The following is a 57,671-nucleotide window of genomic DNA, read 5'->3' as shown; positions in this document are numbered from 1 at the left end:
ACCGGCGACCTGGGCCACGTACGCGAGACCGGGCATCTGGTGCTCACCGGGCGGGCCAAGGACATCATCATCCGCAAGGGCGAGAACATCTCCGCCAAGGAGATCGAGGACCTGCTGCACACGCACCCATCGGTGGGCGAGGCGGCGGTCGTCGGGCTGCCCGACCCGGAGCGCGGCGAGCGCGTGTGCGCGGTCGTGCAACAGCGCTCCGGCGCCGCCGACCTGACCCTTCAGGAGCTGACGACGTATCTGCGCGGGGAAGGACTGTCCACGTACAAGCTGCCGGAACAGCTGGAGATCGTGGACGCCCTCCCCCGCAACGACACGCTGCGCAAGGTGCTCAAGTACAAGCTGCGGGAGCGCTTCTCGGTGTGAGCCGCGCGCCTACTGGGCGACGGTGAAGTACGAGGCGAAAGCTGCCACGATCTCGGGCTCCGCGATACGGCCGTCGCCGTCCGCGTCCAGCGCGGCGGCCGACGGGCCCGCGATCTCCGCGGGCACCCCGAGCGCCTTCAGGACGCGCTCGGTCTCCGCCGGGGAGACCGAGCCGTCCCCGTCGGCGTCCGCCACCGCGATCACGGCGTCCAGGAAGGGGCGGGCGATCTCGGCGAACCGGCCCGGGTTGTCGGCGAGACGCTTGACCGCGCCGCCCACGAACTCGTCCCGCGTGATGCGCTGGTCCCCGTCCCGGTCGGCGATCCCGGCCATTCCCTGCCAGAACGCCTCGGCCCCGTTGTAGAGGGCCTGACCCCGCTCGCACCGCGCCTTCAGACCGAACTCGGTGAGCAGCGCGGCGGCCGCCGTGCTGAAGTCCTCACGGGAGATGTAGCCGTTGCCGTCCTGGTCGAAGGTGGCGAAACGGGCTGCGATCCTGCGCTCGTACTCGGCACTGTCCATGGTCTTCGGGCCGCCTCAATTCTGCCGTTCGGATACGCGGCGCCCGCGGGCAGACAAGTGTTCTGCCAGCGGTTACCTGCTGTTCTGGCAGCGAGAGTACGACGCGGAAAGGCGGCTGGGGCCCGGTCAGGAGGACTTGTGTCCGGAACGGGAGATTTCCGCGACAACTTCCGCGTACGTGCCTCTGCGCGCCGGGTATGCGCGGGCGCGCGGGGACGGGGCGGGAGCCGGGCTCGGGCGGAGAGGTGCGTTCAGGTGGGGAGGCGTGACGTCACGCGGAGAGGGGGGACGCCTCGTCGCTCACGGCGGTCAGCACGTCCGGGTACACCTCGAAGAGGCGGCGGACGCCGAGCGCCCCGAGGACACGGTTCACGTGCGAGCCGTCCTCGGCTCCTTTGGCGGGCAGGATCAGCCGGAGCTCACCCCGGCACGACCGCATCAGCTTGCGGGCCGCGATCAGCACGCCGACCCCGCTCGAATCGCAGAACAGCACCTGCGAGAGATCGAGGACGACGTTGCGCCGGCCGTCCGCGACCGCGTCGTGCACATGCTGGCGCAGCGCGGGGGACGTGACGATGTCCATCTCGCCCGACGCCCGCACGACGACCCAGCCGTCCTGCTGTCCCTCGGTCACTCTGAGCGTCACGCGGCACGCCTCTCGCCGATCCGGAACCCCTGCTTACGCTTGCCTTCTTTCGCGGCTTCCCAGCCGCGAGGCGCTGAAACACCACTGCAGACGTATCACATTTATGCGGGTTAAGGCCCAAGTGTTCGGATTTTGGGGCCTGATCGACGCCGAAGGTCCGCACAACGTGACCATGCCCTTACCATCCGCATCTGTCGAGGTCCACCTTTGTGTCAAAGGCACGTGCGTTGTCGGTGGCTACGACTACATTCGAGGGGAAGGAACACGGTGAGGGGGCCGTATGGCCAAGGAAACTCCGACCCGGTGGGACCGGAGGATGCAGCAGCGGCTCGCGCACGGGGAAGCGGCCGCGCTCGGCGAGCTGTACGACCGCTTCGCGTCCCTCGTCCACGGGCTGGCGCACCGCGTCCTCGGCGACGAGGACGCGGCCGACCGCATCACCCGCGACGTCTTCACCCATGTCTGGGAGAACCCCGAGGCGTACGACCCCAAGCAGGGTCCGCTGCGTTCCTGGATCGCCACGCTGACCCACGGTCGCGCCGTGCAGCGCCTGCGCCAGACCGAGTCCGCCGCGCTCGTGCGCAGCGGGCACGGCACCACGGAGGACCTGGAGCGCAAGGTGCGGCACGCGTCCGCCGCCGCCCGCGCCGACTACATCGTGACGTCGATGCCGGCCCCGCTGCGTGCCGCGCTCGAACTGGCGTATTTCCAGCGCCGTGACTACCGCCAGACGGCGGTCGACCTCGGCGTCACCGAGGACGAGGCGCGCCGCCGCCTGCGCCTCGGCCTCCAACTGCTCTCCACGGCACACGACACGGGCACGTCCGGCACCCCGCCGGGACCTCCCGGGTACGGGAGGGCATTGTGAGCGGCCCCTCCCCCTTCAGCAACCGGGACGACTCGGACGAGCCGGAGGAGTTCGGAAAGCCCGCCCCCTCCGGCGGATCCGGGACCCCTGGCGGCCTCAGCGGCTTCGGAGCCCCTGACCACTCCGGCATCTTCGGGACCCCCGGCCGCTCCGGCGCCGCCCCCGACAGCGGCGCCAACGCCCGTATACCCACGCCCCGTTCCTCCGTGGAGGACACCGGGCGCCCGCTGCCGGACCACGTACGCGAGCCGCTCGTGCTTGAACACCGTGTCCTCAAGTCGCTCCTCGGCGCGTGGGCGCTCGCCGCGTGCTCGCCCGAGGAGAGCTTCGCCGTGGAGGACCACCTCGGCGAGTGCGGCCCGTGCGCGGAGGAGGCGCTGCGGCTGCGGGACGCGGTGGGGCTGCTGCACCCCGAGGAGAGCCTCGATCTCGACCCGATGCTGCGCTCCCGGGTCCTGGAGGGCTGCCTCACCCGCCGCCCGCCCCGCATCCCGGTCCCCGACTGGGCCACGCCGTACGACGCGGAGACCGCGCGCCTCGACGCCCTGCTCCAGGACATCGGCGAGTCCGAGTGGCACGCACCGGTACGGCTCCGCTGGTACGAGGGCGACGACCGGGTCAGCCGCAAGACGACGGTCGCGGGCGTGCTCACGCACCTGATGAGCGTGGACGGCCTGATCGCGGTGGCGCTCGGCCTCGACGACCCGCTGTCCGGCATGTCCCCGGAGGACCTCCGTACGCCGGAGAGCCGCACGGAGGCGTTCTGGCGGGCCTCGCACTTCCCGCCGGGGCGCGCCGCGCGCGGCCCGTGGCGCGACCAGTCGCACGCGGTGATCCGCACGGTGTCGTTCGCCGCCGACGCGAGCGGCTCCTCGAAGCGGCGCCCTTCGGGTCAACTCCCCGTGTCCTACGGCGACTTCATGCTCCCCATCCGCGACGCGATGCTGGAGCGGGCCTTCGAGTGCTGGGTGCACGCGGAGGACATCGCGGACGCGGTGGACTACCCGTACGAGCCTCCGTCACCGCGCCACCTGAACCGCATGATCGACCTGGCCGCGCGCCTGCTCCCCGACTCCCTGGCGGGCCGCCGCCGCGCGGGCCTCGCGTCACCGGCGCGAGGGTTGGTGGCCGCGGGGATGCCGGGCCGCACCCTGCGCCTTGAGGTCGAGGGCGCGGGCGGCGGCGAATGGCTGATCGCCCTGGACTCCCCGGCGGCCATTGGCTCCGCCGAGCACGAGGTGGCCCACGTTGCCCTGGACGGCGCGGAATTCTGCCGCCTGGCCGCGGGCCATGTGACTCCGGAGGAGGCGGCGGCGGGCCAGGACGGTGACCGGGAAGCGATCCACGACGTGCTGTACGCGACGGCTGGGTTGAGCCGGATGTAGCGTGCGGCTCGGTGGGGGCTGGTCGCGCAGTTCCCCGCGCCCCTAGAAGGCTTGCGGCTTCGCCGCGCCTTCCCCATCGGGGAAATGCGGCGCGCAGCGCCTGCATTTCAGGGGCGCGGGGAACTGCGCGACCAGCCACACTCAACCCGCACGCTCCCCCTACCCCTTGCTGACCGCCGCCAAAATCTCCGGCAGGCGGGACGCCGTCCGCGGCGCAGCCAAACGCAGGCCCGCCAATGTGACCAGCCCCCCGTACCCCGCTCCCAGCGGAAGCAGCACCCACGTCGCCGAAGTCGTGGCCGATACATGGAGCCAGATAGTGAAGGCGATGACCGGGGCGCACAGGAGCGCCGCCGCGACCATGCCGCCGAAGATCGAGATCCAGGCCAGGCCCGCCTGGCCGGGGACCACGTTCTTGTAGCCCTCCTGCGGGATCGAGTACGGGAAGCGCGCCGACGACCACGCGCCCGTCGCGAGCATCGCGCCCAGGAGGGCGAAGGACAGGCCCAGGACCTCGGGCAGGGCCCGCCAGTCGCCGAGTATGGCCGTCGTCACGACGGTGACAAGGGTCGCGTACGGCAGGGTGATCATCAGGAGGGCGAGCGCGCGGGCGCGGAGTTCGGCGTAGGCGTCGCGCGGTGAGGAGATCGTCATGGCGACCATCCAGAACGCCGACGTGTCCTGCCCGAACTGGTTGTACATCTGGATGCCGAGCATCCCGGCGGCGAAGCACGCGAAGTAGATGGAGCCGGTGCCCTGGAGGGCGTTGAAGACCGGCACGATGAGGCCGATGGCGAGCGAGGTCACCCACGCCGCCTTGGTCTTCGGGTCGCGCCACACGTACCGCAGCGCCCGCTCCATGACCGTCCCGGTGCGGCCGTCCGGCAGGAGGCGCGAGCCGCCGGTCGTGCGCCGGCCGCGCGCCGGTTCGGCGGCCTGGAGCGTGGATCCGTCCGGCGACGTCATGAGCCGGGTCAGGGCGCGCTGCCAGGCGTACAGAAGCCCGGCGAGCGCAAGCACGCACAGGGCGAGACGGGCCGCCCCGGCCACGTACTCGCCGCGGCTGACGGAGTCGACGGCGCCGATCGCCGACGACGGGGGGATCCAGGCCAGTACGTCACCCGCCGGGTCGAGCGCGTCGAGGCCGCCGGCCGAACCGAGCTTGCGCGCGCCGAAGTTGACGACCTGCGCGCCGACCGCGATGACGAGCCCGCTCAGGACGGCGAGGTCGCGCCCCTTGCGGGAGGTGAGCAGCCGGATGTTCACGGCGGCCACGGCACGGGCCAGCGCGACGCAGGTCAGCAGCGTGAGCGCGACGGCGGGCACGGCGACCACGTAAGCGGCGGTCCCGTGCGCCAGCGAGATCACCGCGCCGACCGCGAGACAGAGGGTGAACAGCGGGCCGATCCCGACGAGGGACGCGACGAGCAGCCCCCGTACGAGCGGGCGCGGCCGCAGTGGCAGCATCGCGAGGCGCGTCGGGTCGAGGGTCTCGTCACCGCTCGGGAGGAACAGCGGCATCACCGCCCAGCCGAGGCCGAGCACGGCGACGAGGATCGCGCAGACCGCCGCCGCGTGGGCGTTGCCGCGCAGGGCGATCAGGCCGAGCAGCTGGAGCGCGGCGAAGAGCAGGACGAAGACGAGCGAGGTGACGTAGGCGGCGCGGCGGCCCGAGGAGGCGCGCAGGCCGTTGCGCAGGAGCGCGAGCTTGAGCCGGACGAGGGTCGCGGTCGGCGCGCCCGGCGCGCGCACGGCGTCGCCGGTCACCGGGCGCCGCCCAGCCAGTCCAGGTCGGACGTCGTGTCACGGCCGCCTGCACCGACGAGTTCGAGGAACGCCCGCTGCAGCGAGGGCGCGTCCCCGCGTACGTCCGCGAGCGGGCCCTGCGCGCGGATCTGTCCCGCCGCCATGACGGCGACCCAGTCGCAGAGCGACTCGACGAGTTCCATGACGTGGGAGGAGAAGACGACGGTCGCGCCGGAGGACGTGTAGCGCTCCAGGACCCCGCGGATGATCTGTGCGGAGACCGGGTCGACGCCCTCGAACGGCTCGTCCAGGAAGAGCACTTCGGGGTTGTGGAGCAGCGCGGCGGCCAGGCCGATCTTCTTGCGCATACCGGTCGAGTAGTCGACGACGAGCTTGTGCTGCGCGCCCGCGAGGTCGAGTACGTCGAGCAGTTGGGCGGCGCGCTTGTCGACCTCGGCGCCGGGCAGGCCGCGCAGCCTGCCCATGTAGGCGAGGAGTTCGCGCCCCGAGAGCCGCTCGAAGAGGCGCAGGCCCTCGGGGAGCACTCCGATCCGGGCCTTGACCTCGACGGGGTCGCGCCACACGTCGTGGCCGACGATCTCGACGGTGCCCCGGTCGGGCCGCAGCAGGCCGGTGACCATGGAGAGCGTGGTGGTCTTGCCCGCGCCGTTCGGCCCGACCAGGCCGATGAACTTGCCCGCGGGCAGTATCAGATCGATCCCCGCGACGGCGACGCTCCCGCCGAAGGCCTTCCAGAGGTCCCGCACGCGTACGGCCGGTGTCCCGGCCCCCGTCTCCGGTCCCGTCTCCGTCTCGATCACTGTGCCCGCCGTCCCCTCGCCACCGTGGTCCTCCGTTCCCGCACGATACGTGGCGCGCGGGGACGGATGGGGGTGGCTTGGCGGGTGGGCTACCTGCGGCCTTCCCGCCCGCAGGCGTAGGCGAGCGGCGAGATGAGTTCCTCGGCGTCGGGGAGCCAGCGGTTGGCGGCGGTGGGGCGGCAGGCCCACTGGACGGCGCCCTGGCCGCCGAAGCGGGTGGGCGGCGCGGCGACGTAGGCACCCTCGCCGAGCGCGTTCAGGTCGAGGGAGGCGGGCGGCCAGCCCAGCTTGCGTACCAGGTCGGGGACCTTCGCGGCGGCGCCCGGCAGGACGAAGAACTGCATCCGGCGGTCGGGGGTGCAGGTGACCGGGCCGAGGGTCAGCTCCATGCGTTCCATGCGGGCCAGGGCCAGGAATCCGGCGGTCTCGGGGACGTCGATCGCGTCGAACGTGCGCCCCGTCGGCAGCAGGATCGAGGCGGTGGGCTGCTTGGACCACAGCCGGCGGGCGGCGGTCGCGCTCCCGGTCGCCTGGTTCGCCCAGTCCTCGCGCGCGGGGTGTGCGCCGGGGGCCGCGCACTTGGCGTCCCCGCAGGAGCAGCGCTGCCTGCCGTCGTCGACCTCCAGCCAGGTGCCAGGGAACACGTCCCAGTGGCGCTCTTCGGCATAGCGCACAGCCGCGTCGAGGAGGGCCTCTGAGCGCTGATTGGGGATCTGGGCGGGCGACGTGACGGGCGAGCTGACTGCCGAGGTGACTGCGATGGTCTCTTCCACGACGTTCTCAACTACCGCCGCCACCGGGGGTTACGGGCGTTCGCACGCGGGGCTCAGCAGCAAGGATCCTGCACGTGGGGCGCATCGGCGCACGGTCGGGGGCGCGCGGGAAGAACTGCCTCGGGAGGGGGGTGAACGGGTCCGGGTGACGGGACGCGCGCGGCGGTCCCCGGCGGGCGTCGCCGGGGCCTCTCCCGCGCCATGCCCCCTTTGTGACGCATCTTCCGTTTGGCGGCTGGGCATTGATCAATCCGAGGGCCCGTCCGATGGTCCACGGTGCACACAGGGGGTACGCCATGGCCGCCAGGCCTCTCGTCGCGCGACAGCCCAACGAACGGCTGCAGGCACTCATCCAGGAGGCGGGCTGCTCGAACGCCGGGCTGGCCCGCCGGGTCAACGTCTGCGGTTCGGAGCACGGTCTCGACCTGCGTTACGACAAGACGTCCGTGGCGCGCTGGCTGCGCGGTCAGCAGCCGCGCGGCCGGGCGCCGGGCATCATCGCCGAGGCCATAGGCCGCAAGCTCGGCCGTACGGTCACGATCGACGAGATCGGCATGGCCGACGGCAAGAACCTCGCGTCGGGCGTGGGCCTCCAGTTCTCACCGACCGTCCTCGGCGCGATCGAGCAGGTCTGCGAGCTGTGGCGCAGCGACGTGGGGCGGCGGGACTTCCTGGCCGGGTCGTCGGTCGCGTCCTCCGCGCTCGTCGAGCCGAGCCGCGACTGGCTGATCTCCCTGCCGGACTCGCAGGTGGCACGGTCGGCGGGGCCGCGGGTCGGGTCGTCGGACGTGGCGGCCGTGCGGGCGATGACCAGGTCCCTGACGGACCTCGACCATCAGTACGGCAGCGGACATGTGCGGCCGGTGGTCGTGCACTACCTGAACAGCGTGGTGTCGGGCCTGCTCGCGGGCTCGTACCGGGAGGCCGTCGGGCGTGAACTGTTCGCCGCGGTCGCCCGGTTGACGGAGCTGGCCGGTTACATGGCCGTCGACACGGGCCAGCCGGGGCTCGCCCAGCGGTACTACATCCAGTCGCTGCGCCTCGCGCAGGCCGCCGGGGACCGCGGTTACGGCGGGTACGTACTGGCCGCGTCCATGAGCCACTTGGCGGCGCAGCTCGGCAACCCGCGCGAGATCGCCCAGCTCGCCCGCGCCGCCCAGGAAGGGACGCGCGGCCGGGTCACCCCGCGCGCGGAGTCGATGTTCTACGCGGCCGAGGCGCGCGGCCACGCGTTGCTCGGGGACGCGCGGGCGACGCAGGCGGTGGCGGGCAGCGCACTGGAGGCGCTGGAGCGGGCCGAGCCGGAGTCGGGCGACGACCCGGCCTGGATCGCGCACTTCGACGCCGCTTATCTCGCCGACGAACTGGCGCACTGCTACCGCGATCTGGGGCAGGCGGAGGCGGCGCGGCGGCAGGCGGAGGCGTCGCTCGCGGGGCATCCGGAGTCACGGGCGCGGCGCCGGGCCATCGGTCTCGTGCTGCTCGCTACGGCGCAGGTGCAGCAGCGCGAGGTCGAGCAGGCCTGCCAGACGGGGACGCGCGCGGTCGAACTCCTCGGCACGCTGCGGTCCAACAGGGGCGCGGAGTATCTGGACGACTTCCGTCAGCGCCTTGAGCCGTACCGGGACGAGCCGGTGGTGCGGGAGTTCGGGGCGCGACTTGAACTACAGGCGGCGTGACGCGCCACGTTCACGCGGGCGGCGGCCGATGTAAACGGCGGCCAGGGGCGCGGATCTTCGGGCAGCGCCCGGCGGACGTACTCGTGAAGCTTCTGTGACGGATGCCTCAACCCGCCTGTGCAGGGCCCAGAACAGCGTTTCAGAGGGTTGTTCCGTTACTCGAAGGCCCCCGGAAGCTGTAGGGGACACGAGCTGCGTGGCACTGGTGTGCGGGGACCCGGTAGCGTGACCCGACGATTCCGAAGGTCCCCCATTGGCAGGAGTCCCGGTGACGCAGCAGAGCGGACAGGGCGAGGATCCGCACCTTCCCTCGGTGCGGCACGCGCACGAAGGCGTCGTGCTGCCCGCAGACGGCGGCGAGCCCTTGCTGCCGGGAACCTTCGGCGACCAGGCACACGCCGCCCCCGCCGGCGGCTCCCCCTGGGGCCAGCCCTGGGGGCCCGAGACCCCGCAGCACGCCGGGCAGATGCCGTCGTACGAGTGGGGCACGCCCTCCGCGTCGCCCGCGATGCCGCCGCAGGAGGCGCCGCACACCGCGGCCCCGCTGCCCCCGGCCCACGCGCCCCAGCAGCAGCCGTACGCCGCGCCGCAGCAGTCCTACGGCGGAGCGCCCATGCCGCCCGCCGGTGCCCCGGCCGCCCCCATGCCGCCGGCCGCGGAGCCCTACGGGTCAGCCCCGATGCCGCCCGCCGCCGCGTCGGAGGCGACGCAGTACATACCGCCGCAGCACATACCGGCGCAGGACATACCCGCGCAGGCCGCCGACGCGGACGCCACGCAGCTCATATCGCCCCTCGGGCCCGGCGCCCTGCCGCCCGAGGTGCCCGCCGACGCCACCCAGTTCCTGGGCCGCGCGAACGCACCCGCCGCGCCCCAGCAGCCGCCCGCGCAGCCCCTCGGCGGAGCGCCGATGCCGCCGGCCGGCGCCGACAGCGAGGCCACGCAGTACATCGCCCCCGTGCCGTCCGCGCCGCCGAGCGCGCCCTACGGCATCCGGCCCGGCGCCCCCGGCGACCGGCAGCCCCCGGCCGAGTTCGACAGCCTCTTCCGCACCGAGCCCGAGCCGGACTCCCCCGGCGCCACGCAGCAGATGCCGCGCTTCGACCCGCGCGCCGGCGCCCCGGGCGCACCGCCCCCCGGCGCGCCGCCGCAGGGCGCGTACGAGCCGCCGGCCGGCCGGGCCGCCGCCCGCCAGAGCCAGGGCAAGGACCGTTCCCGGATGCCGCTCGTCGCGGCGATCGGCGTGGGCATCCTCGTCGTCGGCATCGGCGCGGGCGCCCTCATCGGCAGCGGCGGTGACGGCAGCAAGGCGAACGACGCCAAGCCTGCTGCCGCGACCGCGCCGAGCGAGTCCGCGTCCCCGGCCGCCGACCCCGCCAAGGCGCAGGCCGTCGCCCTGGACAAGCTCCTCGCCGACTCGAACAACAGCCGTTCCACGGTCATCCGCGCCGTCGCCGACATCGGCGCCTGCCGGAACCTCGGCTCGGCCGCGACCGACCTGCGCGACGCCGCCACCCAGCGGAACTCGCTGGTCACCCGGCTCTCCGGCCTCTCCGTGGACAAGCTCCCGGACAACGCCGCGCTGACCCAGTCCCTCACCAAGGCGTGGCACGCCTCCGCCTCCGCGGACAGCCACTACGCGGCGTGGGCGGACCAGGTCGGCGGCAAGAACGGCTGCAAGAAGCACCACGCCCGGGTCACCCAGGAGCGCCACGCGGGCGACCAGGCCAGCGGCACCGCGTCCACGCAGAAGACCGAGGCGTCGAAGCTGTGGAACGCGATCGCGGCGAAGTACAGCCTCCAGCAGCGCAGGCCGTTCGAGCTGTAGCCGCTGCGACGCCCGGCGGGGTCACCACCCCTCGGGCGTCGCCTCCAGCGTGCGCGACACGTCGACGAGGCCGCGGCGCGCGGCCACGAGGCGGCCGTCGCGCACGATCTGGAAGGTGACGTCGGCGTTGACGAGCCGGGGGAAGTCGCGGACGGCGATCATGTCCTCGAACCGCCAGCTCAGCGTCGGCGTGAGCCCGCCCGTACGCACCTTCAGGCCGCCGTCGAGCGCCGTGCGCACCGTGTGTGCCGTCACCTCGCCGTCGCCGAGCGACTCGACGACCTGCTTGAGGACGGTGTAGGCGATCCACGTCGTCTGCACACCGGCGTCGGCAGGGTCGATGCGGTTGTCGCCGAACGCCTGCTCGTTGATGACCTGGCGCATCGTCGCCCACCGCCGGTCGGTCGCCACCGGGTACCAGCCGGTGACGTAAGCCCCCTCGTAGACGCCCGACCGGCCGCCCGAGCGGTCGATGACGGTCTGGTCGACGCTGCCGAGCACGGACGCGATCCGCACCTTCGGATACTCGTCGCCCGCACGCCGGAACGAGTCGAAGAACGTGTCCGTACGGTCCCCGAGCACCGCCGTCACACACCCCTTCGCCGTCGGGTCCGCGCCCGCGGCGGCCAGCGCCTGCCGGGCCTGGTCCGTGTAGTCGGTGGCGTCCTCGGCGGCGCGTACGTCGGCCGCCCGGCCGTGGCCCGCGGCCAGACCCGTGTCGAGGAGCAGCGGCAGCTGGTCGCCGGCGACGGTGTCGGGCCGCACCAGCGAGGTGCGACGGCAGCCCGCGGCGGCGAGCTGCCGGCCGTTCCCGGCCATGAGCGCGGGCTGGCCGCCGTTGACCGGGTACGACAACGGGCTGGCGAACTCCTGGTCGGTGACGCCGTAGCCGCCGAGGTAGGGGATGCCCGCGGATTCGAGGGGGCCGAGGAACGAGGGGGCGTGCTGGCTGTAGGAGCCGACGACGGCGACGACCTTGCGTTCCACGGCGTCGCGGGCGCAGCGGGCGGCGCCGACGGTGTCGTTGTCGTCGTTGCAGGTGAGGACCTTGAGTTGGCGGCCGTCGATGCCGCCGTGGGCGTTGACCCAGCGGGCGTAGGCCCGGGCCATGGCGGGCATTCCGGGCATGTTCGTCGCGGCGGTCCCCTCGGGTGCCCAGGTCATGACGGTGACCGGTTCCCTGGAGCCCGCCGTGGTCCCGGGGATGACCCCGCACCCGGCGGCGAGCGACGCACAGGCCGCCCACACCCCTGCCATGAGAAGGGGACGGGCTGTACGCAGGGTGGTGGAGCGGCGCCGGGCAGTCATGGATCTGCACGATTCCGCCGCACCTCTAACCCGCGTATGACCTGCGGTCAACGTGCGGTGACGCGGAGGTGAATTACGGGGGGCCGGGCGTTCCGGCGAGCACGGCACGTACGATCGATGACCGTGCAAAGCTCGGAGAAGTCTTCCCGCCGCGGCCGTCGCTCCTCCACCATGGGCGACATGCCACTCAACGACATGCCGTGGTGGCGCTGGCGCAGCAATGTGCGCTCCGCGCTGCACATGCTCTCCGACCCCGCGTTCCAGCGGGACGTCTGGCTCGCGGGCGTGGACGGCTTCGGGGACGTCACCGACGCCGTGTACCGCCTCGTCGAGGACACCTGGCTCGACAACTGGTCGGCCGAGAAGTACGTCGGCACGATCTTCCGCGACTCCCAGGAGGCGGCGCTCGTCGACGCCGCCGTCCTGCGCGTCCTGCGGATCATGCATCAGGTCGGCCCGGACGCCCCCGTGTCCGCCTATCTCGACCACCCCGGGTGGCCGGAGGCGGTGCACGCGGCGCGGGACGCGCACGTGCTGCTCGCCACGAGCGACGGCGACGACCCCGACGCGGCGCCCCGCACCCTGGAGATCCTGCGGATCATGACGCGCGCGGCCTGAGACCGCGCCCGGGCGTTCCGACCTGCGGGACGGCCCTCCGGTACGGCGTGCGCGTATGGGACCCTTACGGGATGAACGAGCAGTCCCCCGCGTCCGGCGTCGCCGGTGCCGAGCAGTACGTCCTGACGCTCTCCTGCCCCGACAAGCAGGGCATCGTGCACGCCGTGTCGAGCTATCTCTTCATGACCGGCTGCAACATCGAGGACAGCCAGCAGTTCGGCGACCACGACACGGGCCTCTTCTTCATGCGGGTCCACTTCTCGGCGGACGCCCCCGTCACCGCGGAGAAGCTGCGCGCCAGCTTCGCGGCGATCGGCGACTCCTTCCACATGGACTGGCAGATCCACCGCTCGGCCGAGCGGATGCGCGTCGTCCTGATGGTGTCGAAGTTCGGCCACTGCCTGAACGACCTGCTGTTCCGTGCCCGGATCGGCGCCCTGCCCGTGGAGATCGCGGCGGTCGTCTCGAACCACACGGACTTCGCCGAGCTCGTCGCCTCGTACGGCATCCCCTTCCACCACATCCCGGTGACGAAGGAGAACAAGGCGGAGGCCGAGGCGGAGATCCTCGACCTGGTGCGCTCGGAGAACGTCGAGCTGGTCGTCCTCGCCCGCTACATGCAGGTCCTGTCGGACGACCTGTGCAAGGCGCTGAGCGGCCGGATCATCAACATCCACCACTCGTTCCTGCCGAGCTTCAAGGGCGCCAAGCCGTACCACCAGGCGCACACCCGCGGTGTGAAGCTGATCGGCGCGACCGCGCACTACGTGACGGCCGACCTCGACGAGGGCCCGATCATCGAGCAGGAGGTCGAGCGCGTCGGTCACGACGTGACGCCGGACCAGCTCGTGGCGATCGGCCGCGACGTGGAGTGCCAGGCCCTGGCCCGCGCCGTGAAGTGGCACGCGGAGCGCCGCATCCTGCTCAACGGGCACCGCACCGTCATCTTCAACTGAGCCCTAAGGCACGGGCCCCTGATCCCTTACGGGGCTCCGCCGAGCCCTTACGGGCGCCCCTAGGGGGCCCCGCACAAACGCAGACGACCCGCGAGCCTGGTTTCCACCCGTACGGGACGGGCGGAAGCCGGCCGGACGAAACCGGCGGCTCGCGGGTCGGGCAACTGCTTGGGATTGGGCCGGCTGCACGCTCTCACGTGCCGGTCCGGCGCCGAAACCGAGATGCGACGCCGGGCTGCTAGCCCGCAGTCACCTCACGCGTCCGGAACTTGTACATCGGCCGAACCACCTCCCTTCTTGTGTGCTCACCACGATAGGAACGGGCCGTCGAGCGTTCAACCGAATTAATCCCGCCCCTCTGTCCGGCCCGCCCTCAGGTCGTAGGCTGTGATCAAGGAAAGATTTTTATTTCCCCGAACTCCGTGTGTGCTGCGTCACGTTCGAGTTGAATGATCTGACGTGCGAATCACGCGGACACAGCCTGCAGGGGGTGCCAGGTGAGTGCTTCCCGGCGTAGTGGGGCCACCGACGAGCTGGGGCCGGGAGAGCCCGAGCGGGACGGGGCCGATCTTCTTGCCGCGCTGCTCGACGGCATGGACGCCGCGCTCTGCGCGTTCGACGCCGACGGGATCGTGACCCATTGGAACCGCGAGGCCGCGCGGATCCTCGGCTGGTCGGCGGCGGAGGCCGTGGGGCGGCGGGGGTTCTCGGGGTGGGCGGTGCGCCCGGCCGACGCCGACGAGGTCGAGGCACGCCTGATGGCCGCGATGCGGGCGCCGGGCCGGCAGGTGCACGAGTTCGCGCTGCTCACCAAGGACGGCGGCCGGGTCCTCGTCCGTACGCAGTCCGCCGCCGTGCGCGGGCCCGACGGCAAGCCGGCGGGACTGTACTGCGCGTTCAGCGAGGTGCACACGCAGATCGACCTGGAGCGGTCGATCGCCCTCAGCGAGGCCCTGTTCGAGGACGCGTCGTGGGGTGTCGTCCTCGTCGACGCCGACCTGCGGCCCGCCGTCGTGAACGCGCACGCCGCGCGGGCGCTCGGCTCCGGCCGCACCGGGCTCCTGGGCCGCCCCCTCGGCGAGCTGATCTCGCAGGGCGTCGAGGAGCTGGAGAGCGCGCTCGCCCATGTCCTCGCGGAGGGCGCGCCGCCGGCCCCCGCCGAGCTGTGGGTGACGGTACGGCGCCCGGACGGCGACGCGCGCCGGTGCTGGCGCAGCGGCTTCGTGCGGCTGGCCTCGCCGCTGGCCGAGGAGCCCGTACCGCTGGGCGTCGGCTGGCTGTTCCAGGACATCACCGAGTCGAAGCGGACGGAGCAGGAGGCGGCGCAGCTGCGGTTCCGGGCGAACCAGCTGCACCGGGCGGCGCGGGCCGCCGCCGAGTGCGAGGACCCGGCGGAGGCGGCGACGACCCACCTGGACTTCGCGCTCGCCGGGTTCGCCGACCACGCCCTGATCGACCTGGTCATCGGCGACGAGCAGACGGAACGGGACGGCGACCGGACGGGTCCGGTCCGTCTCACCCGGGCGGCGTCGACCCCTACGGGTCCCTCGGGGCCGAGCCTTCAGGTGTCGCGGACGTCGCTTCCGGTGCGCTACCCGGAGGGCCATCCGGCGCTGCAGTGCGTGGACCGGGTCGGCTCGGTGCGGGCCAGCGCGAGCGGGCGCGACACTGCGAAGAACCGCGAGTGGGCGGAGGCGAGGCAGTGGCCGGACGGCACGGTGCACGCCCTGTGCGCGGTGCTGCGCAGCCGGGGCCGCACGCTCGGCGTCGTGACGTTCCTGCGGGGCCCGAGCCGGTCCCAGTTCGAGCGGGCGGACGCGACGTACGCGGAGAGCGTCGCGGCGCGCATCGCGGGGACGCTGGACCTGGCGCGGGTGCTGGACCGGTAAGCCTCTGAGGGACCTGGTCAAAGCCGGTGAGCCGGGCCCCCGGTATCAGTGCCGGTAGAAGATCCGGTCCCCGTACTCCGCGAAGACGCGGCCGTTCCACTCGTGGCCGCCGTCGACGTTGCCGGAGCGCAGGAGGGGCGGCTGGATGCCGCGGTCGGCGAGTTCGGCCGCGGCGGTCGCCATCGTGGCCTGCATGAGGGCGCTGGCGATCATCGTGGACGCGGGTCCGAAGGGGGCGTCGACGGCCTCGTGGGTGAGTTCCGCGTCCCCGACCTCGATCTTGGAGTCGAGGACGATGTCGCAGTGGTCCCGCAGGAAGGTCCCCGACGAATGGCGGGACTTCGTCTCCTCGGCGTACGCCACCGAGGTCACGCCGATGACGCGCAGGCCGAGGGCGCGTGCGTTCATGGCCATCTCGACGGGCAGGGAGTTGCGGCCCGACAGGGAGATGATCACGAGGGCGTCACCGGCGCGGGCCGGGCTGGAGTCGAGGACGGCGCCGGCGAGCCCGTCGACGCGTTCGAGGGCGGAGCCGAGCGTCGCGGGCATCACGTCGACACCGACGACACCGGGTACGGAGAGCAGGTTCATCAGGGCGAGGCCGCCCGCGCGGTAGACGACGTCCTGCGCGGCGAGCGAGGAGTGCCCCGCGCCGAACGCGAAGAGCCGGCCGCCGTCGGCGACCGTGTCGGCGATCAGCGTGCCGGCGGCCGCGATGTTGCGGCCCTCTTCGTCGCGCACCCGCTGGAGGAGGCCGATCGCGGCGTCGAGGTACTGACCGGCCAGCTTGCTGTCGCTCATCGGCGGAGCCCCTTCTTCGTGCTTCGTGCTGATTCTTCGTACCTTGTTCTTCGGGCCGGGTTCATGCCCGGCCACTGTCCCGCCACCGCCCCGTGTGGCACGGTCGGCAGGTGGCACTGTCCGTATGACGGGGCTCACGGTGCGGTCCAGACCAGTGCTCTGTCAATACGTTCCCCCGCCCCGCATGGCCCGGGTTCCCACGGCACGGCACGGTTGTCGGTGCCATGCGTCAGAATTGGTGCAGGGCCAGCGCACGCGCTAGCGGTGAGCTAGCAGAAGCAATCGAGGGGCACGAATGTCCGGACTGATCGACACCACGGAGATGTATCTCCGCACCATCCTCGAGCTCGAAGAGGAAGGTGTGGTGCCCATGCGCGCCCGGATCGCGGAGCGGCTGGACCAGAGCGGACCCACGGTGAGCCAGACGGTGGCGCGCATGGAGCGCGACGGACTGGTGGCCGTGGCGACGGACCGGCACCTGGAGCTGACGGACGAGGGCCGCCGCCTCGCCACGCGCGTGATGCGCAAGCACCGCCTCGCCGAGTGCCTGCTCGTCGACGTGATCGGCCTGGAGTGGGAGCAGGTGCACGCGGAGGCCTGCCGCTGGGAGCACGTGATGAGCGAGGCCGTCGAGCGCCGCGTCCTGGAGCTGCTGCGGCACCCCACCGAGTCGCCGTACGGGAACCCGATCCCGGGCCTGGAGGAGCTGGGCGAGAAGGACGGCGCGGACCCGTTCCTCGACGAGGGCATGGTGTCCCTGTCCGACCTCGACCCGGGCCCGGACGGCAAGACGGTCGTGGTCCGGCGCATCGGCGAGCCGATCCAGACGGACGCACAGCTGATGTACACGCTGCGGCGGGCCGGCATCCAGCCGGGTTCCGTGGTGAGCGTGACGTCGTCGCCGGGCGGGGTCCTGGTGGGCAGCAGCGGCGAGGCCGCGGAGCTGGAGGCGGACATCGCCTCCCACGTGTTCGTCGCCAAGCGCTGACCCGCCGCCCCTCTCCCACGACACCCACGTCACACGCTTCACCCGCCCGACGCCCCCGCGCCGGGCTCGCCGACGCGCCAACTCCCTTATCCACAGGGCAGGTTGGGGCGTCGTCGTGTTTCCGGACCGCGTTCCCCGGTCGCGTTCCGGTCGTGTTTCTGAGAACTGCCGAAGAATTGAAGATTCCCGGTGCAAGGTCGCAGCGCGACGGCGATACGCGTGCGACTCTGTCGCTGGGGGCACGGATTTTTTGGGGGGCGGGGAGATGCGCCGACGCACTCACACGGACAGGCGTACCCGAATAAGCGGGCGTAGCCGGACAGTCGGGCGTACTCGAACAGTGGGGCCCGCGGGGCCCACTCATACAGAGGGCCCCGGCGCCTTACGGCGCCGGGGCCTGTCCTCCCCTGTGCTGACCCGGAGCCCCGAGCTCCCAGGGTCATCCCCTCCGGACCGATTTCCCCGAGCGGTCCGCCTCCCGCAGAAGCCTCCCCAGGGCGCCGCAGGGCAATCCCCGGGCGGCGTCACACGAACGAGGGGTGTTGCCGCGAAGAACCGCTCTTTCGAAAAAGGGTTCGATAGCGTGCGCGGGTACGTGACCGGAGCGCGACCACAAGGGGGTGCCGGCCCATGGTGCGGCGTATCGACGTGACCGGGTCGGGCGGCGTGCGGCTCGCCGCCTGGGAGTTCGCCGACCCGCCCAAGCCCGCCGAGGCCGGCCGCCCACCCGGCGTACTCCTGCTGCACGGCCTGATGGGCCGGGCCTCTCACTGGGCGGCCACCGCCCGCTGGCTCGCCGAGCGGCACCGGGCCGTCGCGCTCGACCAGCGCGGCCACGGCCAGAGCCAGAAACCCCCCGACGGCCCCTTCGACCGCGAGGCCTACGTCCAGGACGCCGCCGCAGCCCTCGTGCAGCTCGGCCTCGCGCCCGCCGTCGTCATCGGCCACTCCATGGGCGCGCTCACCGCCTGGCAGCTCGCCGCCCGCCACCCCGACCTCGTACGGGCCGTCGTCATCTGTGACATGCGGGCCTCCGCGCTCGGGGCGGCGTCGCAGCGGGAGTGGGAGGACTGGTTCGAGGCCTGGCCGCTGCCGTTCGCGACGCTGGCCGACGTACGGAAGTGGTTCGGCGAGGACGACCCCTGGGTGGAGCGGCCGCATCCGCCGCGCGGCGAGTTCTACGCCGAGATCATGGCGGAGAGCACCGACGGCTGGCGGCCCGTGTTCGACCACCGCCAGATGCTGACGTCCCGCGCGACCTGGGTGTACGACGCGCACTGGGAGGAGCTGGCGCAGGTCGGCTGCCCCACCCTCGTCGTGCGCGGCCTCGACGGCGAGCTGGGCCGCGCCGAGGCCCAGGAGATGGTCCGCGTCCTGCCCCTCGGCGAGTACGCGGAGATCGCGGACGCCGGACACCTGGTCCACTACGACCGCCCGGACGCGTGGCGCACGGCGATCGAACCGTTCCTTACGGGAGTCCTGACCCCGTAGCCGTCCCCGTGTCAGGGCGCGAGGCGTTCCACGTGCCAGGTGCCGGGGTCCTCGACCTCGTGGACGTAGCGCAGGCGGTCGTGGAGGCGGTTCTCGCGGCCCTGCCAGAACTCGACCGTGCGCGGGGTGACGCGGAAGCCGCCCCAGTGCTCGGGGACGGGGACGCTCTCGCCCTCCGGGTAGCGCGCCGCGAGCTCGGCGTACGCGGCGTCGAGCTCGTCGCGCGCGCCGAGGACCTTCGACTGGGGGCTCGCCCACGCGCCGAGCTGCGAGCCGCGCGGGCGGGAGCGGAAGTAGGCGGCCGTCTCGGCGCGGCTCGTCTGCGTGGCGGTGCCCGTCACGATGACCTGGCGGGCCATCGGGTGCCAGGGGAAGAGCAGCGCGATCTGGTGGTTGGCGGCCAGGTCGCGGGCCTTGCGGGAGCCGTAGTTCGTGTAGAAGACGAAGCCCCGCTCGTCGTAGCCCTTGAGCAGGACCGTGCGCGAGCTGGGGCGGCCCGCCTCGTCCACCGTCGAGACGACCATCGCGTTCGGCTCGTAGAGGATGCCGCTCGCCCGGGTGGCCTCGTTGAACCACCGCTCGAACAGCTCCATGGGCTGCGCGGGGACGTCCTCCTCGCGGAGCCCGTCACCCGGAGGGAGGTAGTGCTCGCGCATCGCTGCGAGGTCAGTCGGCGCGTGGTGGTCGTGGCTGCTCACGCGGCCATCCTGCCGTATGGGCCGGGGCGGCCCGCCGGGGGAGGCACCCTCTCGTATGGCACTCGGTGCCGCGAATGCGCGCCGGGGATGGCACCGAGGGCATGAGTGCGCGCCGGACGGGGAATCACCGTGGAGACCGATCCGGTCCGCTCCAGTCCGCGAACATCATGAACCCCCACGAGGAGCCGCCTGATGTCCGACTTCGCCCGCGGTACCGACCCCGGCTTCGTCCCCGGCCTGGAGGGAGTCGTCGCGTTCGAGACGGAGATCGCCGAACCGGACAAGGAGGGCGGCGCACTGCGGTACCGGGGCGTCGACATCGAGGATCTGGTCGGCCACGTCTCGTTCGGCAACGTCTGGGGCCTGCTCGTCGACGGCGCCTTCGACCCCGGCCTGCCGCCCGCCGAGCCGTTCCCCATCCCCGTCCACTCCGGCGACATCCGCGTCGACGTACAGTCCGCGCTGTCCATGCTCGCGCCCGTGTGGGGCCTGAAACCGCTGCTCGACATCGACGCGTCGCAGGCCCGCGACGACCTCGCGCGCGCCGCCGTCATGGCCCTCTCGTACGTCGCCCAGTCCGCCCGTGGACAGGGCCGGCCGATGGTCCCCCAGAGCGAGATCGACAAGGCGGACACCGTCGTCGAACGCTTCATGCGGCGCTGGCGCGGGGAGCCCGACCCCAAGCATGTCGCTGCCGTCGACGCGTACTGGACCTCTGCCGCCGAGCATGGCATGAACGCGTCTACGTTCACCGCCCGCGTCATCGCCTCGACCGGCGCCGATGTGGCCGCCGCGCTGTCCGGTGCCGTCGGCGCCATGTCCGGCCCGCTGCACGGGGGTGCGCCCTCGCGTGTCCTCGGGATGATCGAGGAGATCGAGCGCACGGGGGACGCGGAGGCGTATGTGCGGCGGGCGCTGGACAAGGGGGAACGGCTCATGGGGTTCGGGCACCGGGTGTACCGGGCGGAGGATCCGCGGGCCCGTGTTTTGCGGCGCACCGCCCGCGAGCTGGGCGCTCCGCGCTTCGAGGTGGCGGAGGCGCTGGAGAAGGCGGCTCTCGCCGAGCTGCACGCTCGTCGGCCCGATCGGGTGCTGGCGACCAACGTCGAGTTCTGGGCGGCGATCGTGCTGGACTTCGCGGAGGTACCGGCGCCTATGTTCACGTCGATGTTCAGCTGTGCTCGGACGGCGGGGTGGTCGGCGCACATTCTTGAGCAGAAGCGGACGGGGAGGCTGGTTCGGCCTTCGGCGCGGTATGTGGGGCCGGGTTCGCGTGACCCGCGTGAGATTGAGGGGTACGGGGGGATGTCGGGCTGAGGTTTGCCTCCGGCGGTTTTCTTCCCCAAGCCCGCCCCTTCCCGAACTGGGGCTCCGCCCCAGACCCCGCTCCTCAAACGCCGGAGGGGCTGATAAATCAGCCCCGAATCCAGCCTGTTGGGGGTCCCCCCGGACGGAGTCTGGGGGAGTCTGAGGACGAGCCCGGAGGGCGATTCGGGGGCCAGGGGCCGGAGCAGCTTGGATTTTCAGCCCGTCCGGCGTTTGAGGACGAGCCCGGAGGGCGATTTCGGGGGTCCAGGGGGCGGAGCCCCTTGGTTTCGGGAAGGGGCGGGGTTGGGGAAAGTTCAGGCTTGCAGCGCCGCCTCCACCAGCACCGTCCACTGCGCCACCACCCGCTCCCGCCGCCCCCCGTCATCCGTCAGCAGATTCGCAAGCCCAAGCCCCCGCGCCATGTCCAGCAACCCCTGAATCGTCTCCCGCACCCCGGGACGGGACTCGTCCGCGTTCAGGAGTTCCACCGCGATGCGATGCGTCTCGCGACCGACCCGCGCCTCCAGTTCCGTCACGCGCACGCCAAGCGCCGGCTCGTTAGACGCCGCCACCCACAGGTGCAGCGCCGCCCGGAACAGCGGGCCGGTGTAGAGATCGACCAGGGCCGCAACGACCGACGCCCGGTCCTGCGCGGGCAGCCCCCGCAGCGCAGTCGACCGTTCCTCCGCCACATACTCGACGGCCGCCGTGAACAGGTCCTCCCGGGTCGGGAAGTGGTGCTGGGCCGCGCCCCGCGACACCCCGGCCCGTTCCGCCACGACGGACACCGTCGAGCCGGCCCACCCGTATTCGGCCAGGCAGGCGACCGCCGCTTCGAGGAGGCGGCGCCGAGTGGCGCGGCTGCGGTCCTGCTTGGGGGCGCGCTCCACCCCCGTACCGGATGAGGTCACAGCACCCATGCGGGATCCCGTCGTTCGAGGAAGGCCGTCATCCCTTCGCTTGCCTGCGCGGAGGAGAAGAGCCGGGCCGAGAGCGCGCTCAGGTCGGCCGCGTCCCGGTCGAAGGCCTCCAGCACCTTAGCCGTGAGCAGCCGTTTCGTCTCGGCCAGGCCCTGCGGGGACGACCGGCGCAGCCCGTCGAGCACCGGGGCGAGCGCCGCGTCGACGTCCGCCCCGGTCACCGTGAGCAGGCCTATGCGCGCCGCCTCGTTCGAGTCGAAGCGCTCGCCCGTGAGGTAGTAGCGGGCGACGGCCCTCGGGTCGGTGCGCGGCAGCACGGTCAGCGAGATGACGGCGGGCGCGACCCCGATGCGCACCTCGCTGAACGCGAACGACGCGTCGCGCGAAGCGCCCGCGATGTCGCACGCGCCGAGCAGCCCGAGCCCGCCGGCGCGGACGTGCCCGGTGATGCGGGCGACGACCGGCCGGTCGAGCGTGACGATCCGCCGCAGCAGCGCGACGAGCGCCTCCGGCGGCGGCGGATCGCGCAGGTCGGCGCCCGCGCTGAACGTGTTGCCGGTGTGGGTGAGGACGACGGCCCGTACGGAGTCGTCCTCGCCGCACCGCGTGAGCGCGTCCGTCAGCTCGCCGACGAGCCCGGCCGACAGCGCGTTGCGGTTGGCCGGGGAGTCGAGCGTCAGGGTGGTGATCCCCCGCTCGTGCGAGGAACGGACGAGGGGCAGGGGCTCCGCGGCGCTCACCAGATACCTCCAAATGGCATGACGTCAGTACGACTTGGGGAGTCCCAGGGTCTGGTGGGACACGTAGTTGAGGATCATCTCCCGGCTGACGGGCGCGATACGGGCTACCCGGGACGCCGTGATGAGGGACGCGAGGCCGAACTCGCGGGTGAGGCCGTTGCCGCCGAGCGTGTGCACCGCCTGGTCGACGGCCTTCACGCAGGCCTCGGCGGCGGCGTACTTGGCCATGTTCGCGGCCTCCCCCGCCCCGATGTCGTCGCCCGCGTCGTACAGGTGGGCCGCCTTCTGCATCATGAGCCTGGCCGTCTCCAGCTCGATGTGGGCCTGCGCGAGCGGGTGCGCGATGGCCTGGTGCGCGCCGATCGGCGCCTTCCACACGGTGCGCTCCTTCGCGTACTCGACGGCCTTGCCGAGGGCGAAGCGGCCCATGCCGATCGCGAAGGCTGCCGTCATGACGCGCTCGGGGTTGAGCCCGGCGAACAGCTGGAGCAGCCCGGCGTCCTCGTCCCCGACGAGCGCGTCGGCGGGCAGCCGTACGTCGTCGAGCGTGAGCTCGAACTGTTTCTCCGGCGCCTGGAGTTCCATGTCGATCTGCCGCCGTCCGAAGCCCTCGGCGTCACGCGGCACGATGAACAGACACGGCTTGAGGCTGCCGGTCTTCGCGTCCTCGGTACGGCCCACGATGAGAGTGGCGTCGGCGATGTCGACGCCCGAGACGAACACCTTGCGCCCGTTCAGGATCCACTCGCCGGTGTCGGCGTCACGGCGGGCCGTCGTGGTGATGCGGTGCGAGTTGGAACCGGCGTCGGGCTCGGTGATGCCGAACGCCATCGTGCGGCTGCCGTCGGCGAGACCGGGCAGCCAGGCCGCCTTCTGCTCGTCCGTGCCGAAGCGCGCGATGACGGTCCCGCAGATCGCGGGGGACACGACGAGCATGAGCAGCGGCGCACCACTGGCCCCCAACTCCTCAAGAACCAGCGACAGTTCATAGATTCCGCCGCCCCCGCCGCCGTACTCCTCGGGCAGGTTCACCCCCAGGTAGCCGAGCTTGGCGGCCTCCGCCCACAGTTCCTCGGGATGGCCTCCCTCGCTGACGACGCGCGTCAGGTAGTCGCGTCCGTAGCGGCGCCCGAGAGCGGCGACGGCGGAACGCAGGGCCTGGTGCTCCTCGGATTCGAGGACGGGAGCATTCACGACTGATCCTCCTGTACGACGGCGAGCAGGGCGCCGACCTCGACCTGGCGGCCGGGCGCGGCGTGCAGGGCGGTGAGCGTGCCGGAGGCGGGAGCGGTGACGCGGTGCTCCATCTTCATGGCCTCCAGCCAGATCAGGGGCTGTCCGGCGGTGACCGTGACGCCTTCGGCGAGCCCTTCGGCGAGCCGGACGACGGTGCCGGGCATAGGGGCGAGCAGGGAGCCGGGCTCCTGCTGCGCGACGGGTTCGGGGAGCCGGGGCAGCGCGGTCAGCGTCACGCCGTTCACGTAGACGCGCTCGCCGTGCACTGCGACGTCGAACTTCCGCACCACGCCGTCCACTTCGAGCACGACGAGTGACGGGGTCGCCCGGACGACGCGCACGCCGTCCGCTGTGAGGCCGCCGCGCGTGTGGCGGTAACGCACCTCGTGCTCGGTCCCGTCGGGTTCGGTGCGGTAGCGCTTGACCTGCGGCTGCGAGGCGACGTTGCGCCAGCCGCCGAACCGGGAGCGCCCGTGCGCGTCGGCGAGGGCGGCGGCGAGCACGACTAGGGGCGGTCGCGCAGCGACTCCGTTGAGGGCGGTGGTGGGAGACGGGTGGGAGTACGGGTCCGGACTGGGTGCCGTGAGGGCGGTCAGGTGCCGGTCGTAGAACCCGGTGTCGGCGCCGCCCGCGACGAACTCGGGGTGCCGCAGGGACCGTACGAGCAGGTCACGATTGGTGACCGGGCCGTGCACGACGGCCCGCTCCAGGGCGCCCGCGAGCTTGCGTACGGCCTCGGCTCGGGTGGGTGCGTGGGCGACGGCCTTGGCGAGCATCGCGTCGTAGTGCACGCCGATCTCGTCTCCGTCGGTGAATCCGGTGTCCAGGCGGACGGATCCCGGGACGGAGAGCCGGTGCAGGGTGCCGGTCTGCGGGGCCCAGCCGGCGACCGGGTCCTCCGCGTACAGGCGCGCCTCGACGGCGTGGCCGCGCGCGGGCGGCGGCTCCTCGTCCAGGGGTTCGCCCTCGGCGACGCGCAGTTGCAGCGCGACGAGGTCGACGCCGAACACGGCCTCAGTGACGGGGTGTTCGACCTGGAGGCGGGTGTTCATCTCCAGGAAGTGCGCGGTGTCGCCGGAGACCAGGAACTCGACGGTTCCGGCACCCCGGTAACCGGTGGCGCGGGCGGCTTTGACGGCCATGTCCCGTACGGACACTTCGAGTTCGGGCGTCAGGCCAGGCGCCGGGGCCTCCTCCACGACCTTCTGGTGGCGCCGCTGGAGCGAGCAGTCGCGCGTGCCGAGCGCCCACACGGTGCCGTGCGCGTCGGCCATGATCTGCACCTCGACGTGCCGCCCGCCCTCGATGTACGGCTCGACGAACACCTCACCGTCCCCGAAAGCGCTCAGCGCCTCGGCACGGGCCGCCTCCAACTCACCATCCAGATCGGCGAGTTCGCGTACGACCCTCATGCCGCGCCCGCCACCACCGGCGGCGGCCTTCACCAGGACCGGCAGATCGCCCGCCGTGATGTCCCCGGCCTCCAGAGGCTTGATCCCCATGAGTTCCTTGGCGCGCGTCTTGGACGCCATGGCCTCGATCGCCTCGGGCGGCGGGCCGATCCAGGTGAGGCCCGCGTCGGTCACGGCCCGAGCGAAGTCCGCGTTCTCGGACAGGAACCCGTACCCCGGGTGCACGGCATCGGCGCCGGCGTCGAGCGCGGCCTTCACGACGAGGTCGCCGCGCAGATAGGTCTCGGCGGGGGTGGCCCCGGGAAGCCGTACGGCGAGATCGGCCTCGCGCACGTGCAGCGCGTCGGCGTCCGGGTCGGAGTGCACGGCGACGGTACGAATGCCCAGGTCACGGCAGGTACGGAAGACGCGGCAGGCGATCTCGCCACGGTTGGCGACAAGCAGGGAAGTAATCACGTTCCGCCTCACATCCGGAAGACGCCGAAGCCACCGCGCGCACCTTCGAAGGGCGCCGTGTGGATCGCGGACAGGCACAGGCCGAGGACGGTCCGGGTGTCGCGCGGGTCGATGACCCCGTCGTCGTACAGCCGCCCGGAGAGGAACATCGGCAGGGACTCGGACTCGATCTGCTGCTCCACCATCGCCCGCAGCGCCGCGTCGGCGTCGTCGTCGTACGGCTGCCCCTTGGCGGCGGCGGACTGCCGGGCCACGATCGACAGGACGCCCGCGAGCTGCTGCGGCCCCATCACGGCGGACTTGGCGCTGGGCCAGGCGAACAGGAAGCGCGGGTCGTACGCGCGCCCGCACATCCCGTAGTGGCCGGCCCCGTACGAGGCGCCCATGAGGACGGACAGATGCGGGACACGGGAGTTGGAGACCGCGTTGATCATCATCGAGCCGTGCTTGATGATGCCGCCCTGCTCGTACTCCTTGCCGACCATGTAGCCGGTGGTGTTGTGCAGGAACAGGAGGGGGATGTCGCGCTGGTTGGCGAGCTGGATGAACTGGGCGGCCTTCTGCGACTCCTCGCTGAACAGGACGCCCTGCGCGTTGGCGAGGATGCCGACCGGATAGCCGTGCAGCGAGGCCCACCCGGTGACCAGCGACGCCCCGTACAGCGGTTTGAACTCGTCGAAGTCCGAGCCGTCGACGATCCGGGCGATGACCTCGCGCGGGTCGAACGGCACCTTGAGGTCGCCCGGCACGATCCCGAGCAGTTCCTCCGGGTCGTACTTGGGCGGCTCCGCGAGCTGTGGATCGGCGTACGCCTTGCGGTGGTTGAGCCGGGCGACGACGCGGCGGGCCTGCCGGATCGCGTCCTGCTCGTCGACGGCGAAGTGGTCGGCGAGCCCGGAGGTACGGGCGTGCATCTCGGCGCCGCCGAGCGATTCGTCGTCGCTCTCCTCGCCGGTCGCCATCTTCACGAGCGGCGGCCCGCCGAGGAACACCTTCGCCCGCTCCTTGACCATGATCACGTGGTCGGACATGCCGGGGACGTAGGCGCCGCCGGCGGTGGAGTTGCCGAAGACGACGGCGATGGTGGGGATTCCGGCGGCGGACAGGCGCGTGATGTCGCGGAAGATGGCGCCGCCGGGGATGAAGATCTCCTTCTGCGAGGGCAGGTCGGCGCCGCCGGACTCGACGAGCGAGATGCACGGCAGCCGGTTCACGTACGCGATCTCGTTGGCCCGGAGCGCCTTCTTCAACGACCACGGATTACTGGCGCCGCCCCGCACGGTCGGATCATTGGCGGTGATCAGACACTCGACCCCCTCCACGACCCCGATCCCGGTGACGAGCGAGGCGCCGACCGTGTAGTCGCTGCCCCACGCGGCGAGCGGGGACAGTTCGAGGAAGGGCGTGTCGGGGTCGAGCAGCAGCTCGATCCGCTCCCGGGCGAGCAACTTGCCGCGCTTGCGGTGGCGTTGGACGTATTTCTCGCCCCCGCCCGCGAGCGCCTTGGCGTGCTCGGCCTCAAGGGCGTCGAGCTTGCCGAGCATGGCCTCGCGGTGAGCGGCGAAGTCGGCACCGCCGACATCCAGGGCCGAGGCGAGAACGGTCACAAGAGGACCTCCGGTATCTCCAGGTGACGGGAGCGCAGCCACTCGGCGAGCCCCTTGGCCTGCGGATCGAAACGGTGCCGGGAGGCGACGCCCTGGCCCAGGAGGCCGGTGACGGTGAAGTTGAGGGCGCGCAGGTTGGGGAGTACGTGGCGTACGACGGCCAGCGGGCGCGTCTCGGGCAGCAGCTCCTGGAACCGCTCGACGGTCAGCTCGTGCGCGAGCCACGCCCAGGCGTCGTCACCGTCCACCCACACGCCTACGTTGGCGTCGCCGCCCTTGTCGCCGCTGCGGGCCCCGGCGATGAGCCCTAGGGGAACGCGCCGGGTGGGGCCGGGCGGCAGGGGGTCAGGGAGGGGTGGCTCGTCCACGTCCGTCAGGGCCCGCGTCACACCCCCGTACGGGATCAACTCCCGTTCCCCGTCCGGGAGTACGGCCACATGCTCGACCTCCGCCCGGTCCACGTACGCCGCCTCGAACACCCCGTAAGGGTCGGCCTTGCCGGGCGGGGCGGTCACATGGAAGCCGGGGTAGCTGCCGAGGGCCAGCTCGATGGCGGCGCTGCTGAGGGTGCGGCCCACTGCGTCGGCGTCGGAGTCCCGCACGACGAGCCGCAGCAGGGCGCTGGCGGTCTCTTCAGTGGCGGCGTCCGCGCGATCCGTACGCGCCAGCTCCCAATCAACCTGCTCGGGGCGGGACTTGGCCCGCGCGAAAGCGTCGTCCATCTGGTCGCGTACAAGCGCTGCCTTGGCCTCGATGTCGAGGCCGGTCAGCACGAAGACAACCTCGTTGCGGAACCCGCCGAGCCGGTTGAGGCCGGTCTTGAGGGTGGGCGGCGGGGCCTCGCCGCGTACGCCGGTGACGCGGACGCGGTCCGGTCCGTCCTGCGTGAGCCGTACGGTGTCGAGCCGCGCGGTCACGTCGGGCCCCGCGTACCGGGCGCCCCCGGTCTCGTACAGGAGCTGTTCCGTCACCGTCCCCACGTCGACGAAGCCGCCCGTGCCGGGGTGCTTGGTGATGACGCAGGAGCCGTCGGCGTGGAGTTCGGCGAGGGGGAAGCCTGGGCGTCGCAGGTCCCGCCCTTTGAAGCGTGAGTGGTTGCCGCCGGTGGCCTGCGTCCCGCACTCCAGGATGTGCCCGGCGACGACGGCCCCCGCGAGCCGGTCGTACGCGTCCTCCGCCCACCCGAAGTGCCAGGCCGCGGGCCCCGTGACGAGGGCGGCGTCGGTGACGCGTCCGGTGACCACGATGTCGGCGCCGGCCGCGAGACAGGCGGTGATGCCGGCGCCTCCGAGGTAGGCGTTGGCGGTGAGCGCGCCGGGGAAACGTCCGCCCGGCGCGAGGTCGTCGCCCTCGACGTGCGCCACGCGCGCGTGGAGTCCGAGCCGGTCGGCGAGCTGCCGTACGGCGTCGGCGAGCCCGGCCGGATTGAGGCCGCCCGCGTTCGTGACGATCCGCACGCCCCGGTCGAGCGCGAGGCCGAGGGTGTCTTCGAGCTGGCGCAGGAACGTGCGGGCGTATCCGCGCGCGGGGCCCTTGAGGCGGTCGCGGCCGAGGATGAGCATGGTCAGTTCGGCGAGGTAGTCGCCGGTGAGTACGTCGAGGGGGCCGCCTTCGAGCATCTCGCGCAGGGCGTCGAAGCGGTCACCGTAGAAGCCGGAGGCGTTGCCGATACGGAGGACGTCCTGGCTCGCGGCACGGCCACCTCCGCCGGGGGTCTCGCTCACTCCGTCGCCCCCTTCGCCGGGCGCCCCGCTCCGGGCGGGCCCGCGAAGGCCTGGGCGATGTCGAGCCACCGGTCGGCGTCGGGGCCGTCGGCCCGCACGTCGACGTCGTCCCGGTGGGCGCGCTGCGTGACGAGGAGGCAGAAGTCGAGCCCGGACCCGGTGACGCGCTGGGCGGCGCCCTCGGGCCCGTACGTCCAAAGGCCGCCGGACGGGGCGGTGAGTTCGACGCGGAACTCCTCCGTCGGCGGGGTCAGCCCGCGCGCGGAGAACGCGAAGTCACGGGCCCGCACCCCGATCCGGGCCACATGCCGCAGCCGGTCCGTCGGCTTCCGTACGACAGCCAGCGCGTCGGCCACGTCCTGCCCGTGGGCCCAGGTCTCCATGAGCCGGCCGGTCGCCATGGAGGCGGCGGACATGGGCGGCCCGTACCAGGGGAAACGGGTTCCGGCGGGGGCGGCGATCAGGGCGGTGAGCAGTTCCTCGCGGCCGGCGCGCCAGCGGGCGAGGAGTTCGGCGGGCGGCAGCGCGGCGCCCGCGTCGGCTCCGTCGTCGACGAAGCGGTCGGGTGCGGCGAGGGCGTCCCGTACGAGTGCGGCGAAGGCGTCGGCGTCCGTCACGGCGAGCAGCGCGGAGTGGTCGGTCCACGCGAGGTGGGCGATCTGGTGGGCGACGCTCCAGCGGGGCGCGGGCGTCGCGAGGGCCCACCGCTCCTCGCTCAGCTCACTGACGATCAGGTCGAGTTCGGCGCTCTCACTGCGCAGATCCTCGAGCACTGCCAACGGGTCGGACACGATGCGCTCCCCTCGGGGCACGACGGCGTGCCCCGGAGCATGGCAGCGCGAGGAGAAACAATCAAGCGTGCTTGTATGAAAAATGGCCAGGGCCCTGAGGCGGTCGGAACCTCAGGGGGCTGGGCCTAGCCGGCCTCGGCGCCGGCTTCAGCCACCGTCACCTTCGCCCGGCCCCGCCCCACCTGCGTACGCACCGCTCCGATGCTGGCCGCGATGACCAGGGCGATCGCGAGGGCGGCGACGACGGACAGGGCCTGGTTCAGGATCAGGAAGCCGGCGAGCGCGGCGATGGCCGGTTCCAGGCTCATCATGACCGCGAACGTGGACGCGGGCAGGCGGCGCAGGGCCAGGAGTTCGAGGGTGTACGGCAGGACGGAGGACAGGACGGCCACGGCCGCGCCGAGGCCGACCGTCGACGGCACGACGAGTCGCGAACCGGCCTCCGCGATACCCAGCGGCAGGCACAGCACGGCCGCGACCACCATCGCGAGCGCGAGCCCGTCCGCCTGCGGGAAGCGTCGCCCCGTACGGGCACTGAAGACGATGTACGCGGCCCAGCAGCCGCCCGCCGAGATGGCGAAGGCCGCGCCGACGAGGTCGAGCCCGGCGTGGAAGCCGCCCCCGCCCAGGAGGAAGACGCCGCACAGCGCGAGGCCCGCCCAGATGGCATTGACGAGGCGCCGGGAGGTGAGGACCGACAGGGCGAGCGGGCCGAGGACCTCCAGGGTCACGGCCGGGCCCAGCGGAATCCGCGAGGCCGCCTGGTAGAAGAGCATGTTCATGCCGCCCATGGCGATGCCGAAGGCGACGACGGTGCCCCAGTCGGCGCGCGAGTGGCCGCGCAGCTTCGGCCGGCACACGACGAGGAGTACGAGCGCGGCGAACACGAGGCGCAGGGTGACGACGCCGACGGCTCCGGCGCGCGGCATCAGGGTCACGGCGACGGCCGCGCCGAACTGCACCGACACACAGCCGGCGAGCACGAGGCCGACCGGACCGAGGGAGCCCCAGCGGGAGCCCTGCGTCGCCGCGCCCTCGGGGGCGGCGGTCACGCCCGCCACCTCGGGCTGCGAGACGGCGGCCTCCGGCTGCACGAGCGCGGCGGCCGCCACGTCGGCGCCGGCCGCCGCCCGGTCGGTACGTGAGACGTTCACGTCTGAGCCTTCCCTTTCCCCTCGCCACCCGCGGTTCAAGTTCAATGAGGTGGACTCCACCGTCCAAGGTAGTACACCGCGTCATGATCGTCGGCCTCTTATATGGCTGACGCCCCGCCCGCGCGCGGGCGGACGAGCCCGCGTACGGTCGCCCCTTAGGGGCGACCGAAAAAGGCCCAATCGCCACGGTAAGGCCCCCTGGGCGGTCCGTGAAATGCCGAGTGCATCACTCCCCCGCCATCACCGAGGAGGGCAACGTCACACACGCCGCCGCCCGACCCTCTACGACAGGCCCCTTACAACGCACCCCCTACGGCACAACCCCCAGCGCCTCCGCCAGCACCTCCGCCAGATGCCGCCCCGGGCGCCCGCCCCGCCCCTCCAGCTGCTCCAGCTGCGTGCGGCACGAGAAGCCGTCCGCCAGGACAACGGCCCCCTCCCCCGCCTCACGCACAGCAGGCAGGAGCTGTTCCTCCGCGCACGCCACCGACACGTCGTAGTGGCCGTCCTCGAAGCCGAAGTTGCCCGCGAGTCCGCAGCAGCCGCCGCTCAACTCGCCTTCCAGGCCCGCCCGTTCACGGAGTCGCCGTTCGGCGGCGTCGCCGAGGACCGCGTGCTGGTGGCAGTGCGTCTGGCCCACGGCCGGGCGGTCGACGCGGGGCGGGTCCCAGTGCGGGGCGAGCCGTTCCAGGGCCTGGGCGAAGGTGAGGACGGAGTCGGCGAGGCGCCGGGCGCGGGGGTCGTCCGGGAGGAGTTCCGGCAGGTCGGTGCGGAGTGCGGCCGCGCAGGACGGTTCCAGGACGACGACGGGCAGCCCCGCGTCGATGACCGGCCGCATCAGGTCGAGGGTGCGGCGCAGCACGGCGCGGGCCCGGTCGAGCTGGCCGGTGGACGTGTACGTGAGGCCGCAGCAGACCCGCCCCCGGCGCGCCGTGAGCGTACGGGCGACGGCGGCGAGGCCGTCCGGCATGTAGGTGAGAACCCTGGTCGGCGTCGTGGCCACTGACAGCCCGGCGTCTTCGAGAACGCGGGCGGCGGCCCGCCCGACCTGCGGCGCGAGATGTTCCGTGAACGTGTCCGGCCACAGCACGACGCGGGGCCCGTCACCCCCGGACCGCGGCTGCCGCCGCCACCACGCGCTGAACGTCTCACCGGCCACCCGGGGAATCCGCCGCTCGGCCGCGATCCCGCCGAGCCGCTTGCCGACAGCCGCCAACGGCCGTACGCCTGCAAGGGAGTTGACGAGGCCGGCTGTACCCGTGAGCCCGACGCCCTTCAGCCAGCGCGGCAGCCACCCCATGGAGTAGTGCGCGGCGGGCCTGCGGCGCCCTTCGTAGTGGTGGTGCAGGAACTCCGCCTTGTACGTGGCCATGTCGACGCCGACAGGGCAGTCCGAACGGCACCCCTTGCACGACAGGCACAGGTCGAGCGCGTCCCGTACCTCCGTGGACTGCCAGCCGTCCGTGACGACCTCCCCGGCGAGCATCTCGTGCAGCAGCCGCGCGCGCCCGCGCGTGGAGTGCGTCTCGTCTCCGGTCGCCCGGAACGAGGGGCACATGACGCCACCGCCCGAAGGGGCCTTCTCCGTACGGCACTTGGCGACGCCGACGCAGCGGCGGACGGCGGCGGAGAAGTCGCCGCCGTCGTGCGGGTAGCCGAACGCGACGTCGACCGGCTCACGGGGCAGGACGGCGAAGCGCAGGTTCTCGTCGAGGCGGTGGGGGCGGACGAGCATCCCGGGATTGAGGAGCCCGTCGGGGTCCCACACGTCCTTGACGCGCTCGAAGAGGCGCACCAGGTCGGGCCCGTACATCTTCGGCAGCAGCTCGGCGCGGGCCTGCCCGTCGCCGTGTTCGCCGGACAGCGATCCGCCGTGCGCGACGACGAGTTCCGCGAGGTCCTCGGAGAACCGCCGGAACCGCCGCACCCCGAGATCCCCTAGAAGGTCGAAGTCGATGCGTACGTGGATGCAGCCGTCCCCGAAGTGCCCGTAGGGGGTGCCGCGCAGCCCGTGCTGGGCGAGCAGGCCCCGGAAGTCCCGCAGGTAGGCGCCGAGGCGGGCGGGCGGCACGGCGCAGTCCTCCCAGCCGGGCCAGGCCTCGGTGCCGTCGGGCATCCGGGTCGCGGTCCCGGAGGCGTCTTCGCGAACCCGCCACAGCGCGCGCTGACCTGCGGGTTCGTCGACGATCAGGGAGTCCGTCGTGCCGTCGGCGGCAGCCCGCACGATCTCCTCGGCTCGGGCGCGTGCCTCGGCCGGGGTGTCCCCGCCGGTCTCGACGAACAGCCAGGCCCCGCCTCTGGGCAGCCCTGTCTGGTCGCGTACGAGGTCGGCCGCCATGCCCTCCACGGTGAGCGGCCCGTAGGGGAGAAGCCCGGCGGCGGCCTCGGCGGCGGCGCTCTCGTCGGCGTAGGCGAGCACCGCGAGGGCGGATGCGCGGGGCGCTTCGACGAGCCGGACGGTGGCTTCGGTGACGATGCCGAGGGTGCCTTCGGTGCCGCAGAGGAAACGGGCGAGGTCAACGCCGCTCTCGGGGAGCAGGGCGTCGGCGGCGTACCCGGAGATGCGGCGCGGCAGGTCCGGGAACCCGGTCCGCAGCAGTGCCAGCTCGCCCTCGACCAGCTGCCGGAGCCCGGCGGGAGCGCCCTCCCAGCCCTGCCCAAGCCTCCGCTCCCCGAAGCCGTCCGGCTCACGCATGACGACCGACAGCTCCCGCACGCTGTCGGCGGTCGTCCCCCAGGCCACCGAATGGGACCCGCAGGAGTTGTTCCCGATCATCCCGCCGAGCGTGCAGCGGCTGTGCGTGGACGGATCGGGCCCGAACCGGAGCCCGTAGGGGGCGGCCGCATCCTGGAGCCGGTCGAGTACAACTCCCGGCTGTACACGAGCTGTTCGGGTCTCCGGGTCGACGTCGAGGATCCCGTTCATGTGCCGGGTGAAGTCGAGGACCAGGCCGGTGCCGGTCGCCTGTCCGGCGATGGAGGTGCCGCCGCCGCGGGCCACGACCGGGACCCCGCGCCTGCGGCACACCTCCAGGGCAGCGGCCACGTCGTCGCCGTCTCTCGGGGTGAGCACCCCGCGCGGCACCCGGCGGTAGTTGGACGCGTCCATCGTGTTCAGGGCACGCGCGGTGACGGAGAAGTCGACCCCGCCGCGCACGGCCGCCCGCAGTTCCCGTTCCAGGCCGTCCAGATCGTCCATGCCCTCCAGGATGCAGCCCCTGAGAGCCCCTGGCACGGCACGACTCTGCCCGCTTGTTCACGATACGCACATGAACGTTCCCAAACCGATCACCAACTCTCCTATAGTGACCGACAATTGACCTCCCTCCCCCCAGAGGACCCGACCGATGACCGCGCCCCACCGGCCGCCCGTACGCCCGGCCGCGCTCGCCCTGCTGGCCGCCCTCCTCGTCACCGGAGCGCTCGGCGCCGGGGCGGTCGCCCTCGCGCCGGACTCCGTGCGCACCCCGCTCGCCTGGGGCGCTGCCTGCGCCGCGCTCGCGTTCTCCGCCGTGGCCGCCTACGCCGCGCACGCCCGCGAGAGCGCCGCACGGCTGCGCCGGAGTGTCACGGAACTGCGCCACGCCGCCGACCGCAGCACTGCCGAACAGGCCCGCCTCATCGCCGAACAGGCCCGGACGACCGCCGAGCTGACAGAGGCCCGGGACGCCCGCGCCGCCGACGCCGACGGGCTCGCCGGGCAGCTGCGTAGCGCCCGCGCCGAGCGGGCCGCAGCGCTCGCCGCCTGCGCCAACGCGGCCGGGCGTATGCAGGCCCTGGCCACCGGAATGCTGGCCGACCTGCGCGAGATGGAGCACCGGCACACCGACGAGGACGTCCTCGCCGACCTGCTGCACCTCGACCACCGCACCGCCCAGGCGGGCAGGCTCGCCGACTCGGTCGCCGTGCTCACCGGCGCCCGCTCGGGCCGCCGCTGGGCCCGCCCCATCGCCATGGAGTCGATCCTGCGCGGCGCGATGGGCCGCATCGGCGGCTACCAGCGCGTGCGGGTGCACGCGAACACGGGTGTCGCCGTCGCGGGTCACGCCGCCGAAGGCGTCATGCACGCGCTCGCCGAACTCCTCGACAACGCGGCCAACTTCTCACCGCCCACCGCCGAGGTGCATGTCTACGTCGAAGAGGTGCCGGCCGGCGTCATCGTGTCCGTGGAGGACTCCGGGCTCGTGATGGGGCCGGTGCAGCTGCGCCGCGCCGAGCACGCGGTCTCCGGCGAGGCGGCCGGGCCGACGGGCCTCGGCGGCCTGTCCGGCACCCGGCTCGGACTCGCCGTCGTCGGCCGCCTGGCCCGCAAGCACGGGCTCACCGTGTCGTTCCGGCCGTCGGCCCGGGGCGGCACGGGGGTACTGCTGCTCATCCCGCAGGAACTGCTGTCCCGGACACCGGAACCGACGCGGGGGCCGAAGCCGGTGCCGGGCGTTGCGATGCCGGGTGCGGCGGGCGGGGCGCCGGGTGCCGCCGATGCGGCGCGCGGTGCGGCGGGCGGCGCCGCCAGGTCCGTGGCGCACGCGGCCGCGGGGCATGAGGTCGTGACGCATGAGCCCGTAGCGCACGAGGTCGTGACGCATGAGCCCGTGAGCGATGAGTCGCCGGCCCGCGAGGCCGCAGCGCACGAGCCCGCCGCCGGAGCCCTTCCCGTACGGGGCGAGCACGGGGCGACCAAGGCTCCCGCACCGACACCGGCGCCGGGTGACAGCGGACTGCCCAAGCGGGCGCGCGGCCGGACCCTGGCCGCCGCCGAGCGCGCACAGGCCCGTGCCGCCGCCGGGACCACCGCCGGTGCCACCGCGCCCGCCAGGACCACCGGACCCACCGAGGCCTCCGAGACCACCAACGCGAAAACGGAGGCCGCCGTCTCCGCCGCCGCCCGCTTCAGCAGCTTCCGCCAGGCGGTCCGCGCCACCACGCCCCGCGCGGAGGCCCCCGGAGCGACCAGCACTACGCCCCGTACGGAAGACCCCGTAGGGACCGGCACGGAAGACCCCGTAGGGACTCGCACAGAAGACCCCGTAGGGATGAGCACCGCGCCCCTTACGGAAGCCCCCGTAACAACCCCCACCCCACGCCCCCAAGAACCCCAGCAGGAAGAAAAGGACACCCCCCGATGAGCGGGACCACCACCGGCGCCGATCTGACCTGGCTGCTCGAAGGCCTCCTCAAGCGCACCCCGGGCACCCGGCACGCCCTGGTCCTGTCGCGCGACGGCCTCAAGCTGTGCCACACCCCCGAGCTCTCCACCGACCAGGCGGACCAGCTCGCCGCGATCGCCGCCGGGATCCAGTCCCTGGCGCACGGCGCCTCCGCCGAGTTCGGCGACGGGACCGGCGGCGTGCGCTCCTCGATGACCGAGTTCCACGGCGGCACGCTGTTCATCGTCGAGGCCGGCGAGGGCGCGCATCTCGCGGCGATCGCCGACGAGGAGGCCGACGCGGGCCTCGTCGGGCACTCCATGTCCGAGCTCGTCGAGCAGCTCGGTGAGCACCTGCGCGCCGAGCGCCGGCACGAGGACGCCTCCGCCACACCCCCGGCGTCATGAGCCGTCCCGGCCGGGACGACGCCCCCGACCGCTATTTCACCCTCACCGGAGGGCGCAGCCGGCCGGCGGCCGACGTCTCCTTCGACCTGGTGTCGCTGGTCGTCACCGAGTCGGACCCGGCTCCCGGTATGCCGTCCGAGCAGGCCGCGATCCTGCGGATGTGCGCCCGGCCCACCGCGGTGGTGGAGGTGGCGGCCGAGCTCGGCCTGCCGGTGAGCATCGTGCGCGTCCTGCTCTCCGACCTCCTGGCGCAGGGCCGTATCAGCGTCCGTCATCCGCGGATCGCCGCCTCCCCCCACCGCCGTCCCGATCCCGACATCCTGGAGCAGGTGCTCGTTGGACTCCGCAACCTCTGAACTGCCGAGCGGCCGCCGGGAGCTCGCGCCCGGCGCCGACAACGGCCTGAAGGTCGTCGTCGTCGGCGGCTTCGGCGTCGGCAAGACCACCCTGGTCCGCTCCGTGAGCGAGATCCGTCCCCTCAACACCGAGGAGACGATGACGCAGGCGGGGAAGGGCGTGGACGACCTCGCCGACCTCGACGGCGTCCGTACGAAGACGTCGACGACGGTCGCCTTCGACTTCGGCCGCATCACGCTCGACGAGCACAACGTCCTCTACCTGTTCGGCGCCCCCGGCCAGGAGCGCTTCTGGTTCCTGTGGGACCGGCTGTTCTCCGGCACGCTCGGCGCGGTCGTCCTCGTCGACTCGCGGCGCATCGAGGACTCCTGGTACGCGATCGACCGCCTGGAGCACCACGGCACGCCGTTCATCGTGGCGCACAACGACTTCGGCGGCCCGTCGCACACCCTGGAGCAGCTGCGCGAGGCCCTCGACCTCGACCCCGAGGTGCCGCTCGTCCGGTGCGACGCGCGCGCCCGCGAGTCCAGCAAGGACGTCCTGATCGCGCTCCTCGAACACCTCAAGACGCTCTACGCCACTCAAGGCGCCACTCAAGCCCGTCAGCCGTACGTGCCTCAGGAGACCGCCCCGTGACAAGCCCCGGCTGCCCCTTGTCCGAGCACAACACCGCGCACGGCACCGCGCACGGCACCGCCGACGCCCCCGCCCCCGTACCGCTGTCCGGCCCCCGCTTCGCGACCGAACCCGCCACCCTCTACCGGGAGATGCGCCGCGACCACGGCGCCGTCGCGCCCGTCGTGCTCGACGGCGACATCCCGGCCTGGCTGGTCCTCGGCTACCGCGAACTGCACCAGGTGACCGGCGATCCGGCCCTGTTCAGCCGCGACTCCGAGCTGTGGAACCAGTGGGAGCACATCCCCGCCGACTGGCCGCTGCTGCCGATGATCGGCCGCAAACAGCCGTCGATCCTCTACACGGTCGGCGAGCGGCACCGGCAGCGCGCCGCGATGATCAGTCACGCCCTTGAGGCCGTCGACCCGTTCGAACTCAAGGCGCACGCCGAGCAGTTCGCGGACGAGCTGATCGACGGCTTCTGCGGCAAGGGCGAGTGCGACATCATCGCCGACTACGCGATGATGCTGCCGGTCCGCGTCCTGGCCCGCATCTACGGCTTCCCCGACGAGCAGGGCCCCGGCCTGGTCTCGGCGATGAACGACATGATCGACGGCCGGGAGCGCGCCCTCGCCGGCCAGCAGCACCTCGCGGGGTCGATGGTCGGGCTGCTCGCCGCCAAGCACACGGCGCCGGGCGAGGACGTGGCCTCGTACATGCTCCAGGACCCGTCGGGGTTCACGGCCGAGGAGGTCGCCCAGGACCTCATGGTGATGATGGCGGCCGGGCACCAGCCCACCGCCGACTGGATCGGCAACTCGCTGCGCCTGATGCTCACCGACGACCGGTTCGCCGCGTCCCTGTTCGGCGGGCGGCACAGTGTCGCCGAGGCGATGAACGAGGTGCTGTGGGAGGACGCCCCGACGCAGAACGTCGCCGGGCGCTGGGCCACCCGTGACACCCGGCTCGGCGACCGCCACATCCGCTCGGGCGACCTGCTGCTGCTCGGCGTCGGCGCGGCCAACGCCGACCCGCAGGTGCGCACGGACGCCTCCGTCCTCACGGGCGGCAACAGCGCCCACTTCTCGTTCGGGCACGGCGAGCACCGCTGCCCGTTCCCCGCGCAGGAGGTCGCCGAGGTCATCGCGCGGACCGGCATCGAGGTGGTCCTCGACCGGCTGCCCGACATCGACCTGGCCACGCCGGCCGCGGCCCTCACCCGGCGGCCCTCGCCGTGGCTGCGCGGCCTCACCGACCTCCCGGTCCGCTTCACACCGACGCCCGCCCTCTGACAACTCCCTTTGTCCACACCTCTCTTGGAGCACCCCCTATGACGACGTCCGCCTGCCCGCACGCGCCCACCGGCCGTATCGCCCTCGACCCCTTCGTCACCGACCTGGAGGCCGAGACCGCCCGGCTGCGCGCGGCGGGCCCGCTGGTGGAGGTGGAACTGCCCGGCGGCGTCCCCGTGTGGGCGGTCACGCACCATGCCGAGGCCCGCCAACTCCTCACCGACAAGCGCCTGGTGAAGGACATCGAGGTGTGGGGCGCCTGGCAGCGCGGCGAGATCCCCGCCGACTGGCCGCTGATCGGCCTGGCCAACCCGGGCCGCTCGATGCTCACCGTCGACGGCGAGGATCACCGCCGGCTGCGCGCCCTGGTGGCACAGGCGCTGACCGTGCGCCGGGTGGAGCGGCTGCGCGAGCGGATCGAGGAGCTGACGGCGGGCCTGCTCGACAAGCTCCCCGCCGAGGGCACGGTCGACTTGAAGGCCGAGTTCGCCTACCCGCTGCCCATGTACGTGATCAGCGACCTGATGGGCATAGACGAGGCCGACCACCCGCGCCTGAAGGTCCTCTTCGACAAGTTCTTCTCCACGCAGACCCCGCCGGAGGAGGTCGTCGCGACGCTCGGCGAGCTCGCGGCGATGATGGCCGCAGTCGTCGCGGCCCGCCGCGCCGAGCCGGGCGACGACCTGACCAGCGCCCTGATCCAGGCCTCCGAGGACGGCGACCACCTCACCGACGCGGAGATCGTCTCCACGCTCCAGCTGATGGTCGCGGCCGGCCACGAGACGACGATCTCCCTCATCGTGAACGCCGTCGTGAACCTGTCCAAGCACCCCGACCAGCTGGCCCTCGTCCTCGACGGCAAGGCCACCTGGGAGCAGGTCGTCGAGGAGACGCTGCGCCACTCGACGCCCACCTCGCACGTCCTGATCCGGTTCGCCGCCGAGGACATCCCGGTCGGGGACGGGACCCTGCGCAAGGGCGAGGCCCTGATCGTCTCCTTCGGCGCGATCGGCCGGGACGAGCAGGCGCACGGCCCGACGGCCGGCGAGTTCGACATCACCCGCGACTCGCCGACCCGGCACATCTCGTTCGGCCACGGCCCGCACGTCTGCCCGGGTGCGGCCCTGTCCCGACTGGAGGCCGGCGTGGCGCTGCCCGCGCTGTACGCCCGCTTCCCCGGCCTCCGGCTCGCGGTCGAGCCGGGCGAGCTGCGCAACAAGCCGGTCGTGACGCAGAACGACCTGTTCGAACTGCCGGTACGGCTGCGGGGCTGATATTCAGCCCCTCCGGCGTTTGAGGAGCGGGGTCCGGGGCGGAGCCCCGAGGCGTTGCCCCGGACGGGCGGGATCTCAGCCGACGGACAGCGGAAGGAATGCCTACTGCAAGCCGCTAGGCTCACCCCGTGGCTGAGATCCAGATTCCCGCTGACATCAAGCCCGCCGACGGACGTTTCGGCGCGGGCCCCTCCAAGGTGCGCACGGAGGCGCTGGACGCCCTGGCCGCCACCGGCACCTCCCTCCTCGGTACCTCTCATCGCCAGGCCCCGGTCAAGAACCTGGTCGGCCGCGTCCGTGAGGGCGTGAAGGACCTGTTCTCCCTCCCCGAGGGCTACGAGGTGATCCTGGGCAACGGCGGCTCCACCGCCTTCTGGGACGTGGCGACCCACGGCCTGATCGAGAACAAGTCGCAGCACCTCAACTTCGGCGAGTTCTCCTCCAAGTTCGCGAAGGCCGCCAAGCTCGCCCCGTGGCTGGCCGAGCCGACGGTCATCGCCTCCGAGCCGGGCACGCACCCCGAGGCGCAGGCCGAGGCCGGCGTCGACGTGTACGGCCTGACGCACAACGAGACCTCCACCGGTGTCGCCGCCCCGATCAAGCGTGTCGCGGGCGCCGACGAGGGCGCCCTCGTCCTGGTGGACGCGACCTCCGGCGCGGGCGGCCTGCCGGTCGACATCACCGAGTCGGACGTCTACTACTTCGCCCCGCAGAAGTCCTTCGCGGCGGACGGCGGCCTGTGGCTGGCGGTGTTCTCGCCCGCCGCGATCGAGCGCGCCGAGCGCATCCACGCGTCCGGCCGGCACATCCCGGAGTTCTTCTCGCTGCCGACGGCGATCGACAACTCCCGCAAGAACCAGACGTACAACACCCCGGCGCTCGCGACGCTGTTCCTGCTGGCCGACCAGCTGGAGTGGATGAACAGCCAGGGCGGTCTGGCCTTCACCACGGGCCGTACGAAGGACTCCTCCACGCGCCTGTACAGCTGGGCCGAGGAGTCGAAGTACGCGACGCCGTTCGTCACCGACGCGGCCAAGCGTTCGCAGGTCATCGGCACGATCGACTTCGACGACTCGGTCGACGCCGCCGCGGTCGCCAAGGCGCTCCGCGCCAACGGCATCGTGGACACCGAGCCGTACCGCAAGCTGGGCCGCAACCAGCTGCGCATCGCGATGTTCCCGGCGATCGACCCGGCGGACGTCGAGGCGCTGACGAAGTGCATCGACTACGTGATCGAGAAGCTCTAGTCACTTCGTTCCACAGGACTACGTAGATGGGGCGCCCGGCACACGCCGGGCGCCCCATCGGCGTAGAGGGTGACAGAACGCCCGCGGAGTGCCTCCATGGAGGTATGACCACGGAACCCACGAGCCCCGTGCTCGCACCCCTGATCAAGCAGTACGCGGTCCTGCTCACCTCGCACAAGAAGGACGGCACGGGTGTCGGCACCCCCGTGAACATCGCCGTCGAGGGCGACCACGCGTACTTCCGCACCTACGGAAAGGCGTGGAAGGTCAAGCGGATGCGCAACGACCCCGAGGTGGAGATCGCCCCTTCGACCCTGCGCGGCGCCCCCACGGGCCCCGAGTTCAAGGCCCGGGTCCGGCTCCTCGACGAGGACGGCGAGGAGGCGAAGCACGCGGCGAAGCTGCTCCGCCGCAAGCACCCGGTGATCCACGGCTTCGCGGTCCCGCTGGCGCACAAGATGCAGCGCGACCGGACGCTGCACTACGAGCTACGGGTCCTCGAGGACTGACCACCGGCGCGTGGCCATCGGCGAGCGACAGCCCGCCCGCCCCGGCCGCGCTACTTCTTCGGCCGCCGCACCAGCCGCCCGATCCCCAGCACCACGATGAGCAAGGCGACCAGCCCGACCGCACTCGCGCTGAACCCGGTGTCGATCCGCCCGTCACCGGCCTGCGCCCCGCTCCCCGACGGGGACTTGGAGTCGCCGCCCCCGCCGCTCCCCTCCACCGGCTCCGGCTGCACCGCGCTCCCCCGGCCCTCACTCCCGTAGAGCAGCGTCTTCCCGTCGAGGGTGTACGTGACGGACTCGCCCTGCGGCTGCACCGGCACGGTCAGCTGTCCCTCCCTCTTCGGCCTCCCGTCGTTCCAGGTGTACGAGATGCCGCCGAAGTAGCCGCGCAGGGCGAGGTGACGCCCGTCGGGCGAGAACGCGCCGTCCGTGACCCACAGGTCGATCCCGGCGACGCGCCGGAACACGTTCGTGCCGGTGGCGGAGAGCGTGGCGGGGCCTTCGTACAGCCCTCCGCCGTCCTCGTTCTTCTCCGCGATGTAGACGCGCCCGGTCTTCGGATGGACCATCAGCGCCTCGGCGTTGCGCGGGCCGTTCGCGTACTGCACGGTGAACTGCGTCGCCCGTACCGTCTGGTCGCGCAGTTCCTTCGGCTCGGGCAGCTTGTAGATCCATACGTGGGACCAGGAGCCGCCGAGGTTGTCCCCGATGTCACCGACGTAGAGGTTGTCGTCGGGGCCGACCGAGATCGCCTCGACGTCGCGCGGGGCGCCGACACCGGTCAGGGTGAGCGTGGCGACGGTCTCCCCGGTCCTGCCGTCGACCGCGTACAGGTAAGGGCCGTCGCCGCTATCGTTGTGGGTCCAGTAGATCCCCGGGTGGAGACGGGACGCGGCGAGGCCGCTGGACTCGGCGATCCTGGGGTCCTTGATGGTGAAGCCGTCGCTGCCCGGGTCGTCCGCCAGGGCGGGAGCGGCGGCACCGAACGCGAGAACGACTGCGGCTCCGGCCGCCCCCAGAAACGTACGCATGTCCCTCAGCTTGCCAGGGCGTGCGCAGCGTCACACACCCTGCCCGCGCATGATCCGCGATGATGAGCGGATGCTCAGGTTCATGTTCGTCGGCGACTCGATGACGATAGGCAGCGCGGGCGAACTCACCTGGCGCTACCGGATGTGGCAGCACCTGCGGGCCGCCTACGGGGACGACGGTTTCGCCGTCGTCGGCCCCCGCGACACGCTCTACGACAAGACGGCGGACGCGCCGCTCTCCCACGACCACGCCGACGCCGAGCCCGCCTTCCCGCGCGCCCACCTCGCGGGCTGGGGCGAGGGCTGGCTGCACATGGCGCCCGTCATCGAGGAAGCCGTCACCGCCGCGCGAGCCGACGTCCTGCTCATCTCCCTCGGGCTGATCGACCTCGGCTTCTACACGGACGCCGAGCAGACCGCGGACAACGCCCGCGCGTTCGTCGCCGCCGCCCGCGCCGCGAACCCGCACGTGCGCCTCGTCCTGCTCCCGGTCATCCCGAACGTGCGCGCCGAGACGGACGCCCCCTTCGCCGCCGAGGTCGCCCACTTCAACACGCTCCTCGCCAAGGCGGTCGCCGACCTCGACGAGGGCCGCTCACCGCTGCTCCTGGCCTCGGTCCCGGAGTCGTACGACATCCACACGGACACGTACGACGGCACGCACCCGAACGCGAGCGGCGAGCACAAACTCGCGGCCGCGTTCGACCGGGCGATGAGCCAGGCGTGGGGACCGGCAGGCACGTGGCCCACGGGGCTTGCCTAGAGACCGTTCCACGCCGTTGGCTTACGACCCATGGAGTACACGCAGCTCGGACGCACAGGACTCAAGGTCAGCCGGCTCGTCCTCGGCACGATGAACTTCGGTCCGCAGACGGACGAGGCCGCCAGCCACGCGATCATGGACGCGGCGCAGGCCTCGGGGATCAACTACTTCGACACGGCCAACGTCTACGGCTGGGGCGAGAACAAGGGCCGGACCGAGGAGTACATCGGCAGCTGGTTCGCCCAGAACGGCGGCCGGCGCGAGAAGACGGTCCTGGCCACCAAGGTCTACGGCTCGATGAATCGCCAGAGCGAGACCTGGCCGAACGACGACAAGCTGTCGGCGCTGAACATCCGGCGGGCGGTTGAGGCGAGCCTGAAGCGCCTTCAGACCGACTACATCGACATCTACCAGTTCCACCACATCGACCGCCTGACCCCGTTCGAGGAGATCTGGCAGGCGATCGACGTCCTGATCCGGCAGGGCAAGATCCTCTACGCCGGGTCGTCCAACTTCCCCGGCTACAAGATCGCCCAGGCCAACGAGACAGCCGCCCGGCGCGGCATGGTCGGCCTCGTCAGCGAGCAGTGCCTCTACAACCTCGCGGAGCGCCGCGCCGAGATGGAGGTCATCCCGGCCGCGCAGGAGTACGGCCTCGGGGTCATCCCCTGGTCGCCGCTGCACGGCGGACTGCTCGGCGGCATCATCCGCAAGGAGTTCGAGGGCGGCCGCCGAGCGAGCGGCCGGGCGGCGGAGGCACTGGCGGACCCGGTGACGCGTGGCCGCGTCCAGGCCTACGAGGACCTGCTCGACAAACACGGCCTGGAGCCGGGCGAGACGGCCCTGGCCTGGCTCCTGACCCGCCCCGGAGTGACGGGCCCGATCGTCGGCCCCCGCACCCCGGACCAGCTCGCCTCGGCCCTGCGGGCGGTCGAACTGGAACTGAGCGAGGAAGTCCTCACGTCCCTGGACGAGATCTTCCCGGGCCCGGGCCCGTCACCGGAGGCGTTCGCCTGGTAGAGCCGGAGGCAGCCGCCGGGGAGCTGTTCGCGGCCCCGGCGCGGGGGCTGTCACCAGAGGCATTCGCCTGGTGGCCCCGCAGCCATGCGTGCCGGCGAGCTGCTCTGAGAGCCGTACGGACCCTGGATCCTCGCGCCGCTACCGGCCGCGGGTCCGGGGGACGCCCCGGGACGATGCGGCCCCGGCGCGCAGGCAGTCACCGGAAGCGTTCGCCGGGGAGCCGTTGCGCCGCGCGCACGCGCGTGGCGGTCACTTGCCGACCGCGGCCGCCACGGCGACAACGGCGAACATCATTACCAGCACAACGGCCATGATCCGGTTACGGGTCTTCGGGTCCACCCGTCGAGGTTAACCCGTAGCGGTGAGAGGCCAGCCGCCGACCTTCTCGTAGCGGGGCCGCTCGCCCCGTACCCCGGACCTCGGCAGCCGGCTGCGGACGAGGGCCAGCTCGCCGACCGTCCACTCCTGGCCCGTGAACTCGTCGAGCGCTTCCGTGAAGGGCCGGAGGCCTACCGTGCCGTCGCCGCGGGCCACCGTGAGGTGCGCCCGGTAGTGGCGGTGTTCCTCCGTCTCCAGGCCGGCCTTGCGCGCCGCTGCCTCGGAGCGCTCGGCCAGGCGCCGCATCGTCGCGATGTCGCCGGCCGCGCCCACCCACAGGGCCCGGCTCCCGAAGTGCCCGCCGCCGCGCAGGGCCAGCGGGAAGGGCGCGGTGCGGGCCGCCGCCCGTTCCAGGCGGCGCGACAGTTCGGGCACGGTCTCTTCGGGCACCTCGCCGTAGAACGCGAGCGTGAAGTGCCAGCCGGGGCGGCCGCTCCACCGCAGCCGCCCGGCACCCTCAAGATCCCTCAACTGGTCGACGGCGCGCCCCAGTTCATCCAACGCCCCGTCCGGCGGAAGCACCGCTGCGAAGAGTCTCACCCCGCTAGTGTCCCCGTATGGAGACCTCTATGGAGATCAGGAAGGGCGGTACGGCCGACATCCCCGCGATCCTCAGGCTGTTCGACGGGGCGATGGAGTGGCTGGTGTCACAGGGCCGTACGGGCCAGTGGGGCACCCGCCCGTGGTCGACCGATCCTCGGACGGTGGCGACGGTCGAGGAGTACGTGGCGAAGGGCGAGCCGTGGATCGCCGAGCTGGACGGCGTCCCCGTCGGCACCCTGACGCTGACCGAGGAGCCGGGCTCGTACGTGGCACCGGCCGGTGAGCCCGAGCGCTACGTGCACCTGCTCGCGGCCCGCCACGGCAGCGGAGCGGGCGCCGCCCTCCTCGCCCACGCGGTACGCGAAACCCGCAGGGCGGGCGTGAGCCTCCTGCGGGTCGACTGTTACGCGGGCGACGACGGCGCCCTCGTCGCGTTCTACGAGGCGAACGGGTTCACGCGCACGGAGGCGTTCACCGGACCGGACGGCAAGTGGCCGGGCCAGGTCCTGGCCCGGCGCGTCTGACACCCGCCGCCTTCCAACCGCTTACGCCACCGCGGCCAGCTGCTCGCGCGGGACGAACTGCACATGCTGCTGTCCGCGCCGCAGGTCCAGCTTGAGCCGCAGGTTCGCGGCGCGCGCCAGCATCAGGCCGACGCCCACCGCGGCCGTGGCGCACACGACACCGCCGATGGCGAAGCTGATCCGGACGCCGTACTGGTCCGTGAGCCAGCCGAAGAGGGGCCCGCCCAGCGGCGTACCGCCGGTGAAGACCATCATGAACAGGGACATGACGCGCCCCCGCATCTCGGGCTCGGTGGCCATCTGGACGGACGAGTTAGCGGTCACGTTGACCGTGAGTCCGAGGATGCCGAGCAGCACGACGAGCGGCGCGAACGCCCAGACGCCGGGCGAGAACGCGGCCACGATCTCCAGCGTGCCGAAGCCGACGGCCGCGCCGGCGAGGACGCGCAGGCGGGTCGAGCGGCGGCGGGCCGCGAGCAGCGCACCGGCGAGCGAGCCGAAGGCCATGAGGGTGTTGAAGACGCCGTACATGCCGACCCCGCCGTGGAAGACGTCGTCCGCGTAGGCGCTGAGCCAGATCGGGAAGTTGAAGCCGAACGTGCCGACGAACCCGACGAGGACGATCGGCCAGATCAGCTCGGGGTGCTTGGACACGTACTGGAGGCCCTCGCGGAGCTGGCCCTTGCCGCGCGGGGAGCGCGGGGTGTGGTGCAGCTCGCGGGTGCGCATCAGCATGAGGCCGGTGATCGGGGCGAGGAAGGACAGGCCGTTGGCGAGGAACGCCCAGCCCGGACCGACGGCCGCGGTGAGCGCGCTCGCGACGGCGGGACCGATCAGGCGTGCCGACTGGAAGTTCGCCGAGTTCAGGCTGACCGCGTTGCGGACCTGGTCGGGGCCGACCATCTCGGAGACGAAGGACTGGCGGGTCGGGTTGTCGACGACGGTGACGAGGCCGGTGAAGAAGGCCGCGAGGTAGACGTGCCAGACCTGGACGTTGCCGGTGAGGGTGAGGGTCGCGAGGAAGAGCCCGGACAGGCTCATCGCGCCCTGGGTGAAGAAGAGCAGTTTCCGCTTCGCGAAGCGGTCGGCTATGACGCCGCCGTACAGGCCGAAGAGGAGCATCGGCAGGAACTGCATGGCGGTGGTGATACCGACGGCCGTGGAGGAGCCGGTGATGCTGAGCACCAGCCAGTCCTGGGTGATACGGGCCATCCAGGTGCCGGTGTTGGAGACGACGGCCCCGGTCGCGAAGAGCCGGTAGTTACGGATCTTCAGCGAGCTGAACATCGAGTTCTTGCGGGGGCGGTCGGTCGTGTCGAGGGCGGTCGGTGCGGGGGCGGAGTCTGCTCCGGGTCCCGTACTCAAAGTGGGTTCGCCTCCTTGGCGGCCGCGAACGGCGGGTCGGTGTCGCCCTGGGGCCTGTCGTCAAACGCCCCGGACGGGAATTTGGCGACAGGCCCCACGGGCCTTACAGGTGCGGCTTACAAGTGGGCGAGCTTTTCCAGGACCGGCGCGGCCGCGCGGACCTTGGCCCACTCGTCCTCGTCGAGGTTGTCCACGAGGGACGCCAGCCAGGCGTTCCGCTTGCGGCGGCTCTCCTCGAGCATGGCCTCGGCCTGCTCGGTGGAGGTGACGACCTTCTGGCGGCGGTCCTCGGGGTGCGGCTCCAGCCGGACGAGTCCCTTGGCCTCGAGCAGCGCGACGATGCGGGTCATCGACGGCGGCTGCACATGCTCCCTGCGGGCGAGCTCGCCCGGGGTGGCGCTCCCGCAGCGTGCGAGGGTGCCGAGCACCGACATCTCGGTGGGGCTCAGCGACTCGTCGACTCTCTGGTGCTTGAGCCGTCGGGACAGTCGCATCACCGCGGAGCGGAGGGAGTTCACAGCGGCTACGTCGTCGCCATGGGTGAGGTCCGGCATGTTTCTTAGGTTAACTCATTACTCTGCCTAAGGACCACTCGGTTTCCCGTGACGCGCGACACCGAACCCTCCCCCACCCCCTCCGTCACCCGTATGAGTGACGCGGACACGAAAAGTGAGGCACTGGCGGACAGCGGCCCGCGAACCTGTTGCGCATGGGATCGGAAGTGCTCAGCCTGCGGATAGACGGTGAGCTTCTCGACCGTCTCAAGAACCACGCCGCCAAAAGAGGAATGAGCGTCCAGGACTATGTGGTCCGGACGCTCATTCGCGACGACTTCGACGAACGCTTCAAAACGGCGGTCGAAGAGACAGAGAGGTTCTACGGGGCTGCCTGAACCCCGGCGTGACGGCTAGCTCGTGAGGCCGAGCGCCGGCATCAGGTAGTAGAAGGCGAAGACCCCCGACACGAGGTACATCGCGACCGGGACCTCCTTGCCGCGGCCCGCCGCGACGCGCAGGACCGTGAAGCTGATGAAGCCCATGCCGATGCCGTTGGTGATCGAGTACGTGAACGGCATCATCAGCATCGTCACGAACGCCGGGATGGCGATCGTGTAGTCGCTCCAGTCGATCGCGCGGATCGACCCCGACAGGATCAGGAAGCCCACCGCGAGCAGCGCGGGCGTGGCCGCCTGGGACGGGACCATCGTGGCGACGGGCGTGAGGAACAGCGCGACGGTGAACAGACCGCCGGTGATCACGTTGGCGAAACCGGTGCGCGCACCCTCGCCGACGCCGGCCGTGGACTCCACGAAGCAGGTGGTGGCCGACGAGGAGGAGAAGCCGCCCGCGGCGACGGCGATGCCGTCGATGAAGAGGACCTTGTTCATGCCGGGCATCTGACCGTTGTCGTCGGTCAGCTTGGCCTCGTCGCCGATGGCCATGATCGTGCCCATCGCGTCGAAGAAGCACGACAGCAGCACGGTGAAGACGAAGAGGATGCCGGTGAGCAGGCCGACCCGGTGGAATCCGCCGAACAGGCTGACGTGGCCGACGAGCCCGAAGTCCGGCATCTCGACCGGGTTGCCGGGCCACTTGGGCGTGGTCAGACCCCAGCTCGGGACTTTGGCGACCGCGTCGATGACCGCCGCGACGACCGTCATGACGACGATGGAGATCAGGATGGCGCCCGGCACCTTGCGGACCAGGAGCGCCAGGGTCAGCAGCACGCCGAGCGCGAAGACGAGGACGGGCCAGCCGTTGAGGTGGCCGTCGGCGCCGAGCTGGAGCGGGACCGTGGTCATCGCCTTGTCCGGGATACGGGAGACGAAGCCCGAGTCGACCAGGCCGATCAGCATGATGAAGAGACCGATGCCGATCGCGATGCCCTTGCGCAGGCCGAGCGGTACGGCGTTCATGACCCGCTCGCGCAGGCCGGTCGCCACCAGGAGCATCACGACGAAGCCCGCGAGGACGACCATGCCCATCGCCTCGGGCCACGTCATGCGGGGCGCGAGCTGGAGGGCGACGACCGTGTTCACGCCGAGGCCGGCGGCGAGCGCGATCGGGACGTTGCCGAAGACGCCCATGAGCAGGGTCGTGAACGCGGCGACGACCGCGGTCGCGGTGACGAGCTGCGCGTTGTCGAGGTGCTTCCCGTGCATGTCGTGCGCGGCGCTGAGGATCAGCGGGTTCAGCACGACGATGTAGGCCATCGCGAAGAAGGTGGCGAAACCGCCCCGGACCTCACGGGCGAAGGACGAACCCCGCTCGGTGATCTTGAAGTACCGGTCGACGGCGTTCTTCGGGGCCGGCGGCGGCTCACTGAAATCGACCGGGGCGGGGGCCGAGGTGGACATGGATGACCTCTGAATCGGGATGCTGGTGGGGGGCTCTGTTTGGTGTTTTCTACGAACGGAAGCAGCCAAACACAGGCTGTTTCAGTATGAACATCTAAGCAAAAAATTGCTATCTCTGCGCGTAGACCCTTGACCGGACTGGCCTCTGACCCTTCTGACCAGGGCCGAAAGGGGGACGGCGCTGGGGCGGCGCCGCCTTCACCGGGCCCCCGCGAGACTCCCCGCGAGTCACGTCCGGGACTCCTCGTAAGCTGTGCGCATGGAGAAGTGGACCCCCAAGCACGAGGCACCCGAGCCCCTCGAAGGGCCCGTGGTCGCCACCATCACGGGCGGCACGATCCTCTGGTTCGTCCTCTTCCTGGTACAGCTCCCGTTCTACGGCTGGTTCGCGGACCACGGCCACACGTGGTGGCTGTGGACCTGCCTCGCCGGCGCCGGCCTCGGCCTCATCGGCATCTGGTACGTACGGGGGCGCGACGCGGCGCTCAAGCGGGCCGCGGCCGAGTCCGCCGCCGACGCATCCGACGGGTGAAGCCGACGAACCGCGCTTAGTGTCGATGGCATGACCGACATCGACGCGGGCTCCGAGCTGGACCCGGTCCATCCGGTGCCGCTTCCCGGGCGGGCGAAGGGGCTCACCACCGCGGAGGTGGCGGAGCGGGTCACGCGCGGCGAGGTCAACGACGTACCGGTCCGCAGTTCACGCACCCTCACCGAGATCGTCCGCGCGAACGTCTTCACCCGGTTCAACGCGATCATCGGTGTGCTGTGGCTGGTCATGCTGGCCGTCGCGCCGTTCCAGGACAGCCTCTTCGGCTACGTCATCCTCGCCAACACCGGCATCGGCATCGTCCAGGAGTGGCGGGCCAAGAAGACCCTCGACTCCCTCGCCGTCATCGGCGAGGCGAAGCCGACGGTCCGGCGCGACGGGCGCGCCACCGAGATCTCCACGTCGGCCATCGTGCTCGGCGACCTCATCGAGATCGGGCCCGGCGACAAGATCGTCGTGGACGGGGTGTGCGCCGAGGCCGACAGCCTGGAGATCGACGAGTCCCTGCTCACCGGCGAGGCCGACCCCGTCGTCAAGCACCCCGGCACCGCGGTCATGTCGGGCAGCTTCGTCGTCGCCGGCGGCGGCGCGTTCACCGCGACGAAGGTCGGCCGCGAGGCCTACGCGGCGCAGCTCGCCGAGGAGGCCAGCCGCTTCACGCTCGTCCAGTCCGAGCTGCGCTCCGGCATCTCCACGATCCTCAAGTACGTCACCTGGATGATGATCCCGACCGCGATCGGGCTCGTCATCAGCCAGCTCGTGGTCAAGCAGCACGCGTTCAAGGACGCTGTCGCGCGGACCGTCGGCGGCATCGTGCCGATGGTCCCCGAGGGGCTCGTCCTGCTCACCTCCGTCGCCTTCGCGATCGGCGTGATCCGCCTCGGCCGCAAGCAGTGCCTCGTCCAGGAACTGCCCGCCATCGAGGGCCTGGCCCGCGTCGACACGGTCTGCCTCGACAAGACGGGCACCCTCACCGAGGGCGGCATGGACGTCACCGAGCTGCGCCCGCTCGACGGCGCCGAGGAGAGTTACGTACGCAAGGTCCTGGGCGCGCTCGGCGAGTCCGACCCGCGGCCCAACGCGTCGCTGAAGGCGATCATCGACGCCTACCCCGACAGCGAGGAGTGGCGCTGCACCGAGTCGCTGCCGTTCTCCTCCGCCCGCAAGTACAGCGGCGCCGCGTTCAGCGAGGGCGACGGCACGGACAGCGTGTGGCTCCTCGGCGCGCCGGACGTCCTGCTGCCGCCCGGCCACCACGCCCTCGCGGAGGCCGAGGAGCTGAACCACCAGGGCCTGCGCGTCCTGCTGCTCGCCCGCGCGCGCCTCGACCTCGACGACCCGGCGGTCAAGGAGGGCGCCGAGGCCGTGGCGCTCGTCGCGATGGAGCAGCGCCTGCGCCCCGACGCCGCGGAGACCCTGCGCTACTTCGCCGACCAGGACGTCCGCACCAAGGTCATCTCCGGCGACAACGCGGTGTCGGTCGGCGCGGTCGCCGGGAAGCTCGGCCTCGCCGGCGCCGGGGACACGGTCGACGCCCGAACGCTCCCCGAGGAGCAGGCCGACATGGCGAAGGCCCTCGACGACAACACGGTGTTCGGCCGCGTCACCCCGCAGCAGAAGCGCGACATGGTGGGCGCGCTCCAGTCCCGCGGGCACACGGTCGCGATGACGGGCGACGGCGTGAACGACGTCCTCGCCCTCAAGGACGCCGACATCGGCGTCTCGATGGGCTCGGGCTCGGAGGCGACGCGGGCGGTCGCGCAGATCGTGCTCCTGAACAACAGCTTCGCCACGCTGCCGTCGGTCGTCGCCGAGGGCCGCCGCGTCATCGGGAACATCACGCGCGTCGCGTCCCTGTTCCTGGTCAAGACGGTGTACTCGGTGCTGCTCGCCGTCCTCGTGGTGATCTTCCAGGTCGAGTACCCGTTCCTGCCCCGGCACCTGACGATGCTGTCGACGCTCACGATCGGCGTCCCCGCGTTCTTCCTGGCCCTCGCCCCCAACAAGGAGCGGGCCAAACCGCACTTCGTCCGGCGGGTCATGCGGTACGCGATCCCCGGCGGGATCGTCGCGGGGGTGGCCACGTTCGTGACGTACATGCTGGCCCGGCACTACTACACGGGCTCGGGGGCACTGGGGGCCGAGACGAGTTCGGCGACGTTGACGCTGTTCCTCGTGTCGATGTGGGTGCTGGCGATCATCGCGCGGCCCTACACGTGGTGGCGGCTGTGCCTGGTCGCCGCGATGGGCGTGGCGTTCCTGTTCGTCCTCGCGGTGCCGTCGCTGCAGAGGTTCTTCGCGCTGAAACTGGTCGGCGAGGCGATGCCGTGGACGGCGGTCGGCATCGCGGTGGTGGCGGCGGTCGCCCTGGAGTTCCTGTGGAAATGGAAGTGGGTCGACCGCCGCTTTCCCGTGTGACGGGCCCTTAGGGGGCCCTGTCAGGGACTACTGCACGTCGACGAAGTCGCTCGTGGAGTTGATGGCCGGGGTGGTGGACGTACCGGCGAAGCTGTAGCGCCAGTAACCGTCGACCGACGCCGTCACCGTGGTCTTCAGGCTGCCCGTCGAGGACGAGGTCACCGTCTTGAGGGTGGTGTAGCTGGTGGCGCCCTTCTTCTTGAACTGGAGCTTCACGGGCTGCTTGGTGTAGCCCGCGTACTTGTGGGTGTCCCAGTTGGCGCGGGACAGCAGACCGGTGACCGTGAGGGTCTTGCCCTTCTTGATGGGCTCCGGGGCGGCGTTGGTGGTGAGCTTCGCGTACCGCTGGACGGAGGCGGCGCCGAGGCCGCCCTGGTCGGTGATGCCGACCTTGCTGTCGTCGATGTCGGGGGAGGCCGGGTCCTGGCCGTTGAAGGCGACGGCCCAGCCCTCGGCCTGCCACTTGCCGCCGGCGTCGGCGTTGGTGAGCTCGTCCTTCGGGTACACGTCGATCGTGGACTTGCAGGTGATCACGGTCGAGGAGACGATCGTGCAGCTCGGCCCGTTGTCACCGATGAGGAAATTGTCCGGGCTGTCGATCGTGCCGCGGTAGATGTCCACGTCGAAGTAGAAGTCGTCGGCGGTGACGTCGACGTCGGCGCCGTGGGTCATGGTGTAGGTGACCGGGACGCTGACCTTGTTGGTGGTGCCGACGACGATCGCCTTGCCGCCGTTCACCTTGACCTTCGAGAAGGTGACGTCGAGCTGGTACGGGGTCCCGGTGGACGCGGCGGTGAGCGACTTCGCGTGCTGGCCGGACTGCTGGGCCTTCATGTGGTGCATGAGAGTGCGGGCCTGGGCCTGGGTCGGCCCGTCCGTGGCCTGCGCAGCCGGGACGGCGAATGCGGTGAGAGCCAGGGCGCCGGAGACGGTCGCGGCGGCCACAGTGGCACGAATGCGCATGTGTTCCCCAAGGTGGAGAAGGGGTCCCGCGGTGCGAATGCCGTCACGCGGGACCCGAGTGATCTGAGGAGTCTGTTGACTCGGAAGATCAGACCTGCGGGGGGCGGGGTTGGTTGTACGGCGGGTGAAGATTTCTTCACCGCGTTCTTCACCCGGCTTTCCGGCCCCCGCCCCCAAGGGTTTCCCCTCAGTCGAACCAGCGGTCCCGCGCCAACTCCGCCGTGCGCGACGGGTCTTCGAGCAGTGCCGCGACCTCGAACCGGCGCGGCCACTGCCCCGCCGCCCACGCGAGCCCCGCCGCCACACCTTCGAGGGTCGAGGCGTGGACCGTGCCGTCGGGCGTGCGCCGCCAGTCGACCTCCACCCCGGCGACGAACAGCTCCTCGTGCTCGATGTACGTCTCCGGGGTCCCGGCCCCGAGCAGGGTCCGTACGGACTGCGGGACCGGGTGTTCGGCGCCCTCCGCAGCGACCTCCGCGTCCGCCGTCGCGCTCAGGCGCCGTACCTGGAACAGCTCGGCCAGATCGGCGGCGCGCGCCGGGCTCACCGGCAGCAGGGCCATCCCGGCGGCCAGCGGGAGCAGGTCGGGGGCGTCAGCGACAACGGCGTCGGCCGCGTCCACGACCCTGACCTCGCCGTCCACGACGGCCCGCAGCTCGTCCGGGAGCGTGACCTGCTCGGGGTCGAGGTCGGCGAGCGCCCCGTACAGCGCGTGGAGTTGGGCCGCGCCCACCTCGCGGTCCGGGTCGGCGAGACGGTCGAGGAGTTCGGCCGCGCCGCCGGGCTCGTCGAGGAGCGCGGCGACCGATGTGCGTACCCCTAGGGCGCGCAGCACCTGCTCGTCCTCGAACCCGGTCGCGTCGGCCGCGTCGTAGAGCCCGGCGAGCAGCGGGTCACCGCCCGCCGCGCGCAGGCCGGCCGGGCGGCGGCCGTCGAGGACGGGGTGGTCGCGCAGCCACCACGCGGTGTACGGGCGGACGATCTCGTGCGTGCCGTCGGGCAGCAGGACCCTTACGGGCTGGGTGAGGGCGTCACGCAGGGGCGGCTGGGAGAGCAGGGCGAGGGCCTGGGGCCAGCGGTCGTCGTCGACGAGGTCGAGATCGCGGACGGCGACGAGTTCGGTGGCGACGGGCGGCACGGGCGTGTCGGGCAGCCGGTCGAGTACGTCCTCGCACCAGACGTCGACGGCGTCGAGCAGACCGGCGTCGTCCGGCTCGGCGAAGTCGCCGTCGCGCGGGTCGAGTTCGTCCGGGTCGAGGACGACGTCGGTGGCGCGGACCAGGGCGAACCCGGCGAGGACCCCGCACGCGGCGAGGGGCTGTTCGCCCCACCGCTCGGCGAGTTCGGCGTCGACCATCCCGAGTTCACCCTCGCGCACGACCTGCGCGAACGGGCTGCCGGGCAGCAGGAGTTCGCCGGCGGGCGCGAGTTCGCCCTCGTCGTCGGTCAGCGCGAGCGCCCCGAGCCAGGGCTCGTCTCCGGGTACGAGGCCCGCGTCCCGTACGAGAGTCAGGACCAGGTCGGCGAGTTCGTCCGCCTCGACCCCGCCCTCCTCGTCGAAGGACCAGGAGTCGTCGTCGAGCGAACTGGCGACGGCCGCCCGCACCTGAGGCGTCGTCAGGACCGCGCGTGGCGTGGCGGGCAGCGCGCCCAGCTTCTCCAGGAGCGGGTGTGCGGCGTCCACGTGCGCGACCTTGAGCCCGAGCCGGGCAAGGGTCTCACCCGGGGTGGCGTCCGGCAGCGGCAGCAGCACCTGCCGGGGGCCGATCGTCGTACGGCCTCCGGCGAGCGGCACCGGGAGTCCGGTGAGCCGGTCGGGGTCGACGCCCGCGAGGCTGTCGTACAGGCGGTACCACCAGCCGGGTTCCTTCTCCAGGCCGGCGAGCCGGTCGATCGCCTCGGTCAGCGGGACCCGGGCGACCTCCAACGTCCGTAGCTCGACGCGGCGTTCGAGCCCGGCGGGCAGCAGGCTGGGCAGGACCTCGGCGAGTACGCGTACGGTCTCGGCGCCCGCGCCCTCCACGACCTCGGCCTCGCGCGGCCGCAGCGTCTCGGGGAGCCCGTCGGCGTCGTCGGCGGTGCGGGGCAGCGCGGGCGGCAGGAACGGGGTGCGGGGCAGCCGGGTCAGGATCGCGGCGCGCAGGCTGCCGTCCAGCTCGCCCCGGCCGAGCGGGCCGGGCACGAGGCCGAGGATGCCGGTGCCCACGGGCCGCCAGTCCGCGAGGAGTTCGGCGAACGCGTCGGCGGACCGCTCGACCAGGAAGTCGGTGAGCGGCCCGGGGGCGGCGTGCCGCCGGGTGGTGTCGAGGGGGAACGACGCGATGAGCAGCGCGGGCACGCCGAGCGGTTCGTCACTGGGCGTCGGCGCGTGGAGCACGGGCGCGCTGCGGGGCGGCACCGGGGCGCCGTCCTCGTCGACGGGGACGGCCCAGGTCACGGACCAGTGCGGGCGCAGGCGTTCTTCGAGCGGCCGGTCGGCGAGCAGCGCGGCGTCCAGCGGGCCGGTGCGCACGAGGACGCGCCAGCGGGTGGTGACGCTCTCCCGCGCGCCGTGCACGTCGACGCGTTCGTCGTCCACGGCGACGTACGGGCCGTCGGTGCGGCGGCGCAGAGTGCGGGTGCCGGCGGCGGTCTCCACGACGACCTCTTCGAGGCCGGGCAGCGCGAGCAGCAGGGTGTCGTCGATGGCGTCGACGAGCCGCGCCGCGAGTTCTTCGGCGGCGGGGTCGCGCAGCGGCAGGATGACGACCGTGTCGTACGGCTCGGGGGCGGCGCCCTGGGCCGCGAACGGGAGCCTGAGCAGCGGGACATGGCCGTCGCGGCGGCGCAGTTCGTCACCAAGACCGGGGCTGTGCCGGGCCGTTCCGGCGGCGAGGTCGCGCGCCTCGGCGAGGGACCAGCGGACACCGCCGGTACGGCCGACGAGCGCGGGCTCGTCGGTGACGGCGAGGACGGCGGCGAACCCGACGCCGAACCGGCCGACCGAGGGGTCGCCCTCCTCGCGCTTGGCGGAGGCGCGCAGTGTGGACAGCGACTCGACACCGGCGGCGGAGAGCGGGGCACCCGTGTTCGCGGCGACGAGCACACCGTCGCGCAACGTCAGGGAGAACCGGCCGGGCACGCCCGCGCGGGCGGCGGCGTCGGCCGCGTTCTGGGCGAGCTCCACGACGAGCCGGTCGCGGTAGCCGCCGAGGGCGAGGTCCTCCTCGGCGTTGGCGTCCTCACGGAAGCGGGCCGGGCTGCCGGTCCACGCGTCGAGGACCCCGCGTCGCAGACGGGCCGTCCCGAACGGGTCCATCCCTCCGGGTGCCGGGCGCACGATCTTGCTCATGCTCACGGTGTGGTCTCCCTCTGCCGTTCACCCAGGCCGACCCTGGCGACGGAGACGCTACCGCGCATGGGCGGAGTGAGCTGCTCCGGCTACGAAGGCAGCTCCGAGGACAGCTACGAAGGCCCTCGCCTAGCCGAGATTTTCCGGCCGCGGGGGCCCGCGATTTTCCGGTTACGAGTGACCCAGATCCTCGGTGCCGTCGGGGGCCGACGGGACCGAGCCAGAGTCCGGCGCGGGGCGCAGCGGGAACGGGTCGACGCGGGTCTCGTCGATGACCGGTTCCGCCGGGCGCGGGGGCTTCGGCATGACGGCCGCCTCGGAGTGCCCGCCGCAGCCGTACGCGAGGGACACCACGCGGCCGTCGGCCGGGGAGAACTCGTTCGCGCACACGCCGAAGGCCTGGCCGAGCGAGCCGCCGATGGGCGTGAGGAAGCCGCAGGACACGCAGGTCGCGGGCGCGGCCTGGGCCATCTGCGTCTTCGCGCCGAACGACTCGTCCCAGCGGTCGGCCGCGACATGCAGGCCGTACCGGGAAAGGACGCGGGCGCGCCGCATCCCGAGCTCCTCGGCGAGCGCGGCGATGGAGCCGCGCTCGGGCGCGACGGGCAGCTCGGCGGGGGGTCCGGCCGTCAGGTCGGCGTCCTCCGCGTCGGCGAGCTCCGCCATCTCCTCGGACACCGCGGAGTTCGGCGGGGGCACGTCCTCACCCGAATAGCCGGGTTCGAGGCGAAGATCCTCGGCGTCGGTCGGAAGGAGGTCGCCGGGGCCCATGTCGCCGGGCCGCAGCCGCTCGCTCCACGGCACCCACTCCGGGGCGAGCAGGGCGTCGGGGCCGGGCAGC

Annotated in this window: 50 protein-coding genes (2 of these 50 only partly in view); 25 read left to right on the top strand and 25 right to left on the bottom strand. The window is 72.2% G+C overall.

What is annotated here, in order from left to right:
• On the top strand, positions 1-375 hold the final stretch of the coding sequence (locus ABZ893_RS16120; protein WP_361403036.1) for an AMP-binding protein. 1,185 nt of this gene lie to the left of the window's left edge; the window shows 375 of its 1,560 coding nt (coding positions 1,186-1,560); its start codon lies beyond the left edge, outside the window; it ends in the stop codon at positions 373-375.
• Between the two features lie 9 nt (positions 376-384).
• Here the strand turns inward: ABZ893_RS16120 and ABZ893_RS16115 are convergent, their stop codons facing one another.
• On the bottom strand, positions 385-897 hold the full coding sequence (locus ABZ893_RS16115; RefSeq protein ID WP_361403033.1) for an EF-hand domain-containing protein: 513 nt from the start codon (positions 895-897) through the stop codon (positions 385-387).
• Positions 898-1,168: 271 nt separating this feature from the next.
• Complete coding sequence (locus ABZ893_RS16110) at positions 1,169-1,543, bottom strand: STAS domain-containing protein (RefSeq protein WP_361403030.1); 375 nt, start codon at positions 1,541-1,543, stop codon at positions 1,169-1,171.
• A 280-nt stretch (positions 1,544-1,823) separates the two neighbouring features.
• Here ABZ893_RS16110 and ABZ893_RS16105 point away from each other — a divergent pair, with 280 nt between their 5' ends.
• Together ABZ893_RS16105 and ABZ893_RS16100 are read left to right on the top strand one after the other, a co-directional pair.
• Complete coding sequence (locus ABZ893_RS16105; RefSeq protein ID WP_361403026.1) at positions 1,824-2,411, top strand: sigma-70 family RNA polymerase sigma factor; 588 nt, start codon at positions 1,824-1,826, stop codon at positions 2,409-2,411.
• Positions 2,412-2,539: 128 nt separating this feature from the next.
• Positions 2,540-3,796 (top strand): MDMPI N domain containing protein, encoded by a 1,257-nt coding sequence (locus ABZ893_RS16100; protein WP_361403565.1) that lies wholly within the window; start codon positions 2,540-2,542, stop codon positions 3,794-3,796.
• A 159-nt stretch (positions 3,797-3,955) separates the two neighbouring features.
• Here the strand turns inward: ABZ893_RS16100 and ABZ893_RS16095 are convergent, their stop codons facing one another.
• From ABZ893_RS16095 to ABZ893_RS16085, 3 genes are all read right to left on the bottom strand, one after another.
• Complete coding sequence (locus ABZ893_RS16095; RefSeq protein ID WP_361403023.1) at positions 3,956-5,563, bottom strand: transporter; 1,608 nt, start codon at positions 5,561-5,563, stop codon at positions 3,956-3,958.
• A complete protein-coding gene (locus ABZ893_RS16090; RefSeq protein ID WP_361403021.1) occupies positions 5,560-6,363 on the bottom strand; it encodes an ABC transporter ATP-binding protein in 804 nt (267 codons plus the stop codon). Before ABZ893_RS16090 ends, ABZ893_RS16095 begins: the two co-directional genes overlap by 4 nt.
• 89 nt (positions 6,364-6,452) lie before the next feature.
• Positions 6,453-7,136 (bottom strand): bifunctional DNA primase/polymerase, encoded by a 684-nt coding sequence (locus ABZ893_RS16085; RefSeq protein ID WP_361403018.1) that lies wholly within the window; start codon positions 7,134-7,136, stop codon positions 6,453-6,455.
• A gap of 296 nt (positions 7,137-7,432) precedes the next feature.
• Between ABZ893_RS16085 and ABZ893_RS16080 the strand changes: the two genes are divergently transcribed.
• Both ABZ893_RS16080 and ABZ893_RS16075 read left to right on the top strand, forming a co-directional pair.
• Complete coding sequence (locus tag ABZ893_RS16080) at positions 7,433-8,815, top strand: transcriptional regulator (protein WP_361403016.1); 1,383 nt, start codon at positions 7,433-7,435, stop codon at positions 8,813-8,815.
• A 268-nt stretch (positions 8,816-9,083) separates the two neighbouring features.
• Positions 9,084-10,643: a hypothetical protein gene (locus tag ABZ893_RS16075; protein ID WP_361403013.1), complete on the top strand. Its 1,560-nt coding sequence runs from the start codon at positions 9,084-9,086 to the stop codon at positions 10,641-10,643.
• Positions 10,644-10,664: 21 nt separating this feature from the next.
• On the opposite strand, the gene ABZ893_RS16070 is transcribed toward ABZ893_RS16075, so the two are convergent.
• Positions 10,665-11,951 (bottom strand): ABC transporter substrate-binding protein, encoded by a 1,287-nt coding sequence (locus ABZ893_RS16070; protein ID WP_361403009.1) that lies wholly within the window; start codon positions 11,949-11,951, stop codon positions 10,665-10,667.
• Positions 11,952-12,068: 117 nt separating this feature from the next.
• Between ABZ893_RS16070 and ABZ893_RS16065 the strand changes: the two genes are divergently transcribed.
• The 3 genes from ABZ893_RS16065 (at position 12,069) to ABZ893_RS16055 (ending at position 15,414) form a co-directional block, all read left to right on the top strand.
• Positions 12,069-12,569, top strand: coding sequence for a hypothetical protein (locus ABZ893_RS16065; protein ID WP_361403006.1), 501 nt, complete (start codon positions 12,069-12,071; stop codon positions 12,567-12,569).
• Between the two features lie 71 nt (positions 12,570-12,640).
• A complete protein-coding gene (purU, locus tag ABZ893_RS16060; protein ID WP_361403002.1) occupies positions 12,641-13,525 on the top strand; it encodes a formyltetrahydrofolate deformylase in 885 nt (294 codons plus the stop codon).
• Between the two features lie 497 nt (positions 13,526-14,022).
• Complete coding sequence (locus tag ABZ893_RS16055) at positions 14,023-15,414, top strand: PAS domain-containing protein (protein WP_361402999.1); 1,392 nt, start codon at positions 14,023-14,025, stop codon at positions 15,412-15,414.
• A 45-nt stretch (positions 15,415-15,459) separates the two neighbouring features.
• On the opposite strand, the gene ABZ893_RS16050 is transcribed toward ABZ893_RS16055, so the two are convergent.
• Positions 15,460-16,215 carry an SIS domain-containing protein gene (locus ABZ893_RS16050; protein ID WP_361402996.1) on the bottom strand — a complete coding sequence of 252 codons (756 nt, stop codon included), beginning with the start codon at positions 16,213-16,215 and terminating at the stop codon, positions 15,460-15,462.
• 295 nt (positions 16,216-16,510) lie between these two features.
• Here ABZ893_RS16050 and ABZ893_RS16045 point away from each other — a divergent pair, with 295 nt between their 5' ends.
• On the top strand, positions 16,511-17,203 hold the full coding sequence (locus tag ABZ893_RS16045) for a metal-dependent transcriptional regulator (RefSeq protein WP_361402993.1): 693 nt from the start codon (positions 16,511-16,513) through the stop codon (positions 17,201-17,203).
• A gap of 630 nt (positions 17,204-17,833) precedes the next feature.
• The gene (locus ABZ893_RS16040; RefSeq protein ID WP_361402990.1) at positions 17,834-18,694 is read left to right on the top strand and encodes an alpha/beta hydrolase; all 861 of its coding nucleotides are present in this window, start codon (positions 17,834-17,836) and stop codon (positions 18,692-18,694) included.
• 11 nt (positions 18,695-18,705) lie between these two features.
• Here the strand turns inward: ABZ893_RS16040 and pdxH are convergent, their stop codons facing one another.
• Positions 18,706-19,350 carry a pyridoxamine 5'-phosphate oxidase gene (gene pdxH, locus ABZ893_RS16035; protein WP_361403562.1) on the bottom strand — a complete coding sequence of 215 codons (645 nt, stop codon included), beginning with the start codon at positions 19,348-19,350 and terminating at the stop codon, positions 18,706-18,708.
• 234 nt (positions 19,351-19,584) lie between these two features.
• Here pdxH and ABZ893_RS16030 point away from each other — a divergent pair, with 234 nt between their 5' ends.
• Positions 19,585-20,709, top strand: a complete 1,125-nt coding sequence (locus tag ABZ893_RS16030) for a citrate synthase 2 (protein ID WP_361402987.1) — start codon at positions 19,585-19,587, stop codon at positions 20,707-20,709.
• A gap of 305 nt (positions 20,710-21,014) precedes the next feature.
• Here the strand turns inward: ABZ893_RS16030 and ABZ893_RS16025 are convergent, their stop codons facing one another.
• From ABZ893_RS16025 to ABZ893_RS15985, 9 genes are all read right to left on the bottom strand, one after another.
• The gene (locus ABZ893_RS16025) at positions 21,015-21,620 is read right to left on the bottom strand and encodes a TetR/AcrR family transcriptional regulator (protein ID WP_361402984.1); all 606 of its coding nucleotides are present in this window, start codon (positions 21,618-21,620) and stop codon (positions 21,015-21,017) included.
• Positions 21,608-22,360 (bottom strand): enoyl-CoA hydratase family protein, encoded by a 753-nt coding sequence (locus ABZ893_RS16020; protein ID WP_361402981.1) that lies wholly within the window; start codon positions 22,358-22,360, stop codon positions 21,608-21,610. Before ABZ893_RS16020 ends, ABZ893_RS16025 begins: the two co-directional genes overlap by 13 nt.
• Before the next feature lie 24 nt (positions 22,361-22,384).
• Positions 22,385-23,554, bottom strand: a complete 1,170-nt coding sequence (locus ABZ893_RS16015; protein ID WP_361402979.1) for an acyl-CoA dehydrogenase family protein — start codon at positions 23,552-23,554, stop codon at positions 22,385-22,387.
• Entirely contained in the window at positions 23,551-25,464 is a 1,914-nt protein-coding gene (locus ABZ893_RS16010; protein WP_361402976.1) for a biotin carboxylase N-terminal domain-containing protein, read from the bottom strand. Before ABZ893_RS16010 ends, ABZ893_RS16015 begins: the two co-directional genes overlap by 4 nt.
• Positions 25,465-25,472: 8 nt before the next feature.
• On the bottom strand, positions 25,473-27,071 hold the full coding sequence (locus ABZ893_RS16005) for a carboxyl transferase domain-containing protein (RefSeq protein ID WP_361402973.1): 1,599 nt from the start codon (positions 27,069-27,071) through the stop codon (positions 25,473-25,475).
• On the bottom strand, positions 27,068-28,795 hold the full coding sequence (locus tag ABZ893_RS16000; protein ID WP_361402971.1) for an acyclic terpene utilization AtuA family protein: 1,728 nt from the start codon (positions 28,793-28,795) through the stop codon (positions 27,068-27,070). Before ABZ893_RS16000 ends, ABZ893_RS16005 begins: the two co-directional genes overlap by 4 nt.
• Positions 28,792-29,586 carry a TIGR03084 family metal-binding protein gene (locus ABZ893_RS15995; RefSeq protein ID WP_361402968.1) on the bottom strand — a complete coding sequence of 265 codons (795 nt, stop codon included), beginning with the start codon at positions 29,584-29,586 and terminating at the stop codon, positions 28,792-28,794. Before ABZ893_RS15995 ends, ABZ893_RS16000 begins: the two co-directional genes overlap by 4 nt.
• Before the next feature lie 125 nt (positions 29,587-29,711).
• The gene (locus ABZ893_RS15990; RefSeq protein WP_361403560.1) at positions 29,712-30,647 is read right to left on the bottom strand and encodes an EamA family transporter; all 936 of its coding nucleotides are present in this window, start codon (positions 30,645-30,647) and stop codon (positions 29,712-29,714) included.
• Positions 30,648-31,050: 403 nt separating this feature from the next.
• A complete protein-coding gene (locus ABZ893_RS15985) occupies positions 31,051-33,939 on the bottom strand; it encodes an FAD-binding and (Fe-S)-binding domain-containing protein (protein WP_361402965.1) in 2,889 nt (962 codons plus the stop codon).
• Positions 33,940-34,087: 148 nt separating this feature from the next.
• On the opposite strand from ABZ893_RS15985, the gene ABZ893_RS15980 reads away from it, so the two are divergent.
• The 8 genes from ABZ893_RS15980 (at position 34,088) to ABZ893_RS15945 (ending at position 41,588) form a co-directional block, all read left to right on the top strand.
• On the top strand, positions 34,088-35,866 hold the full coding sequence (locus ABZ893_RS15980) for an ATP-binding protein (RefSeq protein WP_361402962.1): 1,779 nt from the start codon (positions 34,088-34,090) through the stop codon (positions 35,864-35,866).
• A complete protein-coding gene (locus tag ABZ893_RS15975) occupies positions 35,863-36,294 on the top strand; it encodes a roadblock/LC7 domain-containing protein (protein WP_361402960.1) in 432 nt (143 codons plus the stop codon). The genes ABZ893_RS15980 and ABZ893_RS15975 overlap by 4 nt, the downstream gene beginning before the upstream one ends.
• The gene (locus ABZ893_RS15970) at positions 36,291-36,650 is read left to right on the top strand and encodes a DUF742 domain-containing protein (protein ID WP_361402958.1); all 360 of its coding nucleotides are present in this window, start codon (positions 36,291-36,293) and stop codon (positions 36,648-36,650) included. The genes ABZ893_RS15975 and ABZ893_RS15970 overlap by 4 nt, the downstream gene beginning before the upstream one ends.
• On the top strand, positions 36,631-37,287 hold the full coding sequence (locus ABZ893_RS15965) for an ATP/GTP-binding protein (RefSeq protein WP_361402956.1): 657 nt from the start codon (positions 36,631-36,633) through the stop codon (positions 37,285-37,287). The genes ABZ893_RS15970 and ABZ893_RS15965 overlap by 20 nt, the downstream gene beginning before the upstream one ends.
• A 17-nt stretch (positions 37,288-37,304) precedes the next feature.
• Positions 37,305-38,558, top strand: coding sequence for a cytochrome P450 (locus ABZ893_RS15960; RefSeq protein WP_361403557.1), 1,254 nt, complete (start codon positions 37,305-37,307; stop codon positions 38,556-38,558).
• A gap of 38 nt (positions 38,559-38,596) precedes the next feature.
• Positions 38,597-39,832: a cytochrome P450 gene (locus tag ABZ893_RS15955; RefSeq protein ID WP_361402953.1), complete on the top strand. Its 1,236-nt coding sequence runs from the start codon at positions 38,597-38,599 to the stop codon at positions 39,830-39,832.
• Positions 39,833-39,960: 128 nt separating this feature from the next.
• Positions 39,961-41,079 (top strand): phosphoserine transaminase, encoded by a 1,119-nt coding sequence (gene serC, locus ABZ893_RS15950; protein ID WP_361402951.1) that lies wholly within the window; start codon positions 39,961-39,963, stop codon positions 41,077-41,079.
• Between the two features lie 104 nt (positions 41,080-41,183).
• On the top strand, positions 41,184-41,588 hold the full coding sequence (locus ABZ893_RS15945) for a PPOX class F420-dependent oxidoreductase (protein ID WP_361402947.1): 405 nt from the start codon (positions 41,184-41,186) through the stop codon (positions 41,586-41,588).
• A gap of 50 nt (positions 41,589-41,638) precedes the next feature.
• Here the strand turns inward: ABZ893_RS15945 and ABZ893_RS15940 are convergent, their stop codons facing one another.
• Positions 41,639-42,619, bottom strand: coding sequence for a WD40 repeat domain-containing protein (locus ABZ893_RS15940; RefSeq protein ID WP_361402944.1), 981 nt, complete (start codon positions 42,617-42,619; stop codon positions 41,639-41,641).
• A gap of 70 nt (positions 42,620-42,689) precedes the next feature.
• Between ABZ893_RS15940 and ABZ893_RS15935 the strand changes: the two genes are divergently transcribed.
• Positions 42,690-43,382, top strand: coding sequence for a GDSL-type esterase/lipase family protein (locus ABZ893_RS15935; RefSeq protein WP_361403554.1), 693 nt, complete (start codon positions 42,690-42,692; stop codon positions 43,380-43,382).
• Positions 43,383-43,412: 30 nt separating this feature from the next.
• Positions 43,413-44,402: an aldo/keto reductase gene (locus tag ABZ893_RS15930; protein WP_361402941.1), complete on the top strand. Its 990-nt coding sequence runs from the start codon at positions 43,413-43,415 to the stop codon at positions 44,400-44,402.
• Between the two features lie 348 nt (positions 44,403-44,750).
• Here the strand turns inward: ABZ893_RS15930 and thpR are convergent, their stop codons facing one another.
• A complete protein-coding gene (gene thpR, locus ABZ893_RS15925) occupies positions 44,751-45,320 on the bottom strand; it encodes an RNA 2',3'-cyclic phosphodiesterase (protein WP_361402938.1) in 570 nt (189 codons plus the stop codon).
• A 17-nt stretch (positions 45,321-45,337) separates the two neighbouring features.
• Between thpR and ABZ893_RS15920 the strand changes: the two genes are divergently transcribed.
• Entirely contained in the window at positions 45,338-45,847 is a 510-nt protein-coding gene (locus ABZ893_RS15920; protein WP_361402935.1) for a GNAT family N-acetyltransferase, read from the top strand.
• A 21-nt stretch (positions 45,848-45,868) separates the two neighbouring features.
• Here the strand turns inward: ABZ893_RS15920 and ABZ893_RS15915 are convergent, their stop codons facing one another.
• On the bottom strand, positions 45,869-47,212 hold the full coding sequence (locus tag ABZ893_RS15915) for an MFS transporter (RefSeq protein WP_361402933.1): 1,344 nt from the start codon (positions 47,210-47,212) through the stop codon (positions 45,869-45,871).
• Between the two features lie 116 nt (positions 47,213-47,328).
• Entirely contained in the window at positions 47,329-47,766 is a 438-nt protein-coding gene (locus ABZ893_RS15910) for a MarR family transcriptional regulator (protein ID WP_361402930.1), read from the bottom strand.
• A gap of 155 nt (positions 47,767-47,921) precedes the next feature.
• On the opposite strand from ABZ893_RS15910, the gene ABZ893_RS15905 reads away from it, so the two are divergent.
• Complete coding sequence (locus ABZ893_RS15905) at positions 47,922-48,104, top strand: ribbon-helix-helix protein, CopG family (RefSeq protein ID WP_189492065.1); 183 nt, start codon at positions 47,922-47,924, stop codon at positions 48,102-48,104.
• Between the two features lie 15 nt (positions 48,105-48,119).
• Here the strand turns inward: ABZ893_RS15905 and ABZ893_RS15900 are convergent, their stop codons facing one another.
• Entirely contained in the window at positions 48,120-49,568 is a 1,449-nt protein-coding gene (locus tag ABZ893_RS15900; protein ID WP_361402927.1) for an NCS2 family permease, read from the bottom strand.
• Positions 49,569-49,827: 259 nt separating this feature from the next.
• On the opposite strand from ABZ893_RS15900, the gene ABZ893_RS15895 reads away from it, so the two are divergent.
• Both ABZ893_RS15895 and ABZ893_RS15890 read left to right on the top strand, forming a co-directional pair.
• On the top strand, positions 49,828-50,100 hold the full coding sequence (locus tag ABZ893_RS15895; protein WP_361402924.1) for a DUF2530 domain-containing protein: 273 nt from the start codon (positions 49,828-49,830) through the stop codon (positions 50,098-50,100).
• A 30-nt stretch (positions 50,101-50,130) separates the two neighbouring features.
• Positions 50,131-52,536: an HAD-IC family P-type ATPase gene (locus tag ABZ893_RS15890; RefSeq protein ID WP_361402921.1), complete on the top strand. Its 2,406-nt coding sequence runs from the start codon at positions 50,131-50,133 to the stop codon at positions 52,534-52,536.
• 27 nt (positions 52,537-52,563) lie between these two features.
• Here the strand turns inward: ABZ893_RS15890 and ABZ893_RS15885 are convergent, their stop codons facing one another.
• The 3 genes from ABZ893_RS15885 to ABZ893_RS15875 form a co-directional block, all read right to left on the bottom strand.
• On the bottom strand, positions 52,564-53,499 hold the full coding sequence (locus ABZ893_RS15885; RefSeq protein WP_361402918.1) for a hypothetical protein: 936 nt from the start codon (positions 53,497-53,499) through the stop codon (positions 52,564-52,566).
• Positions 53,500-53,686: 187 nt separating this feature from the next.
• Positions 53,687-56,830: a molecular chaperone Hsp90 gene (locus tag ABZ893_RS15880; RefSeq protein WP_361403551.1), complete on the bottom strand. Its 3,144-nt coding sequence runs from the start codon at positions 56,828-56,830 to the stop codon at positions 53,687-53,689.
• A gap of 171 nt (positions 56,831-57,001) precedes the next feature.
• Positions 57,002-57,671, bottom strand: the 3' portion of a protein-coding gene (locus ABZ893_RS15875; protein ID WP_361402916.1) for a DUF3027 domain-containing protein. The gene runs 254 nt beyond the window's last position; only the last 670 of its 924 coding nucleotides appear in the window; its start codon lies beyond the right edge, outside the window; the stop codon is at positions 57,002-57,004.

It is taken from the genome of Streptomyces sp. NPDC046821, from assembly GCF_040645335.1.
Classification (GTDB): domain Bacteria; phylum Actinomycetota; class Actinomycetes; order Streptomycetales; family Streptomycetaceae; genus Streptomyces.
Note: the sequence above shows the minus strand (reverse complement) of the source record. Positions and strands in the feature narration are given on the sequence as shown.

Bases quoted from the DNA above. Each gene is read 5' to 3' on its own strand.
- ABZ893_RS16115 (WP_361403033.1), bottom strand. From the start codon at position 897: ATGGACAGTGCCGAGTACGAGCGCAGGATCGCAGCCCGTTTCGCCACC.
- ABZ893_RS16105 (WP_361403026.1), top strand. From the start codon at position 1,824: ATGGCCAAGGAAACTCCGACCCGGTGGGACCGGAGGATGCAGCAGCGG.
- ABZ893_RS16080 (WP_361403016.1), top strand. From the start codon at position 7,433: ATGGCCGCCAGGCCTCTCGTCGCGCGACAGCCCAACGAACGGCTGCAG.
- ABZ893_RS16070 (WP_361403009.1), bottom strand. From the start codon at position 11,951: ATGACTGCCCGGCGCCGCTCCACCACCCTGCGTACAGCCCGTCCCCTT.
- ABZ893_RS16065 (WP_361403006.1), top strand. From the start codon at position 12,069: ATGACCGTGCAAAGCTCGGAGAAGTCTTCCCGCCGCGGCCGTCGCTCC.
- purU (WP_361403002.1), top strand. From the start codon at position 12,641: ATGAACGAGCAGTCCCCCGCGTCCGGCGTCGCCGGTGCCGAGCAGTAC.
- ABZ893_RS16050 (WP_361402996.1), bottom strand. From the start codon at position 16,215: ATGAGCGACAGCAAGCTGGCCGGTCAGTACCTCGACGCCGCGATCGGC.
- ABZ893_RS16045 (WP_361402993.1), top strand. From the start codon at position 16,511: ATGTCCGGACTGATCGACACCACGGAGATGTATCTCCGCACCATCCTC.
- ABZ893_RS16040 (WP_361402990.1), top strand. From the start codon at position 17,834: ATGGTGCGGCGTATCGACGTGACCGGGTCGGGCGGCGTGCGGCTCGCC.
- pdxH (WP_361403562.1), bottom strand. From the start codon at position 19,350: ATGCGCGAGCACTACCTCCCTCCGGGTGACGGGCTCCGCGAGGAGGAC.
- ABZ893_RS16030 (WP_361402987.1), top strand. From the start codon at position 19,585: ATGTCCGACTTCGCCCGCGGTACCGACCCCGGCTTCGTCCCCGGCCTG.
- ABZ893_RS16025 (WP_361402984.1), bottom strand. From the start codon at position 21,620: ATGGGTGCTGTGACCTCATCCGGTACGGGGGTGGAGCGCGCCCCCAAG.
- ABZ893_RS15985 (WP_361402965.1), bottom strand. From the start codon at position 33,939: ATGGACGATCTGGACGGCCTGGAACGGGAACTGCGGGCGGCCGTGCGC.
- ABZ893_RS15980 (WP_361402962.1), top strand. From the start codon at position 34,088: ATGACCGCGCCCCACCGGCCGCCCGTACGCCCGGCCGCGCTCGCCCTG.
- ABZ893_RS15975 (WP_361402960.1), top strand. From the start codon at position 35,863: ATGAGCGGGACCACCACCGGCGCCGATCTGACCTGGCTGCTCGAAGGC.
- ABZ893_RS15970 (WP_361402958.1), top strand. From the start codon at position 36,291: ATGAGCCGTCCCGGCCGGGACGACGCCCCCGACCGCTATTTCACCCTC.
- ABZ893_RS15955 (WP_361402953.1), top strand. From the start codon at position 38,597: ATGACGACGTCCGCCTGCCCGCACGCGCCCACCGGCCGTATCGCCCTC.
- ABZ893_RS15945 (WP_361402947.1), top strand. From the start codon at position 41,184: ATGACCACGGAACCCACGAGCCCCGTGCTCGCACCCCTGATCAAGCAG.
- ABZ893_RS15940 (WP_361402944.1), bottom strand. From the start codon at position 42,619: ATGCGTACGTTTCTGGGGGCGGCCGGAGCCGCAGTCGTTCTCGCGTTC.
- ABZ893_RS15935 (WP_361403554.1), top strand. From the start codon at position 42,690: ATGCTCAGGTTCATGTTCGTCGGCGACTCGATGACGATAGGCAGCGCG.
- ABZ893_RS15930 (WP_361402941.1), top strand. From the start codon at position 43,413: ATGGAGTACACGCAGCTCGGACGCACAGGACTCAAGGTCAGCCGGCTC.
- ABZ893_RS15920 (WP_361402935.1), top strand. From the start codon at position 45,338: ATGGAGACCTCTATGGAGATCAGGAAGGGCGGTACGGCCGACATCCCC.
- ABZ893_RS15910 (WP_361402930.1), bottom strand. From the start codon at position 47,766: ATGCCGGACCTCACCCATGGCGACGACGTAGCCGCTGTGAACTCCCTC.
- ABZ893_RS15905 (WP_189492065.1), top strand. From the start codon at position 47,922: ATGGGATCGGAAGTGCTCAGCCTGCGGATAGACGGTGAGCTTCTCGAC.
- ABZ893_RS15900 (WP_361402927.1), bottom strand. From the start codon at position 49,568: ATGTCCACCTCGGCCCCCGCCCCGGTCGATTTCAGTGAGCCGCCGCCG.
- ABZ893_RS15895 (WP_361402924.1), top strand. From the start codon at position 49,828: ATGGAGAAGTGGACCCCCAAGCACGAGGCACCCGAGCCCCTCGAAGGG.
- ABZ893_RS15890 (WP_361402921.1), top strand. From the start codon at position 50,131: ATGACCGACATCGACGCGGGCTCCGAGCTGGACCCGGTCCATCCGGTG.
- ABZ893_RS15885 (WP_361402918.1), bottom strand. From the start codon at position 53,499: ATGCGCATTCGTGCCACTGTGGCCGCCGCGACCGTCTCCGGCGCCCTG.
- ABZ893_RS15880 (WP_361403551.1), bottom strand. From the start codon at position 56,830: ATGAGCAAGATCGTGCGCCCGGCACCCGGAGGGATGGACCCGTTCGGG.